At 59.4% G+C, this 55,742-nt stretch carries 53 protein-coding genes (1 of these 53 running past the window's edge); 24 read left to right on the top strand and 29 right to left on the bottom strand.

Annotation, left to right across the window (positions count from 1 at the left end):
• Window positions 1-120: 120 nt before the first annotated feature.
• From ACCD02_RS16570 to ACCD02_RS16595, 6 genes are all read right to left on the bottom strand, one after another.
• On the bottom strand, window positions 121-1,500 hold the full coding sequence (locus tag ACCD02_RS16570) for an OprD family porin (RefSeq protein ID WP_413303821.1): 1,380 nt from the start codon (window positions 1,498-1,500) through the stop codon (window positions 121-123).
• 116 nt (window positions 1,501-1,616) lie between these two features.
• Complete coding sequence (locus tag ACCD02_RS16575; protein WP_413303824.1) at window positions 1,617-3,215, bottom strand: ABC transporter substrate-binding protein; 1,599 nt, start codon at window positions 3,213-3,215, stop codon at window positions 1,617-1,619.
• 305 nt (window positions 3,216-3,520) lie between these two features.
• The gene (locus ACCD02_RS16580; RefSeq protein WP_413303827.1) at window positions 3,521-5,143 is read right to left on the bottom strand and encodes an ABC transporter substrate-binding protein; all 1,623 of its coding nucleotides are present in this window, start codon (window positions 5,141-5,143) and stop codon (window positions 3,521-3,523) included.
• A 332-nt stretch (window positions 5,144-5,475) separates the two neighbouring features.
• The gene (locus tag ACCD02_RS16585; protein WP_413303830.1) at window positions 5,476-7,089 is read right to left on the bottom strand and encodes an ABC transporter substrate-binding protein; all 1,614 of its coding nucleotides are present in this window, start codon (window positions 7,087-7,089) and stop codon (window positions 5,476-5,478) included.
• 105 nt (window positions 7,090-7,194) lie between these two features.
• On the bottom strand, window positions 7,195-9,405 hold the full coding sequence (locus ACCD02_RS16590; protein WP_413303833.1) for an HET-C-related protein: 2,211 nt from the start codon (window positions 9,403-9,405) through the stop codon (window positions 7,195-7,197).
• A 233-nt stretch (window positions 9,406-9,638) separates the two neighbouring features.
• Window positions 9,639-10,355, bottom strand: coding sequence for an SIMPL domain-containing protein (locus ACCD02_RS16595; RefSeq protein ID WP_413303835.1), 717 nt, complete (start codon window positions 10,353-10,355; stop codon window positions 9,639-9,641).
• A 205-nt stretch (window positions 10,356-10,560) separates the two neighbouring features.
• Between ACCD02_RS16595 and ACCD02_RS16600 the strand changes: the two genes are divergently transcribed.
• From ACCD02_RS16600 to ACCD02_RS16635, 8 genes are all read left to right on the top strand, one after another.
• Window positions 10,561-11,820: an ATP-binding protein gene (locus tag ACCD02_RS16600; RefSeq protein ID WP_413303838.1), complete on the top strand. Its 1,260-nt coding sequence runs from the start codon at window positions 10,561-10,563 to the stop codon at window positions 11,818-11,820.
• Window positions 11,817-12,377, top strand: coding sequence for a response regulator transcription factor (locus ACCD02_RS16605; RefSeq protein ID WP_413303841.1), 561 nt, complete (start codon window positions 11,817-11,819; stop codon window positions 12,375-12,377). Before ACCD02_RS16600 ends, ACCD02_RS16605 begins: the two co-directional genes overlap by 4 nt.
• 97 nt (window positions 12,378-12,474) lie before the next feature.
• Window positions 12,475-14,211, top strand: a complete 1,737-nt coding sequence (locus ACCD02_RS16610; protein WP_413303842.1) for an ABC transporter ATP-binding protein/permease — start codon at window positions 12,475-12,477, stop codon at window positions 14,209-14,211.
• A gap of 113 nt (window positions 14,212-14,324) precedes the next feature.
• Window positions 14,325-15,074 carry a FadR/GntR family transcriptional regulator gene (locus ACCD02_RS16615; RefSeq protein WP_413303843.1) on the top strand — a complete coding sequence of 250 codons (750 nt, stop codon included), beginning with the start codon at window positions 14,325-14,327 and terminating at the stop codon, window positions 15,072-15,074.
• 346 nt (window positions 15,075-15,420) lie between these two features.
• Window positions 15,421-16,332 (top strand): 5-dehydro-4-deoxyglucarate dehydratase, encoded by a 912-nt coding sequence (gene kdgD / locus ACCD02_RS16620; protein WP_413303846.1) that lies wholly within the window; start codon window positions 15,421-15,423, stop codon window positions 16,330-16,332.
• 209 nt (window positions 16,333-16,541) lie between these two features.
• Entirely contained in the window at window positions 16,542-17,906 is a 1,365-nt protein-coding gene (locus ACCD02_RS16625; RefSeq protein WP_259106484.1) for an MFS transporter, read from the top strand.
• A gap of 11 nt (window positions 17,907-17,917) precedes the next feature.
• Window positions 17,918-19,471, top strand: coding sequence for a galactarate dehydratase (gene garD, locus ACCD02_RS16630; protein WP_413303849.1), 1,554 nt, complete (start codon window positions 17,918-17,920; stop codon window positions 19,469-19,471).
• A 313-nt stretch (window positions 19,472-19,784) separates the two neighbouring features.
• On the top strand, window positions 19,785-20,003 hold the full coding sequence (locus tag ACCD02_RS16635; protein ID WP_413303851.1) for a hypothetical protein: 219 nt from the start codon (window positions 19,785-19,787) through the stop codon (window positions 20,001-20,003).
• Between the two features lie 177 nt (window positions 20,004-20,180).
• On the opposite strand, the gene ACCD02_RS16640 is transcribed toward ACCD02_RS16635, so the two are convergent.
• On the bottom strand, window positions 20,181-21,095 hold the full coding sequence (locus tag ACCD02_RS16640) for a LysR family transcriptional regulator (RefSeq protein ID WP_413303854.1): 915 nt from the start codon (window positions 21,093-21,095) through the stop codon (window positions 20,181-20,183).
• 97 nt (window positions 21,096-21,192) lie between these two features.
• On the opposite strand from ACCD02_RS16640, the gene ACCD02_RS16645 reads away from it, so the two are divergent.
• Entirely contained in the window at window positions 21,193-21,642 is a 450-nt protein-coding gene (locus ACCD02_RS16645; protein WP_413303856.1) for an ester cyclase, read from the top strand.
• Window positions 21,643-21,792: 150 nt separating this feature from the next.
• On the opposite strand, the gene ACCD02_RS16650 is transcribed toward ACCD02_RS16645, so the two are convergent.
• The 3 genes from ACCD02_RS16650 to ACCD02_RS16660 all read right to left on the bottom strand — a co-directional run bounded on the left by ACCD02_RS16650 (window position 21,793) and on the right by ACCD02_RS16660 (window position 24,475).
• On the bottom strand, window positions 21,793-21,993 hold the full coding sequence (locus ACCD02_RS16650) for a hypothetical protein (protein WP_413303859.1): 201 nt from the start codon (window positions 21,991-21,993) through the stop codon (window positions 21,793-21,795).
• Window positions 21,994-22,257: 264 nt separating this feature from the next.
• The gene (locus ACCD02_RS16655; RefSeq protein WP_413303862.1) at window positions 22,258-22,503 is read right to left on the bottom strand and encodes a hypothetical protein; all 246 of its coding nucleotides are present in this window, start codon (window positions 22,501-22,503) and stop codon (window positions 22,258-22,260) included.
• 16 nt (window positions 22,504-22,519) lie between these two features.
• Entirely contained in the window at window positions 22,520-24,475 is a 1,956-nt protein-coding gene (locus ACCD02_RS16660; RefSeq protein WP_413303865.1) for a DNA topoisomerase III, read from the bottom strand.
• Between the two features lie 142 nt (window positions 24,476-24,617).
• On the opposite strand from ACCD02_RS16660, the gene ACCD02_RS16665 reads away from it, so the two are divergent.
• The 4 genes from ACCD02_RS16665 to ACCD02_RS16680 all read left to right on the top strand — a co-directional run bounded on the left by ACCD02_RS16665 (window position 24,618) and on the right by ACCD02_RS16680 (window position 26,915).
• Window positions 24,618-25,310, top strand: a complete 693-nt coding sequence (locus tag ACCD02_RS16665; protein WP_413303868.1) for a helix-turn-helix transcriptional regulator — start codon at window positions 24,618-24,620, stop codon at window positions 25,308-25,310.
• 163 nt (window positions 25,311-25,473) lie between these two features.
• On the top strand, window positions 25,474-25,839 hold the full coding sequence (locus tag ACCD02_RS16670; RefSeq protein ID WP_413303870.1) for a VOC family protein: 366 nt from the start codon (window positions 25,474-25,476) through the stop codon (window positions 25,837-25,839).
• A 101-nt stretch (window positions 25,840-25,940) separates the two neighbouring features.
• Window positions 25,941-26,417: a hypothetical protein gene (locus ACCD02_RS16675; protein WP_413303873.1), complete on the top strand. Its 477-nt coding sequence runs from the start codon at window positions 25,941-25,943 to the stop codon at window positions 26,415-26,417.
• Between the two features lie 24 nt (window positions 26,418-26,441).
• The gene (locus ACCD02_RS16680) at window positions 26,442-26,915 is read left to right on the top strand and encodes a hypothetical protein (protein WP_413303875.1); all 474 of its coding nucleotides are present in this window, start codon (window positions 26,442-26,444) and stop codon (window positions 26,913-26,915) included.
• 150 nt (window positions 26,916-27,065) lie between these two features.
• Here ACCD02_RS16680 and tam read toward each other — a convergent pair whose 3' ends face one another.
• Window positions 27,066-27,830 (bottom strand): trans-aconitate 2-methyltransferase, encoded by a 765-nt coding sequence (gene tam, locus ACCD02_RS16685; protein WP_413303878.1) that lies wholly within the window; start codon window positions 27,828-27,830, stop codon window positions 27,066-27,068.
• Window positions 27,831-27,946: 116 nt separating this feature from the next.
• On the opposite strand from tam, the gene ACCD02_RS16690 reads away from it, so the two are divergent.
• Window positions 27,947-28,879 carry a LysR family transcriptional regulator gene (locus ACCD02_RS16690; RefSeq protein WP_413303881.1) on the top strand — a complete coding sequence of 311 codons (933 nt, stop codon included), beginning with the start codon at window positions 27,947-27,949 and terminating at the stop codon, window positions 28,877-28,879.
• Window positions 28,880-29,016: 137 nt separating this feature from the next.
• On the opposite strand, the gene ACCD02_RS16695 is transcribed toward ACCD02_RS16690, so the two are convergent.
• Window positions 29,017-29,886 (bottom strand): LysR family transcriptional regulator, encoded by an 870-nt coding sequence (locus tag ACCD02_RS16695; protein WP_413303883.1) that lies wholly within the window; start codon window positions 29,884-29,886, stop codon window positions 29,017-29,019.
• Between the two features lie 180 nt (window positions 29,887-30,066).
• Here ACCD02_RS16695 and ACCD02_RS16700 point away from each other — a divergent pair, with 180 nt between their 5' ends.
• Window positions 30,067-30,723 carry a peroxiredoxin-like family protein gene (locus ACCD02_RS16700; protein WP_413303886.1) on the top strand — a complete coding sequence of 219 codons (657 nt, stop codon included), beginning with the start codon at window positions 30,067-30,069 and terminating at the stop codon, window positions 30,721-30,723.
• A gap of 309 nt (window positions 30,724-31,032) precedes the next feature.
• On the opposite strand, the gene ACCD02_RS16705 is transcribed toward ACCD02_RS16700, so the two are convergent.
• A complete protein-coding gene (locus ACCD02_RS16705; protein ID WP_413303889.1) occupies window positions 31,033-31,926 on the bottom strand; it encodes a LysR family transcriptional regulator in 894 nt (297 codons plus the stop codon).
• A gap of 139 nt (window positions 31,927-32,065) precedes the next feature.
• Between ACCD02_RS16705 and ACCD02_RS16710 the strand changes: the two genes are divergently transcribed.
• The gene (locus ACCD02_RS16710) at window positions 32,066-32,338 is read left to right on the top strand and encodes a metal-sensing transcriptional repressor (protein WP_413304150.1); all 273 of its coding nucleotides are present in this window, start codon (window positions 32,066-32,068) and stop codon (window positions 32,336-32,338) included.
• Window positions 32,339-32,442: 104 nt separating this feature from the next.
• On the opposite strand, the gene ACCD02_RS16715 is transcribed toward ACCD02_RS16710, so the two are convergent.
• The 7 genes from ACCD02_RS16715 to ACCD02_RS16745 all read right to left on the bottom strand — a co-directional run bounded on the left by ACCD02_RS16715 (window position 32,443) and on the right by ACCD02_RS16745 (window position 37,225).
• On the bottom strand, window positions 32,443-32,748 hold the full coding sequence (locus ACCD02_RS16715; protein ID WP_413303892.1) for a cyd operon YbgE family protein: 306 nt from the start codon (window positions 32,746-32,748) through the stop codon (window positions 32,443-32,445).
• The gene (cydX, locus tag ACCD02_RS16720) at window positions 32,738-32,854 is read right to left on the bottom strand and encodes a cytochrome bd-I oxidase subunit CydX (protein ID WP_413303895.1); all 117 of its coding nucleotides are present in this window, start codon (window positions 32,852-32,854) and stop codon (window positions 32,738-32,740) included. The genes ACCD02_RS16715 and cydX overlap by 11 nt, the downstream gene beginning before the upstream one ends.
• A gap of 38 nt (window positions 32,855-32,892) precedes the next feature.
• The gene (gene cydB / locus ACCD02_RS16725) at window positions 32,893-34,032 is read right to left on the bottom strand and encodes a cytochrome d ubiquinol oxidase subunit II (RefSeq protein WP_413303897.1); all 1,140 of its coding nucleotides are present in this window, start codon (window positions 34,030-34,032) and stop codon (window positions 32,893-32,895) included.
• Window positions 34,033-34,042: 10 nt separating this feature from the next.
• The gene (locus ACCD02_RS16730) at window positions 34,043-35,617 is read right to left on the bottom strand and encodes a cytochrome ubiquinol oxidase subunit I (protein WP_413303899.1); all 1,575 of its coding nucleotides are present in this window, start codon (window positions 35,615-35,617) and stop codon (window positions 34,043-34,045) included.
• The gene (cydP, locus tag ACCD02_RS16735) at window positions 35,614-35,823 is read right to left on the bottom strand and encodes a cytochrome oxidase putative small subunit CydP (RefSeq protein ID WP_413303902.1); all 210 of its coding nucleotides are present in this window, start codon (window positions 35,821-35,823) and stop codon (window positions 35,614-35,616) included. Before cydP ends, ACCD02_RS16730 begins: the two co-directional genes overlap by 4 nt.
• A gap of 499 nt (window positions 35,824-36,322) precedes the next feature.
• Window positions 36,323-36,550, bottom strand: a complete 228-nt coding sequence (locus tag ACCD02_RS16740) for a DUF6555 family protein (protein WP_413303904.1) — start codon at window positions 36,548-36,550, stop codon at window positions 36,323-36,325.
• Between the two features lie 378 nt (window positions 36,551-36,928).
• Window positions 36,929-37,225 (bottom strand): hypothetical protein, encoded by a 297-nt coding sequence (locus ACCD02_RS16745; RefSeq protein WP_413303906.1) that lies wholly within the window; start codon window positions 37,223-37,225, stop codon window positions 36,929-36,931.
• A gap of 257 nt (window positions 37,226-37,482) precedes the next feature.
• Here ACCD02_RS16745 and ACCD02_RS16750 point away from each other — a divergent pair, with 257 nt between their 5' ends.
• The 5 genes from ACCD02_RS16750 to ACCD02_RS16770 all read left to right on the top strand — a co-directional run bounded on the left by ACCD02_RS16750 (window position 37,483) and on the right by ACCD02_RS16770 (window position 43,540).
• On the top strand, window positions 37,483-38,343 hold the full coding sequence (locus tag ACCD02_RS16750; RefSeq protein WP_413303909.1) for an AraC family transcriptional regulator: 861 nt from the start codon (window positions 37,483-37,485) through the stop codon (window positions 38,341-38,343).
• 304 nt (window positions 38,344-38,647) lie between these two features.
• Window positions 38,648-39,835 carry a DUF2252 family protein gene (locus tag ACCD02_RS16755; RefSeq protein WP_413303912.1) on the top strand — a complete coding sequence of 396 codons (1,188 nt, stop codon included), beginning with the start codon at window positions 38,648-38,650 and terminating at the stop codon, window positions 39,833-39,835.
• Between the two features lie 185 nt (window positions 39,836-40,020).
• Complete coding sequence (locus ACCD02_RS16760; RefSeq protein WP_413303914.1) at window positions 40,021-41,565, top strand: sugar ABC transporter ATP-binding protein; 1,545 nt, start codon at window positions 40,021-40,023, stop codon at window positions 41,563-41,565.
• A 25-nt stretch (window positions 41,566-41,590) separates the two neighbouring features.
• Window positions 41,591-42,568, top strand: coding sequence for an ABC transporter permease subunit (locus ACCD02_RS16765; RefSeq protein ID WP_413304153.1), 978 nt, complete (start codon window positions 41,591-41,593; stop codon window positions 42,566-42,568).
• A 30-nt stretch (window positions 42,569-42,598) separates the two neighbouring features.
• Complete coding sequence (locus ACCD02_RS16770; protein ID WP_413303917.1) at window positions 42,599-43,540, top strand: ABC transporter substrate-binding protein; 942 nt, start codon at window positions 42,599-42,601, stop codon at window positions 43,538-43,540.
• Between the two features lie 87 nt (window positions 43,541-43,627).
• Here ACCD02_RS16770 and ACCD02_RS16775 read toward each other — a convergent pair whose 3' ends face one another.
• Both ACCD02_RS16775 and ACCD02_RS16780 read right to left on the bottom strand, forming a co-directional pair.
• Window positions 43,628-43,867, bottom strand: a complete 240-nt coding sequence (locus ACCD02_RS16775) for a hypothetical protein (protein ID WP_413303919.1) — start codon at window positions 43,865-43,867, stop codon at window positions 43,628-43,630.
• A 219-nt stretch (window positions 43,868-44,086) separates the two neighbouring features.
• Window positions 44,087-44,596, bottom strand: a complete 510-nt coding sequence (locus ACCD02_RS16780) for an Lrp/AsnC family transcriptional regulator (RefSeq protein WP_413303921.1) — start codon at window positions 44,594-44,596, stop codon at window positions 44,087-44,089.
• Between the two features lie 200 nt (window positions 44,597-44,796).
• Here ACCD02_RS16780 and ACCD02_RS16785 point away from each other — a divergent pair, with 200 nt between their 5' ends.
• Both ACCD02_RS16785 and ACCD02_RS16790 read left to right on the top strand, forming a co-directional pair.
• Window positions 44,797-45,813 (top strand): 1-aminocyclopropane-1-carboxylate deaminase, encoded by a 1,017-nt coding sequence (locus ACCD02_RS16785; protein ID WP_413303924.1) that lies wholly within the window; start codon window positions 44,797-44,799, stop codon window positions 45,811-45,813.
• A gap of 137 nt (window positions 45,814-45,950) precedes the next feature.
• Window positions 45,951-46,415, top strand: a complete 465-nt coding sequence (locus ACCD02_RS16790) for a transketolase (RefSeq protein WP_413303926.1) — start codon at window positions 45,951-45,953, stop codon at window positions 46,413-46,415.
• A 217-nt stretch (window positions 46,416-46,632) separates the two neighbouring features.
• Here ACCD02_RS16790 and ACCD02_RS16795 read toward each other — a convergent pair whose 3' ends face one another.
• The 7 genes from ACCD02_RS16795 to ACCD02_RS16825 form a co-directional block, all read right to left on the bottom strand.
• Window positions 46,633-47,787 carry a M20 family metallopeptidase gene (locus tag ACCD02_RS16795; protein WP_413303929.1) on the bottom strand — a complete coding sequence of 385 codons (1,155 nt, stop codon included), beginning with the start codon at window positions 47,785-47,787 and terminating at the stop codon, window positions 46,633-46,635.
• A complete protein-coding gene (locus ACCD02_RS16800) occupies window positions 47,784-49,208 on the bottom strand; it encodes a M20 family metallopeptidase (protein ID WP_413303931.1) in 1,425 nt (474 codons plus the stop codon). The genes ACCD02_RS16795 and ACCD02_RS16800 overlap by 4 nt, the downstream gene beginning before the upstream one ends.
• On the bottom strand, window positions 49,205-50,194 hold the full coding sequence (locus ACCD02_RS16805; RefSeq protein WP_413303933.1) for an ABC transporter ATP-binding protein: 990 nt from the start codon (window positions 50,192-50,194) through the stop codon (window positions 49,205-49,207). Before ACCD02_RS16805 ends, ACCD02_RS16800 begins: the two co-directional genes overlap by 4 nt.
• Window positions 50,191-51,207: an ABC transporter ATP-binding protein gene (locus ACCD02_RS16810; RefSeq protein ID WP_413303935.1), complete on the bottom strand. Its 1,017-nt coding sequence runs from the start codon at window positions 51,205-51,207 to the stop codon at window positions 50,191-50,193. The genes ACCD02_RS16805 and ACCD02_RS16810 overlap by 4 nt, the downstream gene beginning before the upstream one ends.
• A 50-nt stretch (window positions 51,208-51,257) precedes the next feature.
• The gene (locus ACCD02_RS16815) at window positions 51,258-52,160 is read right to left on the bottom strand and encodes an ABC transporter permease (protein ID WP_413303938.1); all 903 of its coding nucleotides are present in this window, start codon (window positions 52,158-52,160) and stop codon (window positions 51,258-51,260) included.
• A gap of 9 nt (window positions 52,161-52,169) precedes the next feature.
• Window positions 52,170-53,087 carry an ABC transporter permease gene (locus ACCD02_RS16820; protein WP_413303941.1) on the bottom strand — a complete coding sequence of 306 codons (918 nt, stop codon included), beginning with the start codon at window positions 53,085-53,087 and terminating at the stop codon, window positions 52,170-52,172.
• Window positions 53,088-53,192: 105 nt separating this feature from the next.
• Window positions 53,193-54,713: an ABC transporter substrate-binding protein gene (locus ACCD02_RS16825; protein ID WP_413303943.1), complete on the bottom strand. Its 1,521-nt coding sequence runs from the start codon at window positions 54,711-54,713 to the stop codon at window positions 53,193-53,195.
• A gap of 186 nt (window positions 54,714-54,899) precedes the next feature.
• On the opposite strand from ACCD02_RS16825, the gene ACCD02_RS16830 reads away from it, so the two are divergent.
• Window positions 54,900-55,742 carry the 5' portion of a LysR substrate-binding domain-containing protein gene (locus ACCD02_RS16830; RefSeq protein WP_413303946.1) on the top strand. 75 nt of this gene lie beyond the right edge of the window, so the window shows 843 of its 918 coding nt (coding positions 1-843); it begins with the start codon at window positions 54,900-54,902; its stop codon lies beyond the right edge, outside the window.

The following is a 55,742-nucleotide window of genomic DNA, read 5'->3' on the forward strand; positions in this document are numbered from 1 at the left end:
TCGCTTAGTCAGTCATTTTCAAAAAAATACCCAGCCTTTAAAAACAGGACTTCTTTAGTGTGTCACGGGCTGCCGCGGTTAATCGGGGCACCCGGGTTTACCCCGGTCCACATCAAACAATTACAGAATATTGAAAGGAATCGTCGTCACGACCCGCAGTTCATTCAGGTTGCCATCGGCCTGGAACTCGCTGGCACGGTGGGTGGTGTAGGTGGCGCGGATGGTCGAGGCCTTGAGCGGGCCGCTTTGCATCGTGTACGAAGTACCGACCCCGTATTCGTAGTGATGTTCACCGTCCATGTTCTTCACGTCGTAGGCGGTGCCCTTGTAATGGGTACCGTCGATGCCCCAGCCGCGGGCCTTGTAGACGTTGAATTTGAGACCTGGCACGCCGTAGTCGGCCATGTTCAGCACGTAGCCGATCTGCAGCGACTTCTCGTTCGGGCCGTTGAAGTCCGAGAGCAGGGAGTTGGCCAGGAAGATCGCATTGGTTTCGTGGGCGTAGTCGAAGTACTCGTCGCCGATGACTTGCTGGTACGCCAGGGTCAGGCTGTGGGCCTGGTGGGTGCCAGTGAACGACAGGCTGTAGGTGTCGTTGTCGATCGGGCCGAGCTTGCGCTCCCCGGAATCCTTGGTCTTGTAGTAATTCAGGTTGGTGCTCAGGGCCATGGTATCGGTGTTGCCGATATCGTGGGTGAAGGCGAAGTAGTACTGCTTCCAGAAGTCTTCGACATTGGAGGCATAGAAGCTGGTGGTCAGGGCGGCGGATGGCTTGTAGTCCATGCCGAACATATCGATACGGTCAGCGAAAGCGCGGGTGCTGGCGTATTCGGAGCGGAACTTGCTCAGGCTCTGCTCGGTACGCGGCGAAACGCGGTCGAAGCTGCCGGCCTGGAACGACAGGTTGCTCAGCTCGTCGCTTTTGAGGCTGAAACCCTGGAAGCTCGACGGCAGCGCGCGGTTGCCGATATAGGCGATCACTGGTGTGTTGACCGACTGGCGCCCGGCGGTGAGGGTGGTGTTGGACACGCGGGCCTTGATATTGCCCAGGCCCAGCTTGCTCCACTGGCCGACGGCGTCGCCGTTGTTTTCGGTCAGGGTACGGTTGGAACCACCGGCCATGTCCTTGCGGTCACGGTCCAGGGCAACGGCGTTGTAGACCGCCAGCTCCGTGGCGAAACCTACGGTGCCTTGGGTGAAACCCGAGGTGTAGTTAAGAATGCTGCCTTCGACCCAGTTGATCCGGCGCGAAGTTGGCGTCGGGGTGTCACCGCCTTTCCTGTAGGAGAAGCTGGTGTCGCGACGGGCCAGTTCGTTGGCGTACCAGTTGCGGGTCGAACCTGTCAGGTGCGAATCTTCGATAAAGCCTTTGGCATCGGCCTGGGCGTTGTCCGTGCTGACGGTAGTCGGGACGAACGCTTGGCTGATTTCCTCGGCCTGGGCTGCGACGGCGAAGGCGCCGATGGACAGTGCCAGTATTGTTTTACTCACGGTTTTCACTATTTGAAGCTCCCTTACTGCTTTTATAAAACGCCAGTTTTAGTGGTCTGGCTTTGTTGAAGCAGGGCTTGTGGCCCTGCTTTGCACGGTTTGGATCAGTCGTTGTGTAACGCTGATCACTCGGCGAGGCTGACGCCGGAAAAGTTGTTGCGGCCGAACGGGCTGACATGGAAGCCCTGCACACTGGCCCGCAGCGGCTGGCTGACCGTCGAGTGGGCAATGGGTGTGTTCGGTACTTGCTGCTTGAGATGGTGCTGCGCCTGGCGATACAGCTCGCTGCGTTCGGTGCGGTCGCTGGTGGCGACGGCGGCATTGATCAGGGCGTCGTATTTTTCGTCGCACCACATGGACGCGTTGTTGCCGCCAATCGAGGCGCAGCTGTACAGAGTGCCCAGCCAGTTGTCGGGGTCTCCGTTGTCACCGGTCCAGCCGATCAGGGCAATATCGTGTTCGCCGTTCTTGGTGCGCTTGAGGTACTCGCCCCATTCGTAGCTGACGATGCGCGTCTTGATGCCGACCTTGGCCCAGTCGGACTGGAGCATTTCGGCCATCAGCTTGGCGTTGGGGTTGTAGGGGCGCTGCACGGGCATGGCCCACAGGGTCAGTTCCGTCCCTTCCCTGACACCCGCGTCGCGCAGCATCTGCCGGGCCTTGTCCGGGTTGTAGGGGGCGTCCTTGATGCTGTCGTCGTAGGACCACTGGGTCGGCGGCATGCCATTGGTGGCCAGTTGACCTGCGCCCTGATACACCGCATTGACGATGGCTTTTTTGTCCACTGCCATGTCCAGGGCCTGGCGTACCTGCAGGTTATTCAGTGGTGTCTTGCGCACGTTGTAGGCGATGTAGCCGAGGTTGAAACCGGCCTGCTCCATCACCTGCAGCTGCTTGTCGGCCTTGAGGGCGGGCAGGTCGGCAGGGCGTGGGTTGAGGGTGACCTGGCATTCGTTCTTGCGCAGTTTCTGGATACGCACCGAGGCGTCGGTATTGATGGAGAAGATCAACTGGTCGATCTTCACGCGCTCGGGAGCCCAGAAGTCCTTGTTGCCCTTATAGCGAATCTGCGCATCTTTCTGATAACGCTGGAAGACAAACGGACCGGTACCAATTGGTTGCATATTGATATCGCGGACATTGCCCGATGCCATCAATTGCTCGGCGTATTCGGCGGATAGAATAGAAGCGAAGTTCATCGCGATATTCTGGACAAACGCCGCATCTACTTTATTCAGGGTAAAGACCACGGTCAGCGGGTCGATCTTTTCGACGGACTTGATGTTCTGGTCCAGGCCCATACTGGTGAAGTAGGGAAATTCTGTCGGATAAGCGACACGAAATGGGTGTGTCTTATCAAGCATGCGATTAAAAGTAAACAGCACGTCGTCGGCATTAAAGTTGCGACTGGCGGTAAATGTCTTATTGCTGTGAAACTTCACACCCTCACGCAAGTGAAAGGTGTAGGTGAGGCCGTCCGGGGAGACCTCCCAGCGCGTGGCCAGGGCTGGAACCACGGCGGTACCGCCCGCTTCGAACTCGGTCAGGCGGTTATAGATGGGTTCGGCGGCGTCGTTGTCGGTGCCGGAGGTGTATTGGGCGATATCAAAGCCTGCCGGGCTGCCTTCGGCGCAGAACACCAGATTGCTGGCGGCCTGACCAATGGGAGTTTGAGCCAACAGGGTCAGCCCCATCAGCGATGAAATGGCGAGTTTGTTATGCATGGTTTTCCTGTTCCTTCGATAATGATCTTTCACGCGCAACATGCCGGTATACAGGCATGGAATGGCCTTCGGTCCGGAAGTATTCTCGATTGCACGGTTAGAACTGCCATGACAAGCGCAGTTGCCCTCGAAGGGATATCCGTCGGGCAGTACAGTAGATAGTCAGAGTATTGGTAAGTATGTAGGAAACTTCCGCGCGCTATGTAGGTGATTGCTTTTTGCAATCACTTTCTGGATGCAGAGTGGAATTTCCCTGACAAGACAAAAAGCAACTGCGCTGTATAAACAGCGCAGTTGCCGCAGTCTTACTTGACGCTTACACCGTAGAAGGAGTTCAAGCCGAACGGGCTGATCTTGAAGTCCTGTACTTTGACACTCATCGGTTGATAAACCGTGGAGTGGGCGATAGGCGTCATCGGCACGGCAGCCTTGAGCAGGTGCTGGGCCTGTTTGTACAGCTCGGTACGCTTGGCCTGGTCAGTGGTTTCCTTGGCCTGGTGGATCAGCGTGTCGAACGGCTTGTCACACCATTTGGCGAAGTTGTTACCGTTGACCGCGTCACAACCGAACAGGGTACCCAACCAGTTGTCCGGGTCACCGTTGTCGCCGCTCCAGCCAATCAGCATCGCGCCGTTTTCACCGTTCTTGGCGCGCTTGATGTATTCGCCCCACTCATAGGAAACGATCTTGGCGTTGATACCGATCTTCTTCCAGTCGTTCTGGAGCATCTCGGCCATCAGCTTGGCGTTAGGGTTGTATGGACGCTGAACCGGCATCGCCCAGAGGGTGATTTCGGTGCCTTCAGCCACGCCTGCCTTCTTCAGCAGCTCCTTGGCCTTGGCGACGTCATACGGCGCATCCTTGATGGTGGTGTCGTAGGACCACTGGGTTGGTGGCATGGCATTTACTGCCAGCTGGCCTGCGCCCTGATACACGGCATCAATGATGGCTTTCTTGTCGACGGCCATGTCCAGTGCCTGACGCACTTCGAGTTTGGCCAACGGGTTCGGTTTGTCTTCGCCCTTGATTTGCGGCATCACGTTGTAGGCGATGTAGCCCAGGTTGAAGCCGGCCTGGTCAGGCATCTTCAATTCTTTATCCGCCTTGAGCGGGGCCAGGTCGGCCGGGCGCGGATAGGCAGTGATCTGGCATTCGCCTTTCTTGAGCTTCTGCGCACGCACCGATGCGTCGGTGGTGATGGCGAAGATCAGGTTATCGATCTTGACGTCTTCAGGCTTCCAGTAGTCCTTGTTGCCGGTGTAACGGATGTTGGAATCTTTCTGGTAGCTCTTGAATACGAACGGGCCAGTGCCGATCGGCTTCTGGTTGATGTCTTCAGGCTTGCCTTGCTTGAGCAGTTGGGCGGCGTATTCAGCGGACTGAATGGACGCAAAGCTCATCGCCAGGTTCTGAATGAAGGCCGCATCGACGGTCGCCAGGGTGAATTTGACCGTGTGGTCGTCAACCTTGTCGATCTTGGTGATGTTGGTGTCCATCGCCATGTCGGTGAAGTACGGGAACTCGGTCGGATACGCCTTACGGAACGGATCGTCTTTGTTGATCATGCGATTGAACGTGAACAGCACGTCATCGGCATTGAAATTACGAGTCGGCTTGAAGTAAGGCGTGGTGTGGAACTTGACGCCTTCACGCAGATGGAACACGTAGGTCAGGCCGTCAGGGCTGACGTCCCAGCTGGTAGCCAGGCCCGGAATAACTGCGGTGCCGCCACGTTCGAACTGGCTAAGACGGTTGAAAATGGTTTCAGCCGCAGCGTCGAAGTCGGTGCCGGTGGTGTATTGGCCTGGGTCGAAACCGGCCGGGCTGCCTTCAGAGCAGAACACCAGGTTGGATGCCGCCTGGGCGAATGGTGCACCAGCGAGCAGACCTGCGCTGAGTACAAACGGGATGACCGCTTTTTTAAGCATGGTGGCCTCAGTTGTTGTGTTTTTTTGAATTAGAGGGAGGGCCTTGTGAGCCGATCCTGCCGATACTTATGCAGGGGGCATACCCAAAGCAAGATATTGACGTCAAGGAAGGCCCAAAGAGTGGCACGAGCGTACACGAATGTCGCAAAAGTATAATTTTCGGCGCATTTAAACGTTTGCGCGTCGGAATCAGGAATGTTTCTCGCACTGTTGTGGCGCGAGAAAATGTGGGAAATGCACCCGCGCAGAGCGCGGGTGTTACTTAATCTGATAGGAACTGTCGTCGTTTCAGCGCGGCCCGCGCTGCGAAAACACAGTCCCTATGGCTCAGATTATTTACCCAGGCTGACCCCATAAAAAGGCGTCAGGCCGAAGGGACTGATCTTGAAGTCCTGGACTTCCTTGCGCATCGGCTGGAAGACCCTGGAGTTGGCGATCGGGGTGATCGGCACCTGATCCTTGAGGATGTGCTGGGCCTGTTGATAAAGCTTGATGCGCTCGTCGCGATTGGACGTCAGGCGGGCCTGTTGCACCAGCTTGTCGTAAGCCGGGTCGCACCATTTGGCGTAATTGCTGCCCTTGACCGCTGCGCAGCTGTAGAGCACACCGAGCCAGTTGTCCGGGTCACCGTTGTCACCGGTCCAGCCGTAGATCATCACGTCATGCTCGCCGGCCTTGGCGCGCTTGATGTACTCGCCCCATTCATAACTGACGATATTGGCCTTGATGCCGACCTTGGCCCAGTCCGACTGGATCATCTGCGCCGACATCCGTGCATTGGGATTGGACGCGCGCTGCACTGTCATGGCCCACAGATTGATCTGCGTGCCCGGCGTTACACCGGCTTCCTTGAGCAGGGCCCTGGCCTTGTCGGGGTTGTAGGGCGCGTCCTTGATGCTCGGGTCATAGCTCCACTGACCCGGCGGCAGGGCGTTTTCGGCCAGTTGCCCGGCACTCTGGTACACCGCCTTGATGATGGCGGGCTTGTCGATCGCCATATCCAGGGCCTGACGTACCTTGAGTTGGTCCAGTGGCGCGTGTGTCACGTTATAAGCCAGGAAGCCCAGGTTAAAGCCAGCCTGGCTGAGCACTTTAAGGTTCGGATCTTTTTCTGCCAGTTCTATGTCCTGCGGCCGTGGATAGCCACTGACCTGGCATTCGCCGGTCTTGAGTTTCTGCAGACGCACTGCGGCATCGGTGTTGATGGAGAAGATCAGGTTGTCGAGTTTGACGTCCTCCGGCTTCCAGTAGTCCTTGTTGGCGCTGTAGCGGATCTGCGAATCCTTCTGATAGCGCTTGAACACGAACGGCCCGGTGCCGATCGGTTTCTGATTGATGTCTTCGGCCTTGCCCTGTTTGAGCAACTGGTCGGTGTATTCGGCGGACTGGATCGAGGCGAAGCTCATGGCCAGGTTCTGGATAAAGGCCGCATCGATATTGTTCAGGTTAAAGCGCACGGTCTGGTCGTCGATTTTTTCGACGCTCTTGATCGTGCTGTTCATGTCCATGTCGTTGAAGTACGGCGACTCGGACGGGTAGGCCTTGCGGAACGGCTGGTTGGGGTCGAGCAGGCGGTTGAAGGTGAACAGCACGTCGTCGGCGTTGAAATCCCGGCTCGGAGTGAAGTAGTCAGTGGTATGGAATTTAACGCCCTGGCGCAGATGGAAGGTGTAGCTCAGGCCATCACTGGCGACTTCCCAGCGGGTTGCCAGGCCCGGCTCGACTTCAGTGCCGCCACGCTTGAACTGGGTCAGGCGGTTGAACACGGTTTCTGCCGAGGCATCGAAGTCGGTACCGCTGGTGTACTGGCTCGGATCAAAGCCGGCCGGGCTGGCTTCCGAGCAGTACACCAGGGTTCCGGCAGCCTGGGCCAAGGGGGCGCAGGCCAGCATTGCGGCCAGTAGCAATGGTTTGAACGGCACTGTTGTCGTGGAGCGTGTGTGCATGTTGACCTCAAGCGTGCGGCATGGAAATCGTCGGCGGGCGACGAACGGGCAGACTTTCGAGCATGCCGCAGCTGAGACTTTTCACACAAGAATCAAATCGTTATATCAACTGATCTGAATGACATGCTTACCAAAGTCTTCGGTGTTGAATTTGCCGTCCTTATTGGCGGCAGGGTCTTTCTCGAAGACGCCCCCTATGCCTAAAAGCTCCTGAAGGGTGCTGAAGATGTATTGCCAGGAGGTCATGCCTTCTTTCCCGAGTCTGGTGAATTCAGCCGTTATCGAGTCACGCAGTTGCTGATGCACTTTGTCCAGCTCGCTCTTCAAGCCGCCTCGTCTGATGGCGTCGGGATGAGTGGCAGCCCAGTGCTCGATCGTCTCGTCCTGCCACTGGCTGTCGTTTGGGTGGGTAAAGTACGCGCTGGCAACTGCGACGGGATCATCCACGGGTACTCCATTCCAGTGATCAACCACGGCCTTCACCACGTTGATGACGGCCATGCCCGCCAGATTCGCTGCCAACTCATGGAATGGATGTTCGGCATGGTCCTTGGCCAGCTGCGAGTGAGACGGGTCGGTCGAACCGTTGCTGTTGGGGTCGCCAAACTGTGACTGAACATCGTCGATGCTGTTGCCCACCATCTTGAATACGGCCTGGAAAACCGTGCCGTAGACATTTTTAATCTGTTGCAACGGCAGTGCAGTGAATTTCCAGTAGAGCTGCAGGTATTTACCCACCGAGGTCTGGCTCATCAGATCGCGAAACTCCAGGTACGCCGTATAGGCATAAAGCCATTCAGGGTTCTGATGCTCGTCCAGAAGAATCAGCGTCATCTTTTCGTTATCGGAGAGCTCGCCGGGGACTCTCAGGCTGAAGTCCGGAGTTTCCACCGGTGCAATCAGCTTCGCCACCGGATAAGCAAGACTGCCAATTACGTCGGCACCGCTGAAGGTACCGGTCACCAACGGAAATTGGTGTTTGCAGTCAGCCTTGGAAGTCCAGGGCAGGACCTTGTGACCCAACTTGATCAGGCTCAGCTCGACGAAGTTGGAGTGGGCGAACAAGTCTTCCAGCACATGCAGGGCGGCCCCGAGTCGTTGCAGGCCCTCAGGTGTACGGCCCAGACGCATGGCATGGACCAGTTCCTGGCGCATGACTTTCAGGGGGTTGTGCAGATAGCGTTTCATCGAGCTCTGGTAAACCACCTCCAACAGCGGATCATCGGGAAGCACCCAGGGCTCGAAATCCGCATCGCGGGTCTTGGGATCCTGCGGTTTGGGGTTGACGACCCCCGGGTTGTCGACATGCTCGCTGGGGCGATATACCCCCAGCTTTTCCTCGGTCACGGTGAAGTCGGCGGAGTTGTTTTTGCGCAGGGCGTTGAATTTGCGCGCTGCCAGTACGTCGACGATCCGGGTCAGGGCCGAGCGTGACAGCACGTCCGGGAAGTCCTTGGGCATATTGGCGCCGCGTACGATTTTCGGGTCGAGCAGCTGTGAGTAGTCACGCAGCCAGTTGCCGAAATAGACGGTTTGGCGTTCGTCTTCGGTAAAGCCCAGCTCTGCCAGGCCAGCCTCAATGACTTCGTGGCTGAAGTGGCCTTGCTGTTGATCATCACTGCTGCCAGCCTCAAAGCCTTCCCGGTGATTTGCGCTCTCGCTGACATTCATGCCGCTGCCGTCTTGAAAACGGGCAATGGCCTGCATGGCCTCACTGCAGTCGACGACTATTTCGGCCTCATCGGCATCGGCCAGGGTGTAGCGGGCGATGCAGACAGCGCCGTTGTGGGGGGCCGCGCAGCGAGCCATGGCTCGGGCGTAGCGCATGCCTTCCTCGCCCTGGGCATCGCCGGTACGAACGATGTCATCGGCCAGGTCCTGACGCAGCACGTTATCCACATGATGGCCAAACTCATGCAGCAGCACCGCCAGCAGCTCCCAGGCGCGTTCTGGTGCTTGCAGCAACTGATCAAAAGCCCCGGAGTGGATACTGATGGTGCGACTGCGGTTGTCGTAGTCGGCCGGATCGCTGGCCTCGTGGCTGATCCGGTGCAGGGGCGGCTCAATGGTGCCCTCACACAGGGACTGCTGAAGCTTTATATAAACGCGCGGTGGCAGGTCGAAGCCGAAGACCGGCGCCATCAGCATGACGAACTGCGGCGCAGTGCTGCGTCTTGCCAATTCGGTCAACTGCTCAAGGGCGAAGCTGCTGTGCAGTCGCGCAGAGGGCATGGCCATGCGCAGCATCTCGGGCTTGGCCGGATGCAGCAATGCGCGGGTATAGCAGGTGGTATCGTGTCTGTGATCGGGATTCATCCGTGATTCCTCTAGGGTTCGGGCGCAACGATGCCCTGCCTCGCAGATGGCAGGCTGTGGTCACGCAAAAAGTGTCTTGGGGTGTTGCGAGGCCCGAGTTTACGGTTGTCGCACAATATGCAAATCAGTCAGGAGAGGGGGGCGGTGTAGGGAGACGGATATATCGCGCAGCGAAGTGTCGGCAGGGATTCGTGGAAATCGACGGCAGTCTGGCTGCCGCCGATTTTGTCGGGTTATTGCGGCATCTGCACTTCGATCATGCCATCGGCGATGACATTGACCTGGCTGGTACCGGCCTCGACCTCCGGTACCGGGGCGGAATCCAGCATTGCCGCTTTCCTCATCATGACCGGAGCGCGCATATAGGGTTGTGGGTTACCCGAGGTATTGAGGTTCAGGTTGATCACTTTGTAGCCATTGCCGCCCATGGCGTCGGTGACCAGTTGCGCACGCTTCTTGAAGTTGAGCACGGCCTCCTTGAGCAGGGTGTCTTCGTTGGCCAGGCGTGCTGGTTTGGAGATCGAGAATTCCATGCCGGCAATCTTCAGGTCGGTGAGCAATTCGCCGGTGAGCTTGGACAGTGCAGCAAAGTCAGCGCTTTCCAGGCGCAGTTCGGCATGTTCGCTCCAGCCGATGATTTTCTGGCTCTTGTCGTCGTAGATCGGTGTGCTGTTGCGGCTGCCCTGGCGCGTGGTGACGTCTTTGACCTCACGGGCCTGGGTCACGGCCTTGTTCAGGGTCTCGGTGATTTGTGCGGCCAGTTTGGCCGGGTCCTTGTTCTGGGCCTCGCTGTACAGGGTGACCTGCATCAGGTCGCGGGGCACTTCCTGGCTGGCCTCGGCACGCACGGATACCTGGTTATAGCGTGGCTCGTCCGCCAGGGCTGCAAGGCTGGCCAGGGGCAGGGTAGACAGGGCGAACAGGGCGGCTGCGGGGCGTAGGCTGAACATGAAAACTCCTTGTTGATGAACTGCCCGGACGAAGGCTGTACAGGCACAAAACCATCAGACTGTAGATGGCCAACCTTGTTCCGGCCAAGCAATTCAGGGACTTGATTTAACACCCTGCTGCGGTGCTTTGACGCAGTTTCACTGTATTTGATGACGCATTGGGTATACTCGCGCGATTCGCCTGGAGCACTCATCAGGAGAGCTCATGCTCGCCCCCGTTCAATTGCTTTCAGCCACGCGCCAGAACCTTTGGCGCCTGACATTCATACGTACCCTGGTTTTAGGTGCCCAAGCGGGCTCGGTGGGTTTTGCCTGGCTGTTCGACCTGCTGCCGTTGCCCTGGCTGCAACTGGCAATCACCCTCGGCTGCTCCATGGTCCTGTGTGCCCTGACCGCCGTGCGCCTGGGCGCGTCATGGCCGGTGACCGAGCTGGAATACGCCGTACAGCTGGCCTGCGACCTGTATATCCACAGCGCGCTGCTGTATTTTTCCGGCGGTTCGACCAACCCCTTCGTCTCCTATTACCTGGTACCCCTGACCATCGCTGCCGTCACGCTGCCCTGGCGTTACTCGTTGATCCTGTCCGGTATCGCTCTGGCCCTCTATACCTTGCTGCTCGCGCAGTTCTATCCGTTGGTGACCTATCCCATCGCCCGGGAAAAGATGCAGATCTACGGCATGTGGCTGAGTTTTGCCCTGGCAGCGGCGGTAATTACCTTCTTCGCCGCGAAAATGGCCGAAGAACTGCGGCGTCAGGAACAGTTGCGTGCCGAGCGCCGCGAAGAAGGCTTGCGTGATCAACAACTGCTGGCCGTGGCGACCCAGGCCGCCGGGGCTGCCCATGAACTGGGCACGCCACTGGCGACCATGAGCGTGTTGCTCAAGGAGATGCGCCAGGACCACAAGGACCCGGCCTTGCAGGATGACCTCGAAGTGCTGCAGGAGCAGGTCAAACAGTGCAAGACCACCTTGCAGCATCTGGTCCGCGCCGCCGAAGCCAACCGCCGCCTGGACGTGAAGCTGCAGCCGGTCACCGAGTGGCTGGACGAGTCGCTCAACCGCTGGCATCTGATGCGGCCCGAGGCCAGTTATCGCTTCCAGTTACTGGGCCAGGGCAGCGTGCCGCTACTGGCGCCACCGCCGGACCTGACCCAAGCCTTGCTCAATCTGCTGAACAACGCCGCCGATGCCTGCCCCGAAGACCTGGAAGTCATGCTGAACTGGGATAGCGAGGAAATCTGCGTCAGTATTCGTGATCATGGCCCCGGCGTGCCCCCAGCGATTGCCGAACAGATTGGCAAGCCGTTCTATACCACCAAGGGCAAAGGCTTCGGTCTGGGCCTGTTTTTGAGCAAGGCCAGCGTGACCCGCGCCGGTGGCTCGGTAAAACTCTACAGTCATGAAGAAGGCGGCACGCTCACAGAGCTGCGTCTGCCCCATGGCACCCGAGGAGACGAAATATGAGTGACGAGATCCAGGTTGAAGGCGAAGAACTGCCCCATTTGCTGCTGGTAGATGACGACGCGACGTTCACCCGCGTGATGGCGCGAGCCATGAGCCGTCGCGGTTTCCGGGTCAGCACCGCAGGTTCCGCCGAAGAAGGACTGGCCCTGGCCCAGCAGGATCTGCCCGAGTACGCCGCGCTCGATCTGAAGATGGAGGGCGACTCTGGCCTGGTGTTGTTGCCCAAGCTGTTGGAACTGGATCCGGAAATGCGCGTCGTAATCCTGACCGGTTATTCGAGCATTGCCACGGCGGTTGAAGCGATCAAGCGTGGCGCGGCCAACTACCTGTGCAAACCGGCCGACGCCGACGACGTGCTGGCGGCGCTGCTGTCCGAGCACGCCGATCTGGATACCCTGGTGCCGGAAAACCCGATGTCGGTGGACCGCCTGCAATGGGAGCACATTCAGCGTGTGTTGACCGAGCACGAAGGCAATATTTCCGCCACGGCCCGCGCGTTGGGCATGCACCGGCGTACCCTGCAGCGCAAGTTGCAGAAGCGTCCGGTGCGTCGTTGACCGGGCCGGTAAACGAAAAGCTTCATGGATGAGCCTGTGTAGGGCGCCCGGTCTGTCTGGTCGGGCGTTGTTGTTCAATTGATGCCGAGCCTTGCCCATGAATCCCAATGCCGAACACTCCGCGGTCAATGACACCGTGCGAGGCAACTTTTTTCCCCGGGTCTGGAAGCTGGTCACGCCGTACTGGCGCAGCGAAGAAAAGACCATCGCCTGGGTCCTGTTGATTGCCGTAATCGCGCTGTCGCTGTTCAGCGTGGCGATTTCGGTATTGGTCAACAGCTGGTACCGCGACTTCTACAACGCCCTGGAAAAGAAAGACCTGGCGGCGTTCACCCACTTGATCCTGTACTTCTGCGGCATTGCCGCCATCGCCATTCTTGGCGCGGTGTATCGCCTCTACCTGACGCAAATGCTCACCATCCGCTGGCGCCGCTGGCTCACCGAGCAGCATTTCGCCAAGTGGCTGAGCCACAAGAACTACTATCAGCTGGAAAAGAATGGCTCGACCGACAACCCGGACCAGCGTCTGTCCCAGGATCTCGATCAGTTCACCACCAGTACTCTGAGCCTGGCCCTTGGGCTGATTCGCACCGTGGTCAGCCTGGTGTCGTTCTCCATCATCCTGTGGGGCGTGTCCGGCAGTATCGAGCTGTTTGGTATCACCATCCCCGGTTACATGTTCTGGGCCGCATTGCTGTATGCGGCGGTCGGCAGTTGGCTGACGCACCTGATCGGCCGTCGTCTGATTTTGCTCAGCAACCAACAGGAACGTTACGAAGCGGACCTGCGCTTCGGTCTGGTACGGGTGCGGGAAAACGCCGAGAGCATTGCCCTGTCCGACGGTGAGCCCAATGAAAACCAGCGTCTGACTGCGCGGTTCGGCATGGTCTGGAATAACTTCTGGACCATCATGAAGGTGCAGAAGCGCCTGACGTTCTTCACCGCCGGTTACTCACAGATCGCCATTATCTTTGCTTTCGTCGTCGCTGCGCCGCGCTACTTTGCCGGCAAGATCGAGTTGGGTGGCCTCATGCAGATCAACTCTGCGTTCGGCAACGTGCAGGAGAACTTCAGCTGGTTCATCGACGCCTATACCACCCTGGCCTCGTGGCGGGCGACCTGTGATCGTCTGCTGAGCTTCCGTCAGGGCATGGACGAAAACGAGCAGCACGTTTCGGCGATCAAGATCGCCCACGAAGGCAACGCCCTGCGTGTCGAGGACCTCGACCTCGCGCTGGCCGGTGGCCGCCAGTTGCTGGATCACTCCAGCATGAGCATCGCCGCGGGTGACCGGGTCATGCTCAGTGGCCGTTCCGGCAGCGGTAAAAGTACGTTGCTGCGGGCCTTGGGCGGGTTGTGGAACGACGGCAAGGGCCAGATCCGGCTTCCGGCCGAACGCTACCTGTTCCTGCCGCAGCGGCCTTACCTGCCCATTGGCACCCTGCGTGAAGTGTTGAGTTATCCGCAGGCGCCCGAGGTCTATCCGGCCGAACGCTTTGCGCAGTTACTGGAAACCTGTCGTCTTGGGCATCTGATCCCGCGTCTGGACGAGGGCAATCACTGGCAACGCCTGCTGTCGCCGGGCGAGCAACAGCGCGTGGCTTTTGCCCGGGCGCTGCTGTACGCACCGAGCTGGCTGTACCTGGACGAAGCGACGTCGGCCATGGATGAAGAAGACGAAGCGGTGCTGTATCAGGCCCTGATCGATGAGCTGCCGGGCGTGACCTTGCTCAGCATCGGTCATCGCAGCAGTCTGAAACGCTTCCACTCGCGTCATTTGCGCATCGAAGGTGGTCAGTTGCACGAGCAGTCTCACGTGCAGGCACTGGTTTGAATCTGCGGCCTCTGTGAGTAATCGTAGGGGTCGCAGGTCGTTTTAGTGCATGTGATCAGATACCCGCTGAGCTATCATTCATCTTTTTCACTGCCACGAGATTGACGTTGGATATGGAAAATCAAAGCGCTCTTCCTCGCGCCCGTAGAAAGCACCGCAGCCTTGCGCAGGAGCTGGTGACAGAACTGTCCGAGCGTATCCGCAGCGGGCAGCTCAAGCGCGGCGACAAATTGCCTACCGAGTCGGCAATCATGGAGGAGCAGGGCGTCAGCCGTACGGTGGTGCGCGAAGCGATTTCTCGCTTGCAGGCCTCGGGGCTGGTGGAGACCCGCCACGGTATCGGTACTTTTGTGCTCGATACACCGAGCCCGAGCGGCTTCCGTATCGACCCGGCGACCATCGTCACCCTGCGCGATGTGCTGGCGATTCTCGAATTGCGCATCAGCCTGGAAGTGGAGTCGGCGGGCCTTGCGGCGCAACGGCGTACCGACGAGCAACTGCTGGCCATGCGCAAGGCGCTGGATGCGCTGAACGAAAGCGCGTCCCACGCCAGTGATGCGGTGTCGTCTGACTTCCAGTTCCACCTGCAGATCGCCCTGTCCACGGGCAATCGCTATTTCACTGACATCATGACCCACCTGGGCACCAGTATCATTCCGCGCACCCGCGTGAACTCGGCGCGCCTGGCCCATGATGACCATCAGCGCTATATGAACCGCCTGAGCCGTGAGCACGAAGAGATCTACGACGCCATCGCGCGCCAGGACTCCGACGCCGCCCGTGCGGCCATGCGCCTGCATCTGACCAACAGCCGCGAACGCCTGCGTCATGCCCATGAAGAGGCGGAGTCGCAGCAGGCTTGACGTTATATAAGTCGCGGTTTTTCGTAATGCCTCTGTTTTCGTACAAGTGAATTCTGTGGGAGCGAATTCATTCGCGAAGGGGGATTGTCAGGTGACATTGATGTTGGATGTGCCGACGCCTTCGCGGATGAATCCGCTCCCACCGACACAGTTTTACGCCGCCGATCTGCTTTTTTCTGTTCTAACCCCTGATCTTTCAAGGGCTTACCCGCCCGCGCCCGTCCTCTTTTGAAAAAACCTGCAAATCCCTGTTGAGGGTTTTTATTTCTAGTTGTACGATGACTTACGACATCAGCGCAGGCCGATGATCCATTCACTTTTTTGCTTCCTCCAGGGTGTTCGAATAATGAATCCACAAGAACTGAAGTCCATCCTCTCTGCTGGTTTGCTGTCCTTTCCAGTTACCGATTTCAATGCTCAGGGCGATTTCAATCGCGCTGGCTACATCAAGCGTCTCGAGTGGCTGGCCCCGTACGGCGCCAGCGCTCTGTTCGCAGCAGGCGGCACCGGTGAGTTCTTCTCCCTGGCCGCCAGCGAATACTCCGAAGTGATCAAGACTGCGGTCGACACCTGCGCGACCAGCGTGCCGATTCTCGCCGGTGTTGGCGGCGCAACCCGCCAGGCCATTGAATACGCACAGGAAGCCGAGCGCCTGGGCGCCAAAGGTCTGTTGCTGCTGCCGCACTACCTGACAGAAGCCAGCCAGGACGGCGTAGCCGCTCACGTTGAAGCGGTGTGCAAATCGGTCAAGATCGGCGTCATCGTCTACAACCGTAACGTCTGCCGCCTGACCGCTCCGCTGCTGGAAAAACTGGCTGAGCGCTGCCCGAACCTGATCGGCTACAAAGACGGCCTGGGTGATATCGAGCTGATGGTTTCGATCCGCCGTCGTCTGGGCGATCGTTTCTCGTACCTGGGTGGCCTGCCGACCGCTGAAGTCTACGCCGCTGCCTACAAGGCCCTGGGCGTTCCGGTCTATTCGTCTGCCGTATTCAACTTCGTACCGAAGCTGGCCATGGACTTCTACCACGCCATCGCCAAGGACGATCACGTTGCCGTTGGCAAAATGATCGACGACTTCTTCCTGCCCTACCTGGACATCCGTAACCGCAAATCCGGCTACGCCGTCAGCATCGTCAAGGCAGGCGCGAAAATCGCCGGTTACGACGCAGGCCCGGTGCGTACTCCGCTGACCGACCTGACCGCAGAAGAGTACGAGATGCTCGCCGCACTGATGGACAAGCAAGGCGCCCAATAAGGCGGTTGCAGGATGCAAGACCGCTGAGTGATCAGCGGTTTTTTGCCGTCCACGTATCACCCGGCGATAAGGTGCAGACCTTATCGCCAACAGCTGTCCGCGCTGAAGGTAGGGCGTTGTCATCAGACAACCTCTAAGGGGCCAGCAGCGTTAGCAACACCTACATTGTTCTACCCGCGCAAAAAAATAATTAGTGGGAGTCACCGTATATGCAAAATTCCAAGCCGACCCACGTCCGCTATTTGATCCTGCTCATGTTGTTCTTAGTGACCACGATCAACTACGCAGACCGTGCCACCATCGCTATCGCCGGTTCCAGCCTGCAAAAAAGTCTGGGCATCGACGCTGTCACTCTCGGTTATATCTTCTCTGCATTTGGTTGGGCCTACGTGGCCGGCCAGATTCCTGGCGGCTGGCTGCTCGACCGTTTCGGTTCGAAGAAAGTCTATGCCCTGAGCATTTTTACCTGGTCGCTGTTCACCGTGCTGCAAGGCTATGTCGGTGAATTCGGTCTCTCCACCGCCATCGTTGCGCTGTTCATGCTGCGCTTCCTGGTCGGATTGGCTGAAGCGCCTTCCTTCCCTGGCAACGCCCGTATCGTAGCGGCCTGGTTCCCGACAGCCGAACGCGGCACTGCATCGGCAATCTTCAACTCCGCGCAATACTTCGCCACGGTGCTGTTCGCGCCGATCATGGGCTGGATCGTCTACACCTTCGGCTGGCAGCATGTGTTCGTCGTCATGGGTGGCGTCGGTATTGTCTTCTCGCTGATCTGGCTGAAAGTCATCCATAGCCCGCGCAACCATCCGAAGATCAATGCTGCAGAGCTTGAGCACATCGCCAGCAATGGCGGTATGGTCGACATGGACCAGGACAAGGGCAAAAGCGCTGCCGGTGGTCCGAAATGGGACTACGTGCGTCAGTTGCTGACCAACCGCATGATGCTCGGCATCTACCTGAGCCAGTACTGCATCAACGGCATCACTTACTTCTTCCTGACCTGGTTCCCGGTGTACCTGGTACAGGAACGCGGCATGACCATCCTCAAGGCGGGTTTCATTGCTTCGTTGCCAGCCATCTGCGGCTTTATCGGTGGGGTGCTGGGCGGGGTCATTTCCGATTACCTGCTGCGTCGCGGCCACTCGCTGACCTTCTCACGCAAGGCACCGATCATTGGCGGCCTGTTGCTATCCACTTCCATCGTGACCTGTAACTACGTCGACGTTGAGTGGGTGGTCGTCGGCTTCATGGCCCTGGCGTTCTTCGGCAAGGGTGTCGGTGCACTGGGCTGGGCAGTAATGTCCGACGCTTCACCGAAACAGATTGCCGGTTTGAGCGGTGGCCTGTTCAACATGTTCGGTAATATCGCGTCGATTACTACGCCTATCGTCATCGGCTACATCATCAGCAATACCGGCTCGTTCAAATGGGCCCTGGTATTCGTCGGCGCCAATGCGCTGGTCGCGGTGATCAGCTATGTGTTCATCGTGGGTGAGATCAAACGTGTCGAATTGAAAGAGCCGCCAAGCAAGGGGCCTTCGCTGAACAGCGACCTTTCTCAAGCAAAATCCTGAGGAAAACCGTGATGGACTTGATTCAACATGCCGATTCGCCGCGTTACATCCTGCTCAATGAGCTGGATAACGTGGTTGTGGTGGTCAACGACCAGGGTGTACCGGCCGGTACTGAGTTCGATAATGGTGTTGTGACCATCGATAACGTGCCGCAAAGCCACAAGGTCAACATCGTAGACATCCCTGAAGGCGGCCCGGTGATTCGTTACGGGCAGACCATCGGTTATGCACTGCGGCCGATCCCACGCGGCAGTTGGGTCAAGGAAGATCTGTTGCGCATGCCGACTGCGCCGGCACTGGACAGCCTGCCGCTGTCCACCGACGTGCCGGGCAAGGGTGAGCCGTTGGAAGGCTACACCTTCGAGGGTTATCGCAATGCCGACGGCACCGTCGGCACGCGCAATATCCTCGGCATTACCACTACCGTGCAATGCGTCACCGGTGTGCTCGACTTCGCGGTCAAGCGCATCCGTGAAGAGCTGTTGCCCAAATACCCCAACGTCGATGACGTCGTGGCCCTGACCCACAGCTACGGCTGCGGCGTGGCCATTACCGCCACCGACGCGTACATCCCGATCCGCACCGTGCGCAATCTGGCACGCAACCCGAATCTGGGCGGCGAAGCCCTGGTGATCAGCCTGGGCTGCGAGAAGTTGCAGGCCGGGCAGGTCATGCACGAAGGCGATGCCTCGGTGGATCTGAGCGATCCGTGGTTGTATCGCCTGCAGGACTCCAGCCACGGCTTCCACGAAATGATCGAGCAGATCATGGAACTGGCCGAGACTCGCCTGAAGAAACTCGACCAGCGTCGTCGCGAGACCGTTCCGGCCTCCGAGCTGATCCTCGGCATGCAGTGCGGCGGCAGTGATGCCTTCTCCGGCATCACCGCCAACCCGGCCCTGGGCTATGCCTCGGACCTGCTGCTGCGTGCCGGCGCCACCGTGATGTTCTCGGAAGTGACGGAAGTGCGGGACGCCATCTACCTGCTGACCTCCCGTGCCGAAACCAAGACCGTCGCCGAAGAACTTGTGCGGGAAATGGACTGGTACGACCGTTACCTGGCCAAAGGCGAAGCGGATCGCAGCGCCAACACCACGCCGGGTAACAAGAAGGGCGGTCTGTCGAACATTGTCGAGAAGTCCCTGGGGTCCATCGTCAAGTCCGGCAGCAGCGCCATCAACGGCGTACTCGGCCCTGGCGAGCGGGTGAACCGCAAAGGCCTGATTTTCTGCGCGACACCGGCCAGTGACTTCGTCTGCGGTACGCTGCAACTGGCGGCCGGGATGAACCTGCATGTGTTCACTACGGGGCGTGGCACGCCTTACGGCCTGGCCATGTCGCCGGTGGTCAAGGTATCGACCCGTACCGAGCTGGCTCACCGCTGGCCGGACCTGATCGATATCGACGCCGGGCGCATCGCTACCGGTCGTGCCAGCATCGAGGACCTGGGCTGGGAGCTGTTCCACTTCTATCTGGACGTGGCCAGCGGCAAGAAGAAAACCTGGACCGAGCACTATCGCCTGCATAACGACATCACCCTGTTCAATCCGGCGCCGATCACCTGATACATCTGCTCCTGCCAGGCTTGCCCTGGTAGGAGCGAACTGTGGGAGCGAATTCATTCGCGAAAGCGGTATTTCAAACGCTAAATCTCTAGCGCCTGTATCTGCCTCTTCGCGGATGAATCCGCTCCCACATTTCGTGCTCCGTGCAAAAGTCCCTTCATTGCAACAACCGCTTGAAATTCTCTCCTACGCCGTTTTCTTTACCATCTAGACTTCAATTCAGGACGCACGTCGCAGCGGGTCGCGGCTGCCATCCTATTGCAACAGTCAGGTGTTTAGATCCGCGCATGGAAACCGAACGGGGAGAACCATCATGTCGGTGATTGCAAAGTGGGCCATGCAGGCTGTAACGGTATTTTTCTTTGCCTGGCTGGCGACGGTAGCGTCCAGCTGGAGCAGCTCGACGGTGCGGGGCACAGGCAGTGATCGCCTGGCCGAACTGACCCAGAGGCCTGTCGTCGTCGATAGTTTCGCCAACAAGAGCGCAGCCTCCCAGACCGCAGTGACTGGCCTGTCCGGCGACGGTGAATAACCCGCCAACCCTTTCTCCCGTTGACCACTATAGAACCCGCTTCGGCGGGTTCTTGCATCTGGCGCACTTTTCACCGGGCAAAAAAGAGGCCCGCAGTGTGAACGGGCCAAGGTGGGATTTATTTCAAGGAGTAGGTTCACCTTAAGTGCCGTCAGGTGAAAATCTTGTGAAAGCTTCTCATTTAAGCCCGTGGGCAACTTCGATCACCCGTTCACGTAACCACTGCTGAGCCTGATGGCCGGCATTGCGGCGATGCCAGAGCAGGTGAAACTCGATGACCGGCAGCGCCACAGGGGGTGTGAATAGCTTCAGTCCTGGTCGCTCGGCGCAGTTCAATACCACGCGTTTCATCAGCGTAGCCACATGATCGCTGTGGGCCACCAGCGTCGGCGCGGCGAACATATGCGCAAGGGTCAGGGTGATACGGCGCTGTCGGCCGATTTGCGCCAGGGCCTGATCGACCACCCCATAGCGGTCGCCCTCCGGCGAGACGAGTACATGGGGCAGGCTGAGAAAGGTCTCCAGATCCATCCCGCAGCCCGCTGACGGATGATCGTGACGTAGCAGGGTGACGAACTCGTCGCGCAGCAGAGGGCGGCTCAGGATGCGACTCTCGGTCTGGGTGGGCAGGATGCCGATGGCCATGTCGATGCTGCCGGCATCAAGCATTTCGATGGCACTGTCGCGACCGTTGAAACCGTGCACGTTGAGGGTGATGCCGGGCGCGTGTGCGCCCACGGCTTGAATCAGTTGCGGGAGCAGGACATGGGCCGGGTAGTCGGTCATTCCCAGATTGAAGGTGGTAGTAGTCTGGGCCGGGTCGAAGTGCGGCCGGGCCAGCAGCGCCGTTTCAATGGTATTTAGTGCGGCGGCCACCGGTTCGGCCATTTCCCGCGCCCTGGCCGTGGGCAGCAGCCCTTCGGCACTGCGCAGGAACAAAGGGTCAGTGAATAGCGTGCGCAAACGACCCAGCGCTGCACTCATGGCCGGTTGGCTGACTCCGACCCGGGCCGCGGCACGGGTGACGTTACGTTCGAGCATCAAGGCATCGAATGCCGCGAGCAGATTAAGATCCAGGCCTTTGAAATCCATAATTCATATATCGCTATATACCCGTCATTTGTTGGACGGATATTAGGTGGTTTCTGCAAGCTGTGGGTCACTAATTCCCGGCACAGCAGAGGCCAGCATGAGCGATATGTCTTCGAACACCCTTGATACCCAGCGTCTAGCGCGCGAACGCAAGGCGGTGGAAACCCTTTACCGCGCCTTCAATGAGCAGAATCCTGATCTGGTTGATCTGGCAGTAACCGTCGACTGGGACGATATTCCCCTGGCACCGGGGCAGGGACCGGGCCCAGAAGGCATCAAGCCGATCATTCGCGAGTTCGTTCTGGCGATGCCCGATGTGCAGATCATTGTCCATGACCTGTTGCAGCTACCTGGTCGTATTGCCGTACGCGCAGAGATTCGCGGTACGCATCAGGGCGTCCTGATGGGGATAGCGCCCACCGGCAAGCAGATCAGTTTCAGCATCCATGAATTTCATGAACTGGATGGCGAACGCGTCACCCGCACCTGGCACCTGGAGGACTGGTTCGGGGCGTTCATGCAGATGGGGAGTTTTCCAGCGATGTGATTTGTAATGGATTTCGTAGGAGCCGGCTTGCTGGCGATAGCGGTATTACAGGCGACGAATTTATTGCCTGACATCACGCCATCGCCAGCAAGCCGGCTCCTACAGGGTCTCATTCCAACCCGGATGGTTGTGTACTGATGGGTAGTCGCGTTATTGATTCATCAACGCCGGTCGTTCCGCCCTGGCGGTCGTACTCACGTTGTCGGGGAGCTTGTGGGGCGCATCGAGCCGGGACTTCATCTTGTCTGCAAAGTCCCTGGCTTCATGCCAGCTGCTGCATTTCACCGGGTAACTGTCCAGCATCACTACCCAATTGGCACCGTGAGTACCTTCTTCTATCTGGATAAGCATGAGCGAGCATCTCCGTAAGTGAGTTGTGTTTCACCGAGATTCGGCATGAAAAAACAACGAGCGAAACTTTGCGCCCAAAGGCCATCGAGGGCTACCGCAAATCCACGATTCCCGATGAACGTCATCCGAACTTATCGGGTTGATGTGACCAGTTGAGCATCGGCCGAAGATGCAGGTTTGACCGAGGTCAAACCTGCCGCTGTTTGCGCGAAAAGGCAGATGGCCGGTATCCGTTCGTCGTTTTTTTACCGAATCCTGGCTGCCTCACTCGGCCATCCCCTCCACCTCAGTGCAATGCAGGCGTATTTCATTGCGCACCACCTGGCCGCCGATCTGGTGCAGGATCACGGAAATATCCTGAATCTCGAAATGGGTCTTGCGCGTGCGGTGGTATTCGTCCGACTCGAGATCGATGCGCACACCTTTTTGCAGGTGGGGCATGGCGCCTTCGGATTCGATATAGCCGATTTCTTCATCGGCGCCGAGGAGGAAGCGGTAGCTGTGTTTCATGGGTAACTCCTTGTCTTCATGAACGCGCGGCAGGTGCTTTGCTGGCGCGTCGAGGCTTGGCTGTTGTACTCCCTGTGGCCTTGCGCTTGCCAGTCTTGCGTGATTTTTTCCACGGCGTACTGCCGGCGGGGGCGGGGCCGCTGATGGTCATGCGCAGGCCGACGCAGCGACTGACCTGCTTGCTCATCCACGCCGCCTGTTTGGCGACGAACTCTTCCAGGCTCATTTCACCGCTCTGCACCATGTCCAGTGCCTGCTCCCAGATGGCCGTAGTGCCGGGGTCGGCGATGGCACGGGGCACAGCATCGATCAGGCTGAACGCCGCCGGGGTGGCATAGAGCGCCTTGCCGTTCTTGTTCAGATAGCCGCGATCGAGCAGGCCCTGAATGATCCCCGCCCGCGTGGCTTCGGTGCCAATGCCGGTAGTGTCCTTGAGCTTCTGTTTAAGGCGCGGGTCTTCGACCAGCTTGGCGACATTTTTCATTGCCTTGATCAGATCGCCCTCGGTGAAAGGTTTGGGCGGCTGGGTCCAGAGATCCTTGAGGCGCACGTCGAGCACCGGGTAGTCATGGCCTTCGCTGAGCCGGGGCAGGTTCTGTGGCGCCACAGGCTCACGGTCTTTAGCCGGAGCAAGAGCCTCAGGCAGGGCGCGCTTCCAGCCGGGCTCGACAATCTGCTTACCGACGGCGCGCAGGTCCTGCCCGGCACAGTCGAAATCCGCCTGGGTGCGGTCGTATTCGTGGTTGGGCAGGAATTGCGCCAGATAACGCGCGCGAATCAGGCTGTACACCGCCCGTGGCTTGCTCGCCAGACGGTCGAGATCACGCACGGCCGCAGTGGGAATGATGCCGTGGTGGGCACTGACCTTGGCATCGTTCCAAGCTCGGGAGCGGCGCTTGGGATCAAGGTGTGATTGCAGCGCTTCGAGACTGTCGTCGGCCCGCGCCAGTGCAGCGAGAATCGACGGCGCTTCGCCATGCTGGCTCAAGGGCAGGAAGCCGCAATCGCTGCGCGGATAGGTGATCAGCTTGTGGGTTTCGTAGAGGGCCTGGGCAATGTCCAGGGTTTCCTGGGCGCCGAGGCCGAGCTTCTTCGAGCACACTTCCTGCAAGGTGCCGAGATCGAAGGGCAGCGGCGCGGCCTCGCGGATGCGTTCGGTGCGCAGCTTGATCAACCGGGCACTGCCGGCCTGTCGCATGGCTTCGGCGGCCTGTTGTGCGAGGGGTTGATTGAGGCAGCGGTCCTGATCGTCACAGACATCGGCCTTGGCCCGCCACTGGGCGATGAAGGACTGCCGCCCGGACTGCAGCTCAACGTCTATGGCCCAATAGGGCACGGGGACGAAGTCGGCGATGCTGCGGTCGCGGTCCACGACCAGGCGCAGGGTCGGCGTCTGCACGCGGCCCACGGGCAGCACGCCCTGATAGCCGGACTGGCGGCCTAGCAGGGTGAACAGGCGACTCATGTTCATGCCGATCAGCCAGTCGGCGCGGGAGCGGCCCAGTGCCGAGTGATAAAGGTTGAAGGTTTCGACGCCTGGCTTGAGGGCGGCCAGGGCCTTGCGGATCGAGGCATCGTCCAGGGCTGACAGCCACAGGCGCTGGATCGGCCCGCGATAGCGGCAGTGATCAACCAGTTCCCGGGCGATCATCTCGCCTTCACGGTCGGCGTCGGTGGCGATCACCAGTTCCTGCGCTTCGCCGAGCAGGCGCTTGACCGCCTTGTACTGGCTGGCAGTCTTGGGCTTGACCTGCATCTTCCAGCGCTCGGGCACGATAGGCAGGTCTGCCAGCACCCAGCGTTTATAGCGAGCGTCGTAGGCGTCCGGCGGGGCGGTTTCCAGCAGATGGCCGATGCACCAGGTCACCGTCGCGTTGGCGCCCACCCAGCAACCGTCGCCCCGGCGCGTGGCGCCGAGCACAGCGGCAATATCCTTGGCCTGGGAAGGCTTTTCGCAGAGAAACAGGCGCATGCTGATCGTCGTTTTTCGAGGAAGACAGTGCTACAGCATGGACAGGGATGTGACAGAGGGCAAGGTTTTTATCTGTATGCATGTACAGCATTGGCTGTATGAGCGATGATCGCCGCGCCCCTGATAATAAAGCCCGAATGTCATGTCCCGTGCCCAGCGTCTTTTAACTCTGTTGCAGGTTCTTCGCCGCTACCGGTTCCCGGTGGCGGGGGCGGTATTGGCACGGGAGCTGGATATCAGCCTGCGCACCTTGTACCGGGATATCGGCACGCTCAAGGAGCAGGGCGCGGATATCGAAGGCGAGGCAGGCTTGGGTTTCCTGCTGCGACCGGGCTTCATGCTGCCGCCGTTGATGTTCAGCGACGATGAAATCGAAGCCCTGGTGCTGGGCGCGCGCTGGGTCGCGTCACGGGCCGATGACGAACTGGGCAAGGCTGCCCGCAGCGCCCTGGACAAGATCGCCGCGGTACTGCCCCCGGAGCTGCGTCACGAACTGGACGCCTCGGCGCTGCTGGTAGCGCCCAGTGGCTTGCCAGCCGTGAAACCCATGGTCGGGCCGCAGTTGATTCGGCAGGTCATCCGTTCCGAGCACAAGGCCGAGATTTTCTATCAGGACGTCAAGGACAGCCGCACCGCCCGGATCATCTGGCCGTTTGCGCTGGCCTATTTCGATGGCGTGCAGCTGTTGGTGGCCTGGTGCGAGCTGCGCGAGGGCTTTCGCCATTTCCGCGTCGACCGTATCCAGGAGCTGAATATTTCTGCGGAGCGCTATCCGCGTCGACGCCAGGCGCTGTTGAAGGCGTGGCAAGAGAGCCAGGGGATAGATTCGTTGTAGGGCTTACGGCGATTCATTAGGGCCTCGCTCCTGCGACGGCTGTGTGTGTAGGCCGAAATCACTGCTGACAGAAATGGGTAGCAGCTCCCCTTAGGCTTTTTCGAACTGGACGGACATACAGTTATCGACCAGTTTCATGAACTTGCTATCAGGGAGCCACCCCATGCTCGACCCCAACTTTCTCATCCTGTACGTCAATGATCCCCTGGCCAGCGCCCAGTTCTACGGGCATCTGCTGGGTCGTACACCCATCGAGTCTTCCGAGACCTTCGCATTGTTCGCAACCGACGCCGGGTTGATGCTCGGCCTGTGGGCGCGGCATGCCGTGGAGCCGGGCGTGGAGGCGCTGGGGGTGGGCAGCGAAGTGGCGTTTTCGGTGGCCGGTGTCGGGTTGGTCAACGCGGCGTATCAAATGTGCCGGACCTTCGACATCCCGATCATCCAGATACCCTGCACAATGGACTTCGGCTACACATTCGTCGCGGTCGATCCGGACGGCCATCGGTTGCGGGTGTTTGCCGCGTCATGACCGCCCGGCAGAAATGTATCAGGGATGACACATTTCCCCCGTTCCTCGCTCAAGGTCAGCAGGGCCGGGCCGATATTGCAGGCAATCGCATGGAGGCCTGTATGGAATTCAGCTTGGCATTGAGCAACAACCCGTCCCCCCAGAGCCTGATCGTGGACGCCTTGTCGGCCGCTATCTCAGCCAAAACCGCGCCTGCGCAGGCAGAAACTCCGGCCAAGCCCGGGGTTGAGGTGTTGCTCTCTGACAAGGGCTTGAGCAAGGCGCGCTACGACCGGCAATTCGCCGATATCGATGCGAGTAAGCTGCCGACCACGGTCAAGGAGCAGCTCAAAACCATCCGCCGCATTCAGCTGCAGATCGCCGAGAAAAAGGCCGAACTCAAGGCCGTGATGAAAAACCATCTGCTCACACCCAAGGAGCGCGAGGTCAAGGCCCGTCTATTGCAGCTGGAAATGACCAACCTGAGCAACACTATGACCGTGGCGACCAACAGTATCGGCAAGACCATGGGCGAAATGACTTTGCCTCTGGATCAGATCGGTGATGCCAACAAGCTGATGAACAAAGAGCCGTCCTGATCGGGGCACGTGAGGAGGGCCGCCATGCAATTCAGCCTGACGCTGCGTAACACCCCCCCGACGTCCAGTGCTCCGACGCTGGATGTGCCTGCGTCCGCTGCGGCTGGCAGCGAGAAAACCGCTACGGCAGAGACGCAGACCCCGGTCCGCCCGGGTGTGGAAGTGACGTTGTCGGCCCAGTCGCAGACGGTCAACAAGGATGCCGATATCGACGCCAGCAACCTGCCGACAGTGGTCAAGGATCAGTTGAAGATCATTCGCCGGATCCAGGAACAGATCGCCAGGAAGATGGACGAGCTGCAAGCCGTGGCCAAGGATCCCTCTCTGTCGCCCAAGGCGCGGGAGATCAAGACCCGCCAGCTTCAGATGGAACTGACGGTATTGAATCAGTCGCTGATGAGCGCGACCCGTGAAATGAACAAATCCATGCGCGACTTGAAGCTGTCGGCGGAACAGGTCACCAAGGCTTCCGGGCTCATCGGTTGGGGGCATGCCTGACAACGCGCTACGAGCGAATCGCAATGAAACCTTGTAGGAGCCGGCTTGCTGGCGATGGCGATGTTACAGACGAACTCATCGTTTGATACGACCCCATCGTCAGCAAGCCGGCTCTTGCGGGGCGTGCGTTTGCTTAGTGATCGTCTGGTATCAACGCTTGGCCACAACAAACAATCGTGGAAATGGAAACAGCACCGTGCCGTCAGGCAGCAGCGGATAGGCCTGGCTGATTGCTTCCAGATATTTCGCCAGATACGCGGCTTTTTCCGCCTCATCCAGAGGCGTCAGATACGGCCGCAACGCTGTCGCCTTGACCCACTCGACAACTGCTTGATGACCGCCCGCCAACGGGTGATGGTAGGTGGTACGCCAGACATCCACCGAGCTGCATTGTGTGTGGAGCAGTTCGTAGTAATAACTGGCGTTGTGCCGCGGCGGGTGCTTCACCGTGCCGATCTTGCTCGCCCACGGCCCGCTGGCGGCGACTTCCCGGGCCAGGCGGTGTGAAGGTTCTTCCATATTGTCCGGTGTTTGCACCGCCAGGCTGCCACCTGGGTTGAGTTTGCTCAGCAGGCGCGGATAAAGGCTGGCGTGGTCGGGCACCCATTGCAGCGAGGCGTTGGCGAGGATCACGTCAAAGGTCTGCGCCGGATCCCAGGCGGCAATGTCGGCCAGTTCGAAATTCAATGCGGGCAGGCGCTCGCGGGCGTTGATCAGCATGTCCTCGGAGCTGTCCATGCCGCTGATATGGGCCTCGGGAAAGCGCTGGGCCAGCACTTCGGTTGAGTTGCCGGGGCCGCAGCCCAGGTCGACGGCGGTCTGCACGTCGGCAGTGGCAATGGCGGCCACCAGATCGCGTACCGGCCGGGTGCGTTCTTGTTCAAACGTCGAATACAGCTTGGCTGACCAGGTCATCAGGTTTCCTCATTTTTATGCGGCGCTTTTCACGCCGATACCGGGAAGGCTATGCCTTGCTCGACATGTTTACAAATGCTAGAAATAACGTTTAACAATACTTGGAAGGTATGGCTTTGCTCGAACTACGTCGTTTGCATGCTTTCATTGCCATTGCCGAAGAAGGCCATATCACCCGCGCCGCCGAGCGCCTGGGCATGCAGCAACCGCCCTTGACCCGGCTGTTGCAGGGCCTGGAAGCGGAACTGGGCGTGGCCTTGATGGAGCGTCTGCCCCGTGGTGTGCGCCCGACTCCGGCAGGGCTGGCCCTGCTCGACGAGGCGCGCGCCTTGCTGGCCCGGGCCGAAGAAGTAACCCGCGTTGTGCAGCGTGCCGCCCGTGGTGAACAGGGGCGGCTGGCCGTGGGCTTTACCAGCTCGGCGTCCCTGCACCCCTTGGTGCCGGATGTACTGCGCGGTTTTCGCGAGGCGTTACCGGGTGTGACGGTGGTGCTGGAGGAGGCCGGGACCGGCGAGCTGATGGATGCGCTGTTGCATGAACGACTCGACGCAGCCTTCGTCCGCTCGACGCTCAGTGGCATGCCGACCCTGCAAAGCGAGCCGATCCTGACCGAACCGATGTTGTTGGCAATGCCGCTGCATCATCCGTTGTCGTTGTCCGGTGATACGCCGTTGCCCCTGGCGGCATTGGCCGACGAGGCTTTTGTCCTGTATCGGCGACGGGCCGGGCAGGGCCTCTACGATGTGATCCTCGCCGCTTGCCGTGCTGTCGGGTTCAGCCCATTGGTGGTTCAGGAAGCGCCGCGTCTGACTTCGACCTTGAGTCTTGTTGCGGCGGGCCTTGGCCTGTCCATCGTACCTGCGTCGATGCGGCGCCTGCGTGGCGATGGCATTGCCTATCGCGCCCTGACCGACTGCCCCGGCCTGACCGCGCCTTTACACCTGGCGACCCGCATCGGTGATCAGTCCGCCGTGTTGCAGCGCTTTCGCGAGAGCCTGATGCAGGCGGTGCAACTCGAAGCCCTGAGCCTGATAGTCATGACGGATTGAAGCGGGTTGGCAGCTGGGCGCTTTACAACGGCCTGCACGGCAAGTACTCCCGGCTCAAACGCTACTGGCGCGCGATGCCGGGGCGGGGCGTGGTCGAACTGGAGCACCTTCCAGATTGAAGGGCTTCTGCGTGCCCTTCACAACTTCCCCCAAAACGCCTCGGCAAAATCACTTAGCGGCGTGCGGGCGCGGAACAGGCGGATCTGCATCGGGATATCCCACTGCTCATCCAGTGCCCGCACCAGACGCTGTTGTTGCATCTCGCTGTCGGCCAGGGTTGCGGGCAGCCAGGCCATGCCCTTGCCTTCCAGGGCCATGGACAGCAGCACTGCGGCCAGGTGCGAGTTGAATCGGCTATCCAGGTGTTGCTCGGGGTGGGAGCGGTTCAGGCGCCAGTTGACGATACGGCCCAGCCCGGAGTCGGCGGTGTAGCCCAGGTAGGGGCGTGAAGTAGCCGTGACATCGCTGATGGCCTGAGGGGCGCAAAGAGGGATCAGACTGTCGCTGCCGATGGTCTTGCCAAGGAATTGTTCGCTGGGAAAGCGCGGCGGCACATCCGGATGGTGATGGCAGAGCAGAAACTGCACCTCGCCATTGAGCAGCATCTGTTCGCACACGCGCATGTTGTCCGAATGCAGGCGCACTGCCTCGATAGGCGCTTCGCGTTCGGTACTTCTGATCCAGCCGGGGAAGAAGTTGAAGGACAGCGAATGGGTCGCGGCAAAGTAAAGCGTGCGTAACTGCTTGCCTGCCAGTTCACGGGCGTCTAGGCGCATCTGGTGCAGGCGCCGGGTCATGTCCTGGGCGTTGCCGAGCATTTGCCGGCCGACATCGGTAAGGCTTGCGCCCTGGGTGGTACGTTCGAACAGATCGACCCCCATCCAGTTTTCCAGAGCACGAATGCGCCGGCTGAACGCCGGTTGCGTGACATGCCGCGCATCCGCCGCCCGGGAAAAGTTTTCCAGTTCGGCAAGTGCAACGAAGTCTTCCAGCCAGGCGAGTTCCATGGGCGCTGCTACCGCTATGTGAGTTGGCCGATTCTAGCTCAGGTGTGAGTCTGCGCGGACAGGACATTCCCGCGAAGAATAGGAGCTATGCCCCCGCCCTCTCTACCCTGGGCAGGGCAGGATTGTGACCATGACCTGGCGATTTGCACACTTACTCATTCAGCCAGTCAGGTAACGATCATGACCCCTCAAGCTAAACTCGATGCATTCAAGGCCGACTTCCAGAGCGGCAAGCCGCCCTACAACGCACCTCCTCAAGTCCACGCGACCATGAAGAAAGCCACCGACGCCCTGATCGCCAGCGGCCAGGCCGAGCGCGCATTGAGGGCGGGCGACAAGGCGCCTGAATTTACCCTGGAAGACCCAGACGGCAACCCGGTTTCCTCTGCCGAGCTATTGGCCAAGGGGCCGCTGGTCCTGAGTTTCTACCGTGGCGTGTGGTGCCCGTACTGCAACATGGAATTGCAGGCACTCGAAGAAGCACTGCCGGCCATTCGTGAGCTGGGCGCCAGCCTTGTCGCGATTTCTCCGCAAATCAAGGCCAACAGTCGTAAATCGGTGCGTCAGAACGAGTTGAGCTTCCCGATCCTCAGCGACAGCAAGAACGACGTCGCCGCTGCCTTCGGCCTGCGCTTCACCCTGCCGGACTACCTGATAGAGCTGTACAAAAACTTCGGCAACGACCTGCCGAAAATCAACGATGACCCGAGCTGGACGCTGCCCATGCCTGCCCGTTTCGTTATCGGCGTAGATGGCATCATTACCTACGCGGAAGTGAACCCGGACTATACCCTGCGTCCTGATCCGTCGGAGTTGCTGCCTGCATTGCGTGGCTGATCGGTGGGAGCCATCTGAGGGAGCGAATTGTGGTTGCTGTAAAGCCAGAGCAGCCCCTTCGCGGATGAATCCGCTCCCACAGATATCGATGATATTCACGCGCTACTGTGGGAGCGAATTCATTCGCGAAAGCTTTATTCCGGACGCCGCCAATGTGTTGGATGTACTGGCCCCTTCGCGGATGAATCCGCTCCCACAGATCCGACGATATTCACGCGCTCCCACAAGATTCACCCCGCCACCTGCCAAGTGTTTGCCGCGCGACAGCGCGGCGTCTTAGGCGGGGCAGAATCTTCCACTGTTTTACGGTCAGCCTCGTTCGCTGCTCAACAACTGCTCCACATACTCAACAAACGCCCGGGCCTTGGCGCTGGCCATGCGCCCGGTCGGAAAAACCGCCCACAGGTCCAGCACGGGCAGTTGCCATTCCTGCAGCACCTGACGAATTTCGCCACTGGCCAGCTCCGGGGCGAACATCCATTGCGATGACAGGGTAATACCCAGATGGGCCAATACAGTGGTGCGCACGCCTTCCGCCGCCGTGACCCGCACCCGCCCCGATACAGTGACCGATTGCTCGGTGCTGCCCTTCTTGAACTGCCAATGTTCACCGCCACCATGCTGCGAATAAATCACCGCCTGATGCCCCGCCAGTTCGGCCGGCGAGCCGGGCACGCCGTGTCGCTCGAAGTAGGTGGGCGTACCCAGCACCATGCGCGGGCATTCGCCGATCTTGCGCGCAGTCAGCCCCGAGTCGGGCAAGTCCCCCATGCGTAGCGCGACATCGATGCCTTCCTCGATCAGATTGACGTTGCGGTCATCCAGTACCACATCAATGTCGAGATCCGGATGCTGATCCAGAAAGCCGCTCAGATGCGGAAGGATATGCAGCCGCGAGAAAGTCACGGCGGCGCAGATCCGTAACGTTCCGCGCAGCCCCGAGCCCGCGCCACGGGCTGCCAGGTCGGCTTCGTCAGCTTCTTCGATGGCGCGCTTGGCCCGCTCGAAAAACGCCGCCCCGGCTTCGGTGGGGCTCAGGCCGCGGGTCGAGCGCAGCAACAGGCGCACGCCGAGGCGTTCTTCCAGTTGCGCGACGACCTTGGAAACCGCTGGCTGGCCGACCTTGAGCCGCCGCGCCGCAGCCGAGAACGACCCCGTCTCGACCACACAGACAAAGGTTTCCATCGCTGATAAGCGGTCCATTTTATTCCTCTGCGCAATGAGTCGTAAGCGCCGACAAGACTACCCTCTTCGCATGGACGGCGCCTCTATTGACCTGAGTCGGGAGGCGGCTGACGTACCGGCCGTAGAATCGCCGGGCGACGTCATCCAGGGGCAGGAAATGAACAACAGTCAGGAACACCTGCAAAAACACGATGCGATGCTCAAGCGCCTGGCCCGGGTCGAAGGGCAGATTCGCGGCATCCAGGCCATGATCAGGCGCGGTGTCGAATGCGATGCCGTGGCCGTGCAGTTCCGCGCGGCACGCAAGGCGTTGGACAAGGCTTATCAAGAGTTACTGATGTGCCTGGTGGAAGATGCCATGATCGATGATGGCCAGAGCACTGAAGAAAAACTGGCGCAGGTGCGGGCGATCTTTACCAAATACACCTGACAGAGTGGGACCGGCTTTAGCCGGGAAGGCGGCATTTCTGGCGCTGAAGATGCGTTGAAGTGACCGCCCCCTTCCCGGCTGAAGCCGGGCCCACAGTCATGTGCTCATGCTGCCCCCTGCACCCCGGCCTGCCACAACAAGCCATAACCCAGCCCCATCCACACCCAGCCCAGCAGCGGATGAAACACCGTCCGCCACAATCGGCTATGCGGGTCGAAACCCACACCGTGAATGAAGCCTGTGGACATGCCGAGCATGCTCAGGGAAATCAGTCCGTGGCTGTAATGACCGTTGGCGTCGAGCAGCGCGGCCGGGTGGACCAGGAAGATCAGTGACAGTGGCCCCGCCAGCAGCAGGGAAACAACGCGGGTGTACCCGCGTTGCAGCCAGGGCCGGGCGTTACTGTTCACCCGACACCTCTTCATCGAGGTTCTGTTGGGTCTCCAGCCACAGGGCATTGATGATGCCGAAACTGCAGGCCAACAGGACGCCGAGAATCCAGGCGAAATACCACATGATGTGCTCCTTGCCCCTGGGGGCGGATAGTGAGGCGATCAGTACAGCCCGTGAGGGTTGGCTTCGATGTGCTTGTCGCCCAGGCGACCCCACATGCGGGTGTAGCACCACAGCGTGTAGCCCAGGACCAACGGCACGAATACGCAGGCCACGACAAACAGGATGCCCAGGGTCTTGTGGCTGGATACCGCGTCCCACAGCGTCAGGCTCGATGCCAGATCAAGGCTTGACGGGAATACGAACGGGAACAGTGCAAAGCCTGCCGTGCAGATGGTGCCGACAATCGCCAGGCTGCTGCCGAGGAAGGCCAGACCGGCACGGTTGATCTGGGCGCCGAGCAGAGCCAGCAGGCCACCGGCCAGACCGAGGATCGGCGCGATGCGGGTCAGCGGGTAGGCGCTGTAGTTGGCCAGCCAACCGGCATTGTTCGCCACTACCTGCTTGCTCAGCGGATTCAGTGCCGCGTTGGTATCCAGGCCCTGCACCAGGCTCAACCCGGTAATCGACGACACCAGCCAGACACCGGCCCCGGCAAAGGCAATCAGGTAAACCAAGGCACACAAGCGAGTCGCCACGCGAGAGCGGGCATGCAACTCGGCATCGGTGCGCAGCATCAGCCAGGCGCCACCGTGGGCGCTGAGCATGCTCAGGCTGACCACGCCTGCCAGCAGGGCGAAAGGATGCAGCAGACCGAAGAACGAGCCTTCATAGGACGAGCGCATGAACTCGTCGAGGTGAAAAGGCAGGCCGAGAAACAGGTTGCCGAAGGCCACGCCAAACAGCAGGGCCGGAGCCGCGCCACCGACAAACAGGGCCCAGTCCCAGGCATTGCGCCAGGTCTTGTTCTCCAGTTTGCTGCGGTAATCGAAACCCACGGGGCGGCAGAACAGGGCAAACAGCACCAGTAGCATCGCCCAGTACAGCCCGGAGAAGGCTACGGCGTAAACCATCGGCCATGCCGCGAAAAGTGCGCCACCGGCGGTGATAAACCATACCTGGTTGCCGTCCCAGTGCGGGGCGATGGTGTTGATCGCCACGCGCCGCTCGTTGTCGGTGCGACCCACGAACGGCATCAGCGCCATGGCGCCCATATCAAAACCGTCGGTCAGGGCAAAGCCGATCAGCAGTACGCCGATCAGCACCCACCACATCACTTTCAGTGTCTCGTAATCAAACATGACGAACTCCTCAGGCCTGGGCGGTGTGCGCGACGGCGTCACGCTCGAAGTGATAACGGCCGGTATGCAGGCTCGACGGGCCAAGGCGGGCAAATTTGATCATCAGGTACATCTCGATCACCAACAGCACGGTGTAGAAGGCCACCAGAGCCAGCAGCGAGCCGAGTACATCGCCTGCAGCCAGGGACGAGGCGGACAGATGCACCGGCAGCACTTCGGCAATCGACCACGGCTGACGGCCATGCTCGGCGACGATCCAGCCGGTCTGAGTGGCGATCCATGGCAGCGGCAGTGCGCAGACGGCAAAGCGCAGCAGCCATGGCTTGCTCTCGGCATTGCGCTTGATCGACGCCCAGGCGGCCAGCACGAACAGCACAAGGGTCAGGAAGCCCGATAGCACCATGAGGCGGAAGGTCCAGAACATGGTGAAGACATTGGGAATGGTATCCAGGGAGGCTTTCTTGATATTCGCCTCGCTGGCATCGACCACATTCGGTGTGTATTTCTTCAGCAGCAGGCCGTAGCCCAAGTCCTGTTTCACCGCATTGAACGCGTCGATATTGGCCGGGCTCTTGTCGCCGTGACGCAGTTTTTCCAGCAGGCCGTAGGCGAGCATGCCGTTGCGGATACGCACTTCGTGCTGGGAGATCAGGTCCTTGATACCGGTGACCTGCCTGTCCACCGAACGGGTGGCGATGATGCCCATGAGATAGGGGATCTTCACCGCGTAGTCAGTGCGTTGCTCTGCCTGGTTGGGCAGGCCGAACAGGGTGAACGCGGCAGGCGCGGGCTCAGTGTTCCACTCGGCTTCGATGGCCGCCAGTTTGGTGGTCTGCACGTCGCCGATCTCGTAGCCGGACTCATCGCCCAGCAGGATCACTGACAGCGTCGAGGCCAGGCCGAATACCGCGGCAATGGCGAAGGAGCGCCGGGCGAAGGCCAGGTCACGTTTCTTCAGCAGGTAGTAGCTGGAAATCGCCAGGACAAACACCGCGCCCGTCACATAACCCGCCGATACGGTGTGCACGAACTTCACCTGGGCCACGGGGTTGAACAGCAGGGCACCGAAGCTGCTCAGTTCCATGCGCATGGTTTCGAAGTTGAACTCGGCACCGACCGGATTCTGCATCCAGCCATTGGCAATCAGAATCCACAGTGCCGACATGTTCGAGCCAATGGCAACCAGCCAGGTCACGGCCAGATGCTGGACGCGAGTCAGGCGATCCCAGCCGAAGAAGAACAGGCCAATAAAGGTCGATTCCAGAAAGAACGCCATCAAACCTTCAATGGCCAACGGCGCGCCAAAGATATCGCCGACATAGTGGCTGTAATAAGCCCAGTTGGTGCCGAACTGAAACTCCATGGTCAGCCCGGTCGTTACGCCCAGGGCAAAGTTGATACCGAATAACTTGCCCCAGAACTTGACCATGTCCTTGTAAACCTGTTTGCCGGTCATGACATAGACCGACTCCATGATTGCCAGGAGGAAGGTCATGCCCAGCGTTAATGGCACAAACAGGAAGTGATACAACGCGGTAACTGCAAATTGCAGGCGCGAGAGGTCGACAACGGATTCCGAGATCATCTCGGTTTCTCCTCGGTAAGTTGCGAAACAGGTGGGGTATCGAATAAATGCGCTGCAACGCCTGCCTGGTTATCGACCGGCACGCCGGGCTCACTGAACCAGATGGCTTTGATGCTGAAGAGAATAATTAACTTGATGATCAGGATAATGCCAATATCCCGCGCCAACGGAATACGCCATAAAGACTTTGGCCTGTCTTTGGACATGATAAGGCAACTCCGACGTTAATCAGCAGCCAGGGCATTACAGTGACGCTCGCAGTTAAACTGCCGCCATTAAGCAATGTCCGTTGGGAGTAGGGTGAGTGCTCTTTGTATTCTGAACACTCATTGCACAATGCTACTCCATACCCATGCGGGTATGTAAGCCGGGCTTTATTGACGTGCATCAAGGTTGTCGCTGTATTTACCGGACGGCTGTGGCGGGGTGTCGCAGCGTGGTGTTTTTTCTTGAATTTAAGAATAGTGCCGCCGTGGGAGATCCCGCCCCGTCTTCGACGACGCGCTGTCGCGCAGTAAACCCTTGGCAGGGCGCGAGAGCAAATTCTGTGGGAGCGAATTCATTCGCGAAGAGGCCAGAGCATTCGACACGATCGTATCGTCTGTACCAGCGCCTTCGCGAATGAGTTCGTTCCCACCGGGTTGCGTTGATTCGGTGGGTTTTGCGCTGTTTGATGCGAGCCGATTGGCTGGCGATGGTGTCGGGTCAAACCGAAGCATTCCAGCGAACCTTGGTCACGCCGATTTTCTCGGCTCTCTGCGTGGCCACCTCCCAACTCGTGCCCAAGGCAATCCAGCCTTTCAGGCTTTCTGAAGCATGCATCGCCGCCAGGCGAATGGCATTGCTGTCATCGAGCTGAATGGCGCGGGCATAAAAGTGCCTTATCACCCCGTCGAATAGATAGTGGATGGTGTAGACGGTATCGATAGACATTTGGAACCTCTTGGCCGAAGCCATACCCGAAAGGGGCAAATCCATGGAGCCTGGAATTCAGAGAGGTCTGCCGGGAGGTGAGGCCGAGAGAAATGGGGAAGCCTGAACTTAGTTTTGAAGCCTTAATAAAGTAGTCATGGTTAAATTATGACTGGGCTTTGTGCCATTCGTTCGCGCTGTGTAGCCCCGCCGGTCCGGTTAAGCCGCGAGCAGGTTTGCCGCCGATAAAGCGCCTGCTGAACGCAACACGACGATGGGGCTGGACTGGCTGTGAGAGCCAGCAAGCCGACTCCCTCGCAATCGTGATGGGTGGGCTACCGCGGGGCATCAAGAACACTGCCGCAGTGCGGATTCGGATACCCCTCCTGGCGGCCCTTGCTACTCTCGCTGATCAACCGCACCCGCAATATGCATCCCGCCAATTGCCGCATTGCGGGCCGCCTGATAGATCTCGCTGGCATCCTCGAGCAACACGTACGCCGCATCGGACAGGTTATGCAGGTCCTTGGGGTCGGCGTCGGTAATACGCATATGCGCCAGGCTGTAGAGCAACCCTTTGGCCGCATTCAGGCGCTGCTCGGCGCAGGCTTCAAGATCAAGGTAGGGCGCTGTCGCATCAATCAATAACACGGGGGTATCTGCCGGGGTATGACTAAGGGGAATTAGAGAACTCATCACCTCACCTCCTGATTTCAATTGTGATACTTAATATGACTAATGGAGGTGATAGAGATTGCGAGGGGGCGGACGAATGGGCGCGTTGATGAAATGACCCAGGTCATTTTCAATAGCTGGCATGCAGCAGCGCTATGCAAATGTCTGGAACGGCCAAGCCAGCCGCTCTGAGCAATAAGAGCAAACCCGGCTAGGCGCCGTCCCTGTGATGCAGACGATCATGGCGACCCGTTTCAGACCTTCCACGCGGTATATCCATGTCAACCAATGCGGCGTACGCCGAGCGTTTCAATGCTGTCCTTGCTTACATTGACGCCAATCTTGAAGGCGACTTGTCGGTGAAGGCGCTGAGCCAGGTCGCGAACTTTTCGGCGTTTCATTTTCATCGACAATTCACCGGGTATGTGGGTGTTCCCGTTGCGCGTTATGTGCAATTGATGCGCTTGCGCCGGGCGGCTCATCGGCTGGCTTCCCAGGCAGATTGCTCGGTGCTGGACGCCGCACTCGACGCCGGTTTCGAAAGCCCGGAGGCCTTCAGCAGGGCGTTCCGGCGTTCGTTTGGCATGGCCCCGGGAATGTTCCGCCGGCAGCCGAATTGGCAGGTCTGGAATGGAGCGTTTGTCATTCCTCATCATTCCAGGAGCATCATCATGCAGGTACAAATCGTCGAATTTGCCGAGGTCAGAGTTGCAACGCTGGAGCACTACGGCGCCCCAGGACTGCTGAATGAAAGCGTGCGCAGGTTCATCGACTGGCGCATGGCAAGCGGGCAGTCACCGGTCGCTTCAAGCTGCACGTTCGGTATCCCCCACAACAATCCCGATACCACACCGCCTGACGAATTCCGTTTTGCCATCTGTGGGGAAATTCACGAAGACGTGAGAGCCAATACCGCCGGTGTAAGCGAGATGACCATTCCCGGAGGCCGTTGTGTGGTCGTGCGGCATGTCGGCTCACCCGATCATATCGGCGAAACCATCTACCCGGTCTACCGCGACTGGCTGCCCACCAGCGGGGAAGAGCTGCGTGACCATCCGTTGTTCTTTCACTACCTGAGTGTTTATCCACAGACGCCGCAGGATCAGTGGCAGACGGATATCTATATACCGCTGGTGTGAGGTTGCGGGACGAGCGGTGGGAGCGAATCAAGAGCAGATTTCGTGGGAGCCGGGCTTGCCCGCGAAGGCCTTTACGCGGTGTCTCTGGCCGGTAGCGTGAGCCATTCGCGGGCCAGCCTCGCTCCAACGACTCAAGAACACCGCGAAACCTCCTACACAGTATTTGTGCGAAAAAGCGATGTTCGGCCGCGTCCTCGCCCGACGCCGCTGAGTTTCCCGATCAGGCAATGAAAGTGCTTTGAAATATCTTGCAACATTTGCTGCCTGGTTGAGGTCGGATTCTTACCTTCCCAAAGAATCTCTCATGAAAACACCTCGCCCCTGCGCCCGTGCCAAGCCCCTCGATGAACTGCGTAACCTGAAAATGGCCCGCTCTGCCCATGCGTATGTGCGTGGCAGTACCGTGCAATTCTATGAGTGGCTGCACAGCCAGCCTGGGCGCCGGCTTCCCGGCGGGCCGCCGGTGTGGATCTGCGGCGATTGCCATGCGGGCAATCTTGGACCGACCGGGGATCTGAAAGGTCGCATCGATATTCATATTCGCGACCTCGATCAGACCGTGGTGGGTAATCCTGTGCATGATCTGGTCAGGCTGGGTTTGTCCCTTGCCACCGCCGCCCGTGGCTCTGATTTGCCCGGCGTGGCCACGGCGCGAATGCTCGAAGAAATGATGCGCGGGTACGAGCAAGCCTTTGAGTCCAAGAATGATGAAGAAGAGCCGCCGCGGCCTGCGCAAGTCAAAGCCGGCATGCGCAGTGCGGTGCAGCGCACATGGAAGCATCTGGCCCAGGAGCGTATCGAGGACACCAAGCCCACCATTCCTCTGGGCAAGCATTTCTGGCCGCTGTCGCGTTCCGAGCGCAGTGCCTTGAAAGCCTTGTGTGCCACCGACGATATCCACACCCTGGTCACCTCATTGAAAGGCCGGGCCCGTGACGCCACTGTGCAAATGCTCGACTCTGCCTACTGGGTGAAAGGTTGTAGCTCATTGGGCTTGCAGCGCTACGCCGTGCTGTTGAGCGTCGGTGATGGCGAGGAGCAAGAGTACTGCCTGCTCGATATCAAACAGGCTGTGGCCGCCGCCGCTCCGCGCGCGCCCAGGGCGGCAATGCCCCGGGATAATGGCAAGCGGGTTGTCCAAGGTGCGCGATCCTTGTCCCCCGGCTTGGGCAATCGGATGATCGCCACCCGCATGCTCGACCATGGATTTTTTGTCCGTGAGCTGTTGCCGCAGGACATGAAGCTGGAGCTGGATCAGCTGAGCCAGACCGAAGCCATGCGTGCAGCGGGATATCTTGCCGCAGTTGTAGGAAGAGCCCATGCCCGGCAGATGGACCTGTCAACGCGGGCGTCGTGGATAAAGGATTTGCAGGGCAATCGCTCGCAAATACTCGATGCGCCCTCATGGTTGTGGACTAGCGTTGTGGAACTGGTCGGCAGCCATGAGAAAGGCTATCTGGAGCATTGCCGGCTGTATGCGTTGCAGCACTGAGCCTGGCGTCTGAGTTTGGCCATCTCACAGCAACAGGCAGGATCTTCAGTGAAACCGTATAGCTGAAACGTTTCTCTAGTGCTTGCACAAGAAAATATTTGTGACTAGAGTCGAGCGCAGTCAGACCAGTCGACCCCTTCTGTCGAGATGGCCTACATACAAAAATAATAAGTACCGAGGTCGTCATGCACCTTGAAACCCATGCTATTCCCCTGCTCGAAATGCGCGGCATTTCTAAGACCTTCAATGGTCTGCGCGTACTCAAAAATGTCGGCCTGAAAGTCTTCCCCGGTGAAATTCACGCGTTGATGGGGGAGAACGGTGCAGGCAAATCGACACTTATGAAAATCCTCTCGGGTGCCTATCAGGCAGATGATGGCGGTGAAATCCGCATCAATGGTCAACCCGTCGCCAGCTACCACCCCGGCACAGCAAAAGAGCTGGGTATCGCCGTGATCTATCAGGAGTTGAGCCTCTGCCCGAACCTGACGGTGGCGCAAAACATTTACCTGGGACGCGAGCTACGCCGCGGCTGGACCGTTGACCGCAAGGGCATGGAGGACGGGTGCATTGAGGTATTGGCGCGATTGGGTGCCGAGTTCAAACCGTCCACCGTGGTCGGTACCCTGTCCATTGCCGAGCGCCAACTGGTAGAAATCGCTCGTGCCTTGCATGCCCACGCCAAGATCCTGGTCATGGACGAACCCACGACGCCGTTATCGTCCCGTGAGACGGATCGGTTGTTCAGCCTGATCAAGCAACTGCGCAGTCAGGGGCTGGCGATTATCTACATCAGCCATCGCATGGCCGAGATCTATGAACTGTCGGATCGTGTCTCGGTGCTGCGTGATGGCGAGTATGTCGGTGAACTGGCGCGGGACGTGCTGTCTGCCGAGGTGCTCGTCAAGATGATGGTGGGGCGTGACCTGTCCGGCTTCTACAAAAAAGAACATGCAGCCTATGACCCCGGCGCCGTGGTGATGCGTGTGCGTGACATGGCCGATGGCAAGCGCGTGCGTGGCTGCAGTTTCGATCTGCACGTCGGCGAGGTGCTGGGTATTGCCGGGCTGGTCGGTGCGGGGCGTACCGAATTGGCGCGGCTGATCTTTGCCGCCGACCCTCGCACGGGCGGTACGCTGGAGGTGGCAGGCAAGCCGGTGACGCTGTTGCGCAATCCAGCGGATGCCATTGAGGCCGGCGTTGTTTACCTCACTGAAGATCGCAAGGCTCAGGGGTTGTTCCTGGACATGAGCGTGGCCGACAACATCAATGTCTGTGCCTGCGTTCCTGACGCCCATGCAGGCGGGGTACTCGACCGCAGGCACGCTGCGCAACGCGCCACCGACGCCATCCGCTCGCTGTCGATCCGTGTCGCCTCAGGCAAGGTCAATGTCGGCGCGCTGTCCGGAGGCAATCAGCAAAAAGTCCTGCTGGCGCGGCTGCTGGAAGTCAAACCTCATGTGCTGATTCTCGACGAGCCCACCCGGGGCGTGGATATCGGTTCCAAATCGGAGATCTATCGAATCATCAATCAGCTGGCGAAAGCGGGCGTGGGCGTTGTCGTGATCTCCAGCGAATTACCGGAAATCATCGGCACCTGCGACCGCGTGCTGATCATGCGCGAAGGCCGGTTGGTCGCTCAGGTCGGCGGTGCGTCCGGCCACGAAATATCCCAGGAAGCCATTATCGACTTCGCCACCGGTGGCGAGCAGGTGGCCGCTCATGGCTGACTCAAACATGATGGAGAAAAACGCAATGACCGTGGATGCCCCTGCAACACTCGACAGGCGTGAACGTATTCGAGAACTGATGCGCAGTGTGGGCATGTTGCCGGTATTGGTGCTGTTGCTGGTGGGTTTCGCCCTGGCCAGCGAAAACTTTCTCACGATGCAAAATCTGTCGATCATCACCCAGCAGGCCTCGGTGAATGTGGTCCTGGCGGCGGGCATGACCTTCGTCATTCTGACTGCAGGGATCGATCTTTCGGTCGGGGCGATCCTCGCCGCGTCCGCTGTGGTTGCCCTGCAAGCCTCCATGTCGCCGCAGTTCGGCATGCTGGGGATTGCTGCCGGTGTCGGCTTCGGCCTGTTGCTGGGGCTGGTCAACGGCGGATTGATCGCTTTCCTGCGTCTGCCGCCGTTTATCGTCACCCTCGGTGCCCTGACGGCCATGCGCGGGCTGGCCCGGCTATTGGCGGACGACAAGACGGTCTTCAACCCGGATCTGCCCTTTGCCTTTATCGGCAACGACTCGATTCTCGGCGTGCCCTGGCTGGTGGTCATCGCGATAGCCGTGGTCGTCCTTTCGTGGTTCATCCTGCGTCGCACCGTGATGGGCGTGCAGATCTATTCGGTGGGCGGCAATCCCGAAGCGGCGCGGCTGTCCGGGATCAAGGTGTGGAAGGTGTTGCTGTTCGTCTATGCCATGTCCGGTGCCCTGGCGGGTCTGGGCGCGGTGATGAGTGCGTCGCGCCTGTTCGCCGCCAATGGTCTGCAATTGGGGCAGTCCTATGAGCTGGATGCCATTGCGGCGGTGATTCTGGGCGGCACCAGTTTTGTCGGTGGTGTCGGCACCATCGGCGGCACCTTGATTGGCGCGCTGATCATTGCGGTACTGACCAATGGCCTGGTACTGCTCGGGGTATCTGATATCTGGCAATACATCATCAAAGGCATCGTGATCATCGGTGCCGTGGCGCTGGATCGCTATCGCCAGTCCGGTACGCGAACCTGATTTCCTAACAATAATCACAAGAGAATCGTCATGAACGTCAAACGCATCTTTCCTGCTGTCGTCTCCCTGAGCCTGGCCTTGCTGATGTCGCAAGCGGTGCAGGCCCGCGAACTCAAAGCCCTGGGCATCAGCATGGGGTCTTTGGGCAATCCGTATTTCGTCACCCTCGCCGACGGCGCCACGGCTCAGGCCAAGGCATTCAATCCGGCGGTCAAGGTCACTTCAGTGTCGGCCGACTACGACTTGAGCAAGCAGTTCTCGCAGATTGATAACTTCATCTCCTCCAAGGTCGATCTGATCCTGCTGAACGCCGTAGACCCCTCTGCCATGGCTTCGGCCATCAAGAAAGCCCGGGACGCGGGGATAGTGGTGGTGGCGGTGGATGTCGACGCCAAGGGTGTCAATGCCACCGTGCAGACCGATAACGTTGAGGCGGGCAAGCTGGCCTGCCAGTTCATCGTCGACAAGCTGGCGGGCAAAGGCAACGTGATCATTCAGAACGGTCCGCAAGTGACGGCGGTCACCGACCGGGTCAAAGGCTGCAAGGCCGCGCTGGCAAGCGCGCCGGACATCAAGGTGCTGTCCGACGATCAGGACGGCAAGGGTTCACGTGAAGGCGGCCTGAATGTGATGCAGGGCTACCTGACGCGCTTCCCCAAAATCGACGGGCTGTTTGCTATCAATGATCCCCAGGCCATCGGCAGCGACCTGGCCGCCCGCCAATTGAAACGCAGTGGCATCGTCATCACCTCGGTGGACGGCGCGCCGGATATCGAGAATGCGCTCAAGAGCGAATCGCTGATCCAGGCCAGCGCCAGCCAGGACCCTTGGGCCATGGCTCAGACGGCAGTTAAGATCGGTAATGACCTGCTCAATGACAAGCCACCAACCGAAGCCGTGACCCTGCTCGCGCCGAAGCTGATCACTCGCGACAACGTCGCGGCCTATAACGGCTGGTCGAGCAAACGCTAATGTCATGATGGCCTGGGGCGCCGCTTTTTGCGTGCCCCGCAACTGGGTGGGCACGGAGGTTGTTCTCTGTGTCTGCCGTCTGCCGTACTACGGCAAATTCTCCAGCCGCGCTTCCACTGCGTCATCGAAAATGATGAACAGCGCTTCGGCATCCGCCGAGCGCAGTTTGCGCGTGCTTTCCAGGCTCTGGATCAACTCGATCTGAAGTGCTCGTTCCGCTTCCAGGTCTTCGCGGGTGCTGGCGGCGTTGAGTGCACGCAGCAGATCATTCATCTCGTCGCGGATGGGCTTGGGCAGGCGTAACAGATCGAGCTTTTCTTGGGGCATGTTTCAGACTCTCTTGATTGCACGCCGGGCGCGAGCGGTTTGGCATTGTCGCTGAAAAGCGGCTGTGAACCAGAAAAAACAAGGCATTGAGGCACAAAAAGGCACATGCGAGAGTCGCTGAGTGCCTTTTTGTGAAGCCTTCTCACGAGAAGGCTCATCCAGTCATCGCGTGGCTCGGGCAGCGGGTCGAAGCAACCTGACATCGGGCTGAATTGAGCCTCAAAGGGGGATGTGGGTTGTCGACAAGACCTGGCGCAGCCCCATAAACGAGCGAATCTGGCGCACTCCGGGCAGGTAAAGCAACTGCTCGGCATGGAGTCGGTTGAAACTGTTGCTGTCCTTGGTTCGTATCAACATGAAGTAATCGAACTCCCCTGTCACCACATGGCATTCCATGCAGCCGGAGACTTTTTGCGCCGCGGCTTCGAAGGCTGCGAAGGATTCCGGTGTCGAACGGTCCAGCACCACACCGATCAATACCACCATCCCTGCATCAAGCGCTTGATTGTCCAGCAACGCGACAATGCCTTTGATCAAGCCCGCCTGCTTGAGACGTTCGACTCGTCGCAGACAGGCCGGCGCGCTCAGTTTGACCTTCTCGGCGAGCGCCACATTGGAGATAGAGGCGTCTCGCTGCAGGGTCCTGAGAATGGCGCGGTCGGTCCGGTCCAGCGGGTGCGGCTCCGGGCTGGGTGTGCCGGGTTTGTTGTGAGTATTTGTTGCGTTCATATGGATATCTACACAATAAAAATAAGTTAGAATTTCTATTTGGTAATTTATATTTCTTTAATAGGTTGAAACTTGCAACACATATTTTCGGCTTTGTTCTTAATATTGAACTCATCGAAGCCCCTCTGAAAGAACCTGGAATGCAGCCTTTTTGCCTTTCGGTCTGGCGCTTGGATATCCGATAAACAAGGAGCAGAGTCATGAACCTGAATCGTTTTAAACGTTATCCGCTGACCTTCGGTCCTTCTCCCATCACGCCCTTGAAACGCCTCAGCGAACACCTGGGCGGCAAGGTCGAGTTGTATGCCAAGCGTGAAGACTGCAACAGTGGCCTGGCTTTCGGCGGCAACAAGACGCGCAAGCTCGAATACCTGATTCCCGAGGCGCTTGAACAGGGCTGCGACACGCTGGTGTCCATCGGCGGGATCCAGTCGAACCAGACCCGGCAGGTCGCCGCCGTCGCTGCCCACCTGGGCATGAAGTGTGTGCTGGTCCAGGAAAACTGGGTGAACTACTCCGACGCCGTATATGACCGGGTTGGCAATATCGAGATGTCCCGCATCATGGGGGCGGACGTACGACTGGACGCCGCCGGTTTCGACATCGGTATTCGGCCCAGCTGGGAGAAGGCCATGAGCGACGTGGTGGAGCGGGGTGGCAAGCCGTTCCCGATCCCTGCAGGTTGTTCCGAGCACCCCTACGGCGGGCTCGGGTTCGTCGGCTTTGCCGAGGAAGTGCGGGAGCAGGAAAAACAGCTGGGGTTCAAGTTCGACTACATCGTGGTCTGCTCCGTGACCGGCAGTACCCAGGCCGGCATGGTCGTCGGTTTCGCCGCGGACGGCCGTTCGAAGAACGTGATCGGCATCGATGCCTCGGCCAAGCCGGAGAAAACCAAGGCACAGATCCTGCGTATCGCCCGACACACTGCTGAGCTGGTGGACCTGGGTCGTGAGATCACCGAAGACGACGTGGTGCTCGATACACGCTTCGCCTACCCGGAGTATGGTTTGCCCAACGAAGGTACGCTGGAGGCCATTCGTCTGTGCGGCAGCCTTGAAGGTGTATTGACCGACCCGGTGTATGAAGGCAAATCCATGCACGGGATGATCGAGATGGTCCGCCGTGGCGAGTTTCCCGAAGGCTCGAAAGTGCTTTACGCACACTTGGGCGGAGTACCTGCGTTGAGCGCCTACAGTTTCCTGTTCCGTAACGGCTGATTAACGCCGATCACCTGTAGGAGCGAGCTTGCTCACGAAGCGGCGGGTCAGTCGGCATTGATGTTGAGTGTCACGGCCATGTAGTCGGATCGCCGCCCGGAGCAAGCTGCTCCGGCCAACCCGCCGGGAGTGTCGCCATGCATGCGATATCGCAATCCGCAGTCTGGATCAAGGAACCTTCGGCGGATGCCGGAGTGGTCATCGTTACCAGTGCTGCGTTGCCCAAATACATGATCGAAAAGCTGCATGTAGTGATCGATGACTGGGACCAGGTGGCTTATCTGACCGTCAAGCAATCCGAGGCGCTGATGGCCGACTGGTTGCGAGTCGGGTCTAACCCGGAACGCTCTGCGGGGAGCGAGGCGTGTTATGCCAGCCAACTCTTGCGCTCTGTTTCCCATGGAAGCTTTTTACTGGTTGTCGAAGCCGGCACGGATTCCGGCCTGACCTGGCTGGGATCGGTCTGCGGCCACCCACTGCGCGTCGTCGAACTTGGAGACGTAGCCTCTTCCACTGCGCAGATGGATCGACAGGTGGAGGAGGTGTTATCGGCGACCCGGAGTCTGGCGAAAAGCGTGCTGCAGGCGAGCGGCCTCATTTAGCCAGTGTCCATGCCAATTCGCTGGTTGAATTTCCTGCAACAACAAAGGCAGCGCCTGCGGCCCGACTGCGGGTTGTCGTGCCAACGCCCTGGAATGGATTGCGCGAGCCTTGAATGGCTCACGTATCGTGGTCATCGCGTGCGGGTTTGATAACGCCGGGGATAGGGTGTGACTGCGTGAACACCCTATCCCCGGCGATTCGTAGCGACCCCTTGCTTCAACTGCTCTCGCCGACAGCCAGAATGGTCGCCACCAAGGCCTGCGCACGAGGCACCAGCGTGTCCAGTTCCAGATATTCACGATCAGTGTGGACCTTGCCGCCCACCGGCCCAAGGCCACACAGGGTCGGAATGCCCAGGCTGGCGGTGAATCCGGAGTCGGCACAACCGCCAGTGAATTCGCCTTCGACGCTGAAACCCAGCGCCAGTGCTTTTTGCTGGTAGATGTGCAACAGCCGTTCGCTGTGGTGGGCTTCCATCGGTAGAAAGGTCGTCGCTTCCTTGAGGATGGCACTGGTGCCGATCAGTTCTTCTTCTGCGACGATGGCCTGGATTGCGCTAAAGATCTGATCCCAGTGCTTGAGCTCGATGAAGCGCACGTCCAGCCGGGCCGAGGCGCTCGGCGCGACGGTATTGCTGGACGTGCCACCGGATATCAGGCCAACGTTAGTGGTGATGCCTGCCGGGTAATCGGTCAGGGCATGGAGCTTGACGATCTTGCGTGCCAGGGCCTCGATGGCGCTGGCTCCGTCGGCATGGTTGACCCCGGCATGCGCCGCGCGGCCGCTGACTTCGATGATCAGCGTGGCACCGCCTTTGCGTGCGCTGACCACGTTGCCGCTGGCCCGACCAGGTTCGGTATTGAGCACGGCCCGCGCGCCAAGGGCTGCTTTTTCGATATGGGGCCTGGCGCTGCCGGAGCCGATTTCTTCGTCACCGGTGTACAGAACCTGCACCGGACAGGGTAACTGACCCGCGCGTTTAAGTGCCTTGAGGGCGAAGCAATTGAGCACCAGGCCGCCTTTCATGTCGGCAACGCCGGGGCCATAGGCGAGGTTGGCGTCGCGGCTGTAGCCGCGAGTCGTGGTGGTGCCTTTGGGGAACACGGTGTCGCGATGGCCCAGCAACAGCACCGGCTTTCCAGATTCGCCTGGCACTTCGGCAAGTAGCACGTCGCCAAAACCCTCGACCGGCATGCGCTTGATCAGGATGCCGTCGGCTTCCAGCTCAGCCGCGAGCAGCGCGCCCACAGCGTCGACGCCCGCCTTGTCGTAGCTGTTGGAGTCGGTGTCGACGATACGCTGCAGCAACGCTTCCATGGCTTGACGCTGGTCGGCAAGCCAGTCCAGCGCCTGTTGTGGAGTGGCACTCATTGTGTCTGCTCCCGTAGCTGATGTTCCTGAGTCAGGCGTGCTGCGTCGTTGCCCAGGTCCCAGAATAGCCCGGCCATGATTTGCAGGCTTTCCTTGACCACCGATGCCAGCAAGTGCTCGTTCGGCGCATGTTGTGAACAGGCCGGGTACGAATGCGGCACCCACAATGTTGGCAGGCCGAGCACGTCCGCGAACACATCGTTGGGCAGCGAGCCACCGAGGTTTGGCAGCAGCGCAGGTTTTTTGCCGGTGGTCTGTGCCAGGGAGCTGAGCGCCCAATCGACCCATGGGCTTTGCGGGTCTAGCCGAGTGGCATGCATCACATCAATGCGGCTTTGCTTGACCTCGACATTGCTGAAACCATGAGCATCCAGGTGGGCGCGCACCGCCGGGATAAAGGTCCTGTAGTCGCTGTCCACCACGAAGCGGATATGGCAGTGGGCGTTGGCCTTACCAGGGATCGCATGCACAGGGGCGTCCGGGTTGCCGGTCTTGAAGGCGATGATGTCGAGGGTGTTCCAGCCGAACACCTTTTCGCTCAGCGAGAGCTGCGGATTACCCCAGTTGGCGTCGATTTCCGGATCGCCCGGGCCGCCACCGACATCAATATCGGCCAGTGCCTGCCGGACCGGCTCCGGCAGCGTCTCGGGCATCAGCCCCGCAACTTTCACCCGACCGTGTTCATCGACCATGCTTGCGATGGCATTGGCCAGAATGATGCCAGGGTTAGCCAGCAACCCGCCCCAGTTGCCAGAGTGATGAGCGCCTTCGCGCAAATTGACGATCAACTCGAAGTTAAACACCCCACGTGAGCCCAGAAAAATCGTCGGTCGCGATGCCGCCAGGCGTGGGCCGTCCGAGGCAATGAAAATATCCGCCGCAAGCTCTTTACTGTGCGCGGCACAGAATGCACTCAAGCCCGGCGAGCCTTCTTCTTCGCCCATCTCCAGCAGCAGTTTGACGTTGAAACCCAGCTTGCCGTCGCGAGCCTTGAGCGTTTGCTCCAGTGCGGTCAGGTTGATCAGGTGCTGGCCTTTGTTGTCCGCCGTGCCGCGGCCGTACCAGCGATCGCCCTCGACAGTGACTTGCCATGGCGACAGGCCTTCACGCCATTGCGCTTCATAGCCCCGAACGACATCACCGTGGCCGTAGCTGAGCACGGTTGGCAGTTCTGGATGCTCAATGCGTGTGGCGATCATGAAGGGGCCGCGCTCGGCCACCGGGTTGTCATAGACCTTGACGCTGAAGCCCATCGCCTCGACATGCGGGGTGATGAAATCATTGAGGTAGCGATACAACTCGGGTTGGCTGTCCGCTGCCTGGCTTTCGGTGTGCAAGGCGACGCTACGTTCAAGCAGATTGAAAAATGTGCCGTTGTCAAATTGCTCTGTGGTGTTGCTGATGGCCAGTGCGCGACTCATGAGTGGACAAGCTCCAGTGTTTGGGCAGGAATGTCGTGAAGGTGGCAACGCACGTTGCCGCCGATAAGCGGACCATTGGCCGGGTAGGCCGTTTTGCAGGGGGCGAAGCAGCTCGGGCAACGCGGATGGAAGGCGCAACCGGACGGCGGCGACATCGGATTGGGGAAGGTGCCGTGCAGGCCGATTTCGGGAATGCCCAGGCGTGGATCGGGCGTGAGCACCGAATCCAGCAAGGCGCGGGTATAAGGGTGGCCGGGTTTGGCGAATAGTGATTCGCGAGTGCGTTCTTCGACGATGCGCCCCAGGTACATCACCGCGACCCGGTCGGCGAGGTGCTCGATGACCGCCAGGTTATGGCTGATCAGAAGATAGGTCAGGCCGAATTCGCGCTTGAGGTCTTGCAGCAGGTTGAGAATCTGCGCCTGCACCGAAACGTCCAGCGCCGAGGTGGGTTCGTCACAGATCAACACGTCAGGGCGCATGATCAACGCCCGGGCAATTGCCACACGTTGCCGCTGCCCGCCGGACAGTTGGCTCGGATAGCTGTCGATGACCCGCTTGGGCAGACCGACCACATCGAGCATTTCTTCGGTCTTCTTGCGCCGCTCGGCGGTGCTGCCGATGTCATGCACGATCAGCGGCAGGGTAACGATTTCGCGCAGCGTCTTGCGTGGGTTCAGCGAGGAGTAGGGGTCCTGGAATATCGGCTGAATGTGCCGGGACATTTCTTTACGGTCAGTCGCCGCCAGATGCTTGCCATTGACCAGCACATCGCCGCTGGTAGGCGGCATCAGACCGAGGAGCATCTTTGCCAGGGTGCTTTTTCCGCAACCGGACTCGCCTACCAGGCCGAGGGTCTCGCCCCGCATCAGGCGCAGGGAAACGCCATCTACGGCCTTCAGGGTAGCGGCGGGCTTGAAAAAGCCCTTGTTGATCCGAAACTCGCGACGGATGTCACACAGCTCCAAAGCGATGTCTTTTTTCATGACCATGCACTCTCCGTAAAGGGGATCGGTGCCGGGGCCGGTGCGGCGAACAGGCAGCGCGCCATGTGTCCGCCCTGTTCGACTTCGGGGACGTTTTGCGCGCAGGCGGGTATCGCCTGAGCGCAACGATTGCGGAACGCACACCCTTGCTGTTCGCCCACCAGACTCGGCACCAGACCTGGAATCGAACCCAGCGCCTCACCCGGTTTGGTCCGGCCAGGGATAGGAATACTGGCCAGCAGACCACGGGTGTACGGATGCTGCGGGTTCTCGAACAGTTGCAGGGCAGGGGCGGTTTCAACGATTTCCCCGGCATACATCACTGCGACCCGATCGGCGATCCGTGCCACCAGCCCAAGGTCGTGGGTGATGAAGATCACCGCCAGGCCGAGTTCTTTCTGAATGTCGCGGATCAAGCGCAGGATTTGCGCTTGAATGGTCACATCCAGCGCCGTGGTTGGCTCATCAGCGATGATCAGGTCCGGCTCGCACATCAACGCCATGGCGATGATCACCCGCTGGCGCAGACCGCCAGAAAGTTGATGCGGATACTGACGCAGGCGTTCGGTGGCATTGCTGATGCCGACTTTCTCCAGCATCTGCGCGGCGCGAGCGAGGGCGTCCTTGCGTGACACCTTGCGATGCTGAGTCAGCACTTCGCTGAGCTGGTCGCCAATGCTGTAGGCCGGGTTCAGCGAGGTCATCGGTTCCTGGAAGATCATCGCCAGGCGGTTGCCGCGCAGGTCGCACATGCGCCGTTCGCTCTGACCCAGCATGTCGATACCGTCCAGCGTCAGCCGGGACGCGGTGCGCTTGGCCTTGCGTGGCAGCAGGTCCATCAGTGCCAGCGAGGTCAGGGATTTACCGCAGCCGGATTCGCCGACGATGCACAGCATTTCACCGCGCTCGACTTCAAAACTCAGACCGCGCACGGCATGCAGCATGTCATCCGGCGTCGGGCTGTTGCCCATGGGGATGTCCACGCGCAGGTTTTCTACATGGAGTAGTGCCATGATTCGGTGCCCTCTATCAGTTACGGCGTTCTATCAGTTACGGCCGTCTATCAGTTGCGGCCGTCGGGCAGGATCAGATCGCGCAGGCCATCGCCGACCAGGTTGATGCCCAGCACCAGAATCATCAGGGCGACACCGGGAATGGCGATGACCCATGGGGAAAAGAACATGTAGGGTTTGCCTTCAGCGATCATCAAACCCCAGGACGGCGTCGGCGGCTGCACGCCGACCCCGAGGAACGACAGTGCCGACTCCAGGAGGATCGCGTGGGCCATTTCCAGCGTCGCGACGACGATCAGCGCGCCGACCAGATTGGGCAGAATTTCACTGGCCAGAATGCGCAGGGTCGAGCAGCCCAGAGCCTGGGCCGACGCTACATATTCAGCATCGCGAATCTGTTGCACCGAAGCCCTGACCACCACCGCGAAGCGATCCCATAACAGGCAGCCGAGCAGCACGATGACCACTTTCAGTGAGCCGCCCATCAGCGAGGCCGAGGCCAGCGCGACCATCACGACCGGCATCGCCAGCCGGGTGGTGATCAGGTAGCTGATAAACGCATCGACCTTGCCGCCGTAGTAACCGGCCAACAGCCCCATGACGGTGCCGATAAAACCGGAGATCAGCGCTGCGGCAATGCCGATGAACAGCGAAATACGGGCGCCGTAGAGCAGTCGAGAGAGGTAATCACGGCCCAGCTTGTCGGTGCCCAGGACGTATTCCCAGGTTCCGTGGGCCATCCAGACCGGCGGTTTCATGCGCAGCATCACGTCTTGCGCATACGGGTCGTAAGGTGCCAGCCACGGCGCGAACAGTGCACCGGTGAAGATGATCAGCAACAACACCGCGCCGATGGCGAAACCACGATGACGAAAGCTCTTGCCAAGTACTCGGCTCAGGCTGCTCGGTGGTGGCAGGTAGTCATTGATCGCAAGGGTAGTGGGGGTGCTCATGTAAGCCTCCTAGCGCACGCGAATGCGCGGGTCGAGCAGTGCGTTGAGCACATCGGCCAGCAAGGTGAGGATGATGTAAATCACCGCAATCAGCAGGACCACGGCCTGTACCACCGGAAAGTCGTCGCGGGCAATGGCGTCCCAGGCGAGTTGTCCGATGCCTTGCAGGGAAAACACGGTTTCGATCACCACCGAACCGCCGAGCATGAAGCCGAACTCCACTGCCGCCAGCGCGACGACCGGAATCAAGGCGTTGCGCAGTGCGTGCTTGAACAACACGCGGGCAGGGCGCAGGCCCTTGGCGCGGGCGGTGCGGATGTAATCGGAATTGAGCACATCCAGCATGCCTGCACGGGTCAGACGCATGATTGCCGGCGTGGCGTAGTAGCCCAGGGCAATGGCCGGCATGACGAAGTGCAGCATGGTTGAATTGCCGGAAACCGGCAGCCACTTGAGCGTCACCGCGAACACCACGATCAACATCAGCGCAAACCAGAAACTTGGCATTGCCTGACCCAGCACCGCAATGCTCAAGGCCAGTCGGTCAACCCAGGTGTCGCGTTTGACCGCCGCCAGCACGCCCAGTGGAATCGCCACCAGCAAGGCGATCCCCAGCGCCATGGCACCTAACCCGAGGGTAATCGGCAGGCGGCTGGCAACGAGGTTGTAGACCGATTCCTGAAAGAAAAACGAGTTGCCCAGGTCCAGCCGTAGCAAATCGCCCAGCCAGTTGAAGTATTGGGTCGGCAGCGGTTTGTTCAAACCGTACTGCACACGGATCTGTTCGATCTGTTCGCTAGTGGCTTCCGGTCCGCCAATGGCGGTGGCCAGATCGCCGGACAGATGCAGAAGAGAAAAGCTGATCACCGACACGGTAATGGCAACGCAAATAGCGATGCCGAGACGGCGCAGAAGGAATCCAAGCATGGCAAGTTTCCTCATATCCAATGGATGACATAGGTGAGGATGTCTCCGTGGCGCGGGTTAGCCCGCAAGCCACGGCATCTCTCGATCAAACCGCTCGGTTGCGGATTACTTCCAGCTGGACTGAACGAAACGCGGCAGCTCATCCGGGTACGGGGTGAACACAAGTTCGGAGGTGTAGGCGTAGTTCATCGAGTAATTGAACAGCGGCGCCCAATAAGCCTGTTCGCTGATGCGTTGCAACGCCTTGCGGTAGTTGTCCTTGCGCACCTGCGGGTCGAGGGCATTATCGGCGGTCTGCAACCAGCCCTGGACTTGCGGGTCCTTGATGTTGTCGTCCGGGTTGCCCTTGAACCAGGTACCGGCCGACGCCGAGGTGTCGAGGATCGAGAACGAGCCCCAGGCCTGGAACGACATTGGTATCTTGCCGCCACGTTGCTGATCACGCAGGGCGGCGTACTTCAAGAAGCGCAGCTTGGCGTTGATGCCCACGGCGCGCAGGTTGCCGATGATGGCCTCGACGTAATCACGGTCGCGATAAGCGAAAATTTCTGTCTCGAAGCCATTTGGGTAACCGGCTTCGGCGAGCAGCGCTTTGGCCTTGGCCGGATCATAGTTGTAGACCGTGGCCGCAGTGGTATCGCAGCCGAACTGGCCTGGATAACAGGCGACCTGCAAGGGTTTGGCCTGGCCACCCACCAATTGCGTGGCCAGTGCGTTGCGGTTGATCGCATGGTTGATGGCCTGACGCACCTTGAGGTTCTTCATCGGTGAGTTTTCAGTGGAGGTGCCCCGGGCATCCAGAATCAGGAAACCGATGCGCATGGTTTCGCCGCTGGTCACGGTCAGGTTCGGCACAGCTTTGAGGTCGACTGCCTGATCGGCAGTCACACGCCAGGTCCAGTCGACACCATCGGTCATCAACTCGGCCAGGCGGGTTTCTGCATCCGGGATCACCCGGAACTTGAGGTGACTGATATGTGGCATGCCTTGTGGGCTGTCCGGAAAGTAGTCCTTGTTGATCTCCATGGTCACGCCTTCACCCGCTACCACCGACACGGCTTTATACGGCCCGGTACCAATTGGCTTGTGACTGAATTCGGCCAGGCCGACCTTCTCGAAGTACTGCTTGGGAAACATCGGAACGGCGTTGGACAGGTATTCCAGTGCCGGAGGGAAAGGCTTCTTCAAATACAGACGAACGCTATAGTCACCGGTTTTTTCGGCGCTCTTGATCCAGTCTACGTTTTGCACGGTAACGACTTTCGCTTCGGGCGACACCACGTAGTTGAGGGTGAACACAACGTCGTCGGCGGTGAAGGCGTCTCCGTTGTGAAATTTGACGCCCTTGCGCAGCTCAAAGTCGATGGTGGTGTCGTCGACCTGTTTCCAGCTGGTGGCCAACATGGGTTTGTATTCGCCGCTGTTGGGATCGCGGTAGATCAGGTTGTCCCAGATCAGCCGGCCGAGAATCACGCCTTCGCGTAAATCGTTGTGATAGGGGCTGATGTTTTCAGGTTCGCTGTCGGAAGCGTAAACCAGGGTGTCGTTGGCTTTGCCGGCATGAGCCGGGAAACTGCTGATGAGGCCCATCAGCGCAATACTGCAGGCGAAACCTTTGATGCCCATGCCGTCGTCTCCGTTGGCGAGAGTGGTTGAATCAAAGGGCAGCGAATCGCAAATGCGTAAAGGAGGGTTAAAAGGTCAGGTACTGTTTTTTTTGATGTGGACACGAATGTAGGGAAAGGCTATCAATGCCACAAGAATAATATTTAGATACTTCTGTTGCCGAAAAGGCAATGCTTGGGGGTAGCGATGCAGCTGTATGGTGTGCAGTCCACGGCGCTGCGCTACTTTCTTGAAGTAGCGCGATGCGGATCGATCAGCGAAGCGTCAGTGCGACTGAATGTCGCGGCGTCAGCGGTGAGCCGACAAATTTCCAAGCTTGAGCTGGCCCTGGATGCCAGCCTGTTTGAGCGTCGTGCCCGGGGCATGGTGCTCAGCGAGGCGGGAGTGCGATTGGCGGCTTATGCGCGCAAGTCGCAGCTTGAGGCTGAGCAGGTGGTGCTGGAAATCACCGAGCTGCATGGGTTGCAACGGGGCCATGTGCATGTTGCCTGCTCGGAAGGATTTGCACTGGAATACATGCCCAGGAGCATTAGCGCGTTCAGGCGTGAGTATCAGGGTATTCATTTCACATTGGAGGTCTGTGCACCGGCGCAAGCGACTGAGAAGGTTCGTTCCGGCGAAGCCGATCTGGCGATGACCTTCAGCCTGATGCCGCAAAAGGAAATCAAGGTCGAACATGTCCTGAGCGGGGCGATTCTTGCCGTGGTCGCCAATTCCCATCCCTTGGCCGGGCGTGAGTCGGTCAGCCTCGCTGAGTTGCAACCCTGGCCCATTGCGCTACCCAAGGCTGATACCACGATACGGCAACTGTTCGACATCTGTTGCGGTGTACAGGGGTTGTTGTTCGACCCGGTATTGACCACCAATTACGTTGCCTCGCTCTACAGCTTCGTCCGTGAAGAGGGAGGCATCAGCCTGGCCAGCGAAATGACCTTGCACAAACAGGTGGCAGACAAGCAGTTGCAATGCTTGCCGATCCTCGATGAGGGCATGCAGGCACGCCGCATCGAACTGCAAAGCATGGCTGGA

The organism is Pseudomonas sp. Pseusp88, assembly GCF_047303955.1.
Taxonomy (GTDB): Bacteria; Pseudomonadota; Gammaproteobacteria; order Pseudomonadales; family Pseudomonadaceae; genus Aquipseudomonas.

What these genes read in the sequence shown, in the direction of transcription:
- ACCD02_RS16765 (WP_413304153.1), top strand. Translation starts at nt 41,591, where the DNA reads ATGACCGTGGATGCCCCTGCAACACTCGACAGGCGTGAACGTATTCGA.
- ACCD02_RS16695 (WP_413303883.1), bottom strand. Translation starts at nt 29,886, where the DNA reads ATGGAACTCGCCTGGCTGGAAGACTTCGTTGCACTTGCCGAACTGGAA.
- ACCD02_RS16660 (WP_413303865.1), bottom strand. Translation starts at nt 24,475, where the DNA reads ATGCGCCTGTTTCTCTGCGAAAAGCCTTCCCAGGCCAAGGATATTGCC.
- ACCD02_RS16605 (WP_413303841.1), top strand. Translation starts at nt 11,817, where the DNA reads ATGAGTGACGAGATCCAGGTTGAAGGCGAAGAACTGCCCCATTTGCTG.
- ACCD02_RS16815 (WP_413303938.1), bottom strand. Translation starts at nt 52,160, where the DNA reads ATGAGCACCCCCACTACCCTTGCGATCAATGACTACCTGCCACCACCG.
- ACCD02_RS16615 (WP_413303843.1), top strand. Translation starts at nt 14,325, where the DNA reads ATGGAAAATCAAAGCGCTCTTCCTCGCGCCCGTAGAAAGCACCGCAGC.
- ACCD02_RS16805 (WP_413303933.1), bottom strand. Translation starts at nt 50,194, where the DNA reads ATGAAAAAAGACATCGCTTTGGAGCTGTGTGACATCCGTCGCGAGTTT.
- ACCD02_RS16740 (WP_413303904.1), bottom strand. Translation starts at nt 36,550, where the DNA reads ATGTCTATCGATACCGTCTACACCATCCACTATCTATTCGACGGGGTG.
- garD (WP_413303849.1), top strand. Translation starts at nt 17,918, where the DNA reads ATGGACTTGATTCAACATGCCGATTCGCCGCGTTACATCCTGCTCAAT.
- ACCD02_RS16675 (WP_413303873.1), top strand. Translation starts at nt 25,941, where the DNA reads ATGGAATTCAGCTTGGCATTGAGCAACAACCCGTCCCCCCAGAGCCTG.
- ACCD02_RS16590 (WP_413303833.1), bottom strand. Translation starts at nt 9,405, where the DNA reads ATGAATCCCGATCACAGACACGATACCACCTGCTATACCCGCGCATTG.
- ACCD02_RS16585 (WP_413303830.1), bottom strand. Translation starts at nt 7,089, where the DNA reads ATGCACACACGCTCCACGACAACAGTGCCGTTCAAACCATTGCTACTG.
- ACCD02_RS16810 (WP_413303935.1), bottom strand. Translation starts at nt 51,207, where the DNA reads ATGGCACTACTCCATGTAGAAAACCTGCGCGTGGACATCCCCATGGGC.
- kdgD (WP_413303846.1), top strand. Translation starts at nt 15,421, where the DNA reads ATGAATCCACAAGAACTGAAGTCCATCCTCTCTGCTGGTTTGCTGTCC.
- ACCD02_RS16610 (WP_413303842.1), top strand. Translation starts at nt 12,475, where the DNA reads ATGAATCCCAATGCCGAACACTCCGCGGTCAATGACACCGTGCGAGGC.
- ACCD02_RS16705 (WP_413303889.1), bottom strand. Translation starts at nt 31,926, where the DNA reads ATGGACCGCTTATCAGCGATGGAAACCTTTGTCTGTGTGGTCGAGACG.
- ACCD02_RS16730 (WP_413303899.1), bottom strand. Translation starts at nt 35,617, where the DNA reads ATGATCTCGGAATCCGTTGTCGACCTCTCGCGCCTGCAATTTGCAGTT.
- ACCD02_RS16665 (WP_413303868.1), top strand. Translation starts at nt 24,618, where the DNA reads ATGTCCCGTGCCCAGCGTCTTTTAACTCTGTTGCAGGTTCTTCGCCGC.
- ACCD02_RS16790 (WP_413303926.1), top strand. Translation starts at nt 45,951, where the DNA reads ATGCATGCGATATCGCAATCCGCAGTCTGGATCAAGGAACCTTCGGCG.
- ACCD02_RS16820 (WP_413303941.1), bottom strand. Translation starts at nt 53,087, where the DNA reads ATGCTTGGATTCCTTCTGCGCCGTCTCGGCATCGCTATTTGCGTTGCC.
- ACCD02_RS16655 (WP_413303862.1), bottom strand. Translation starts at nt 22,503, where the DNA reads ATGAAACACAGCTACCGCTTCCTCCTCGGCGCCGATGAAGAAATCGGC.
- ACCD02_RS16825 (WP_413303943.1), bottom strand. Translation starts at nt 54,713, where the DNA reads ATGGGCATCAAAGGTTTCGCCTGCAGTATTGCGCTGATGGGCCTCATC.
- ACCD02_RS16760 (WP_413303914.1), top strand. Translation starts at nt 40,021, where the DNA reads ATGCACCTTGAAACCCATGCTATTCCCCTGCTCGAAATGCGCGGCATT.
- ACCD02_RS16785 (WP_413303924.1), top strand. Translation starts at nt 44,797, where the DNA reads ATGAACCTGAATCGTTTTAAACGTTATCCGCTGACCTTCGGTCCTTCT.
- ACCD02_RS16600 (WP_413303838.1), top strand. Translation starts at nt 10,561, where the DNA reads ATGCTCGCCCCCGTTCAATTGCTTTCAGCCACGCGCCAGAACCTTTGG.
- ACCD02_RS16745 (WP_413303906.1), bottom strand. Translation starts at nt 37,225, where the DNA reads ATGAGTTCTCTAATTCCCCTTAGTCATACCCCGGCAGATACCCCCGTG.
- ACCD02_RS16640 (WP_413303854.1), bottom strand. Translation starts at nt 21,095, where the DNA reads ATGGATTTCAAAGGCCTGGATCTTAATCTGCTCGCGGCATTCGATGCC.
- ACCD02_RS16795 (WP_413303929.1), bottom strand. Translation starts at nt 47,787, where the DNA reads ATGAGTGCCACTCCACAACAGGCGCTGGACTGGCTTGCCGACCAGCGT.
- ACCD02_RS16700 (WP_413303886.1), top strand. Translation starts at nt 30,067, where the DNA reads ATGACCCCTCAAGCTAAACTCGATGCATTCAAGGCCGACTTCCAGAGC.
- ACCD02_RS16595 (WP_413303835.1), bottom strand. Translation starts at nt 10,355, where the DNA reads ATGTTCAGCCTACGCCCCGCAGCCGCCCTGTTCGCCCTGTCTACCCTG.
- ACCD02_RS16755 (WP_413303912.1), top strand. Translation starts at nt 38,648, where the DNA reads ATGAAAACACCTCGCCCCTGCGCCCGTGCCAAGCCCCTCGATGAACTG.
- ACCD02_RS16680 (WP_413303875.1), top strand. Translation starts at nt 26,442, where the DNA reads ATGCAATTCAGCCTGACGCTGCGTAACACCCCCCCGACGTCCAGTGCT.
- ACCD02_RS16645 (WP_413303856.1), top strand. Translation starts at nt 21,193, where the DNA reads ATGAGCGATATGTCTTCGAACACCCTTGATACCCAGCGTCTAGCGCGC.
- ACCD02_RS16580 (WP_413303827.1), bottom strand. Translation starts at nt 5,143, where the DNA reads ATGCTTAAAAAAGCGGTCATCCCGTTTGTACTCAGCGCAGGTCTGCTC.
- ACCD02_RS16650 (WP_413303859.1), bottom strand. Translation starts at nt 21,993, where the DNA reads ATGCTTATCCAGATAGAAGAAGGTACTCACGGTGCCAATTGGGTAGTG.
- ACCD02_RS16770 (WP_413303917.1), top strand. Translation starts at nt 42,599, where the DNA reads ATGAACGTCAAACGCATCTTTCCTGCTGTCGTCTCCCTGAGCCTGGCC.
- ACCD02_RS16775 (WP_413303919.1), bottom strand. Translation starts at nt 43,867, where the DNA reads ATGCCCCAAGAAAAGCTCGATCTGTTACGCCTGCCCAAGCCCATCCGC.
- ACCD02_RS16635 (WP_413303851.1), top strand. Translation starts at nt 19,785, where the DNA reads ATGTCGGTGATTGCAAAGTGGGCCATGCAGGCTGTAACGGTATTTTTC.
- cydB (WP_413303897.1), bottom strand. Translation starts at nt 34,032, where the DNA reads ATGTTTGATTACGAGACACTGAAAGTGATGTGGTGGGTGCTGATCGGC.
- ACCD02_RS16710 (WP_413304150.1), top strand. Translation starts at nt 32,066, where the DNA reads ATGAACAACAGTCAGGAACACCTGCAAAAACACGATGCGATGCTCAAG.
- ACCD02_RS16800 (WP_413303931.1), bottom strand. Translation starts at nt 49,208, where the DNA reads ATGAGTCGCGCACTGGCCATCAGCAACACCACAGAGCAATTTGACAAC.
- ACCD02_RS16625 (WP_259106484.1), top strand. Translation starts at nt 16,542, where the DNA reads ATGCAAAATTCCAAGCCGACCCACGTCCGCTATTTGATCCTGCTCATG.
- ACCD02_RS16780 (WP_413303921.1), bottom strand. Translation starts at nt 44,596, where the DNA reads ATGAACGCAACAAATACTCACAACAAACCCGGCACACCCAGCCCGGAG.
- ACCD02_RS16575 (WP_413303824.1), bottom strand. Translation starts at nt 3,215, where the DNA reads ATGCATAACAAACTCGCCATTTCATCGCTGATGGGGCTGACCCTGTTG.
- ACCD02_RS16670 (WP_413303870.1), top strand. Translation starts at nt 25,474, where the DNA reads ATGCTCGACCCCAACTTTCTCATCCTGTACGTCAATGATCCCCTGGCC.
- tam (WP_413303878.1), bottom strand. Translation starts at nt 27,830, where the DNA reads ATGACCTGGTCAGCCAAGCTGTATTCGACGTTTGAACAAGAACGCACC.
- cydP (WP_413303902.1), bottom strand. Translation starts at nt 35,823, where the DNA reads ATGTCCAAAGACAGGCCAAAGTCTTTATGGCGTATTCCGTTGGCGCGG.
- ACCD02_RS16750 (WP_413303909.1), top strand. Translation starts at nt 37,483, where the DNA reads ATGTCAACCAATGCGGCGTACGCCGAGCGTTTCAATGCTGTCCTTGCT.
- cydX (WP_413303895.1), bottom strand. Translation starts at nt 32,854, where the DNA reads ATGTGGTATTTCGCCTGGATTCTCGGCGTCCTGTTGGCCTGCAGTTTC.